At 63.0% G+C, this 55,382-nt stretch carries 53 protein-coding genes (2 of these 53 cut by a window edge); 26 read left to right on the top strand and 27 right to left on the bottom strand.

Going from position 1 to position 55,382, the window contains the following annotated elements; translation table 11 throughout:
- Positions 1-629, top strand: partial view of a patatin-like phospholipase family protein gene (locus PFLCHA0_RS22230; RefSeq protein WP_015636607.1) — the 3' portion only. 538 nt of this gene lie to the left of the window's left edge; only the last 629 of its 1,167 coding nucleotides appear in the window; the start codon falls outside the window, past its left edge; it ends in the stop codon at positions 627-629.
- Between the two features lie 254 nt (positions 630-883).
- Complete coding sequence (locus PFLCHA0_RS22225; RefSeq protein WP_230493577.1) at positions 884-4,075, top strand: autotransporter family protein; 3,192 nt, start codon at positions 884-886, stop codon at positions 4,073-4,075.
- Positions 4,076-4,151: 76 nt separating this feature from the next.
- Here PFLCHA0_RS22225 and denD read toward each other — a convergent pair whose 3' ends face one another.
- Positions 4,152-5,126 (bottom strand): D-erythronate dehydrogenase, encoded by a 975-nt coding sequence (gene denD, locus PFLCHA0_RS22220; RefSeq protein WP_015636605.1) that lies wholly within the window; start codon positions 5,124-5,126, stop codon positions 4,152-4,154.
- Between the two features lie 15 nt (positions 5,127-5,141).
- Complete coding sequence (locus tag PFLCHA0_RS22215; RefSeq protein WP_011062644.1) at positions 5,142-6,452, bottom strand: MFS transporter; 1,311 nt, start codon at positions 6,450-6,452, stop codon at positions 5,142-5,144.
- A 160-nt stretch (positions 6,453-6,612) separates the two neighbouring features.
- On the opposite strand from PFLCHA0_RS22215, the gene PFLCHA0_RS22210 reads away from it, so the two are divergent.
- A complete protein-coding gene (locus PFLCHA0_RS22210) occupies positions 6,613-7,398 on the top strand; it encodes a FadR/GntR family transcriptional regulator (RefSeq protein ID WP_015636604.1) in 786 nt (261 codons plus the stop codon).
- 56 nt (positions 7,399-7,454) lie between these two features.
- On the opposite strand, the gene PFLCHA0_RS22205 is transcribed toward PFLCHA0_RS22210, so the two are convergent.
- The 7 genes from PFLCHA0_RS22205 to puuE form a co-directional block, all read right to left on the bottom strand.
- Positions 7,455-8,240 (bottom strand): outer membrane protein OmpK, encoded by a 786-nt coding sequence (locus tag PFLCHA0_RS22205; RefSeq protein ID WP_011062642.1) that lies wholly within the window; start codon positions 8,238-8,240, stop codon positions 7,455-7,457.
- A 638-nt stretch (positions 8,241-8,878) separates the two neighbouring features.
- Complete coding sequence (locus tag PFLCHA0_RS22200) at positions 8,879-10,237, bottom strand: nucleobase:cation symporter-2 family protein (RefSeq protein ID WP_015636603.1); 1,359 nt, start codon at positions 10,235-10,237, stop codon at positions 8,879-8,881.
- Between the two features lie 168 nt (positions 10,238-10,405).
- Complete coding sequence (locus PFLCHA0_RS22195) at positions 10,406-11,728, bottom strand: urate hydroxylase PuuD (RefSeq protein ID WP_015636602.1); 1,323 nt, start codon at positions 11,726-11,728, stop codon at positions 10,406-10,408.
- Positions 11,729-11,779: 51 nt separating this feature from the next.
- Positions 11,780-12,283 (bottom strand): ureidoglycolate lyase, encoded by a 504-nt coding sequence (locus tag PFLCHA0_RS22190; protein WP_011062639.1) that lies wholly within the window; start codon positions 12,281-12,283, stop codon positions 11,780-11,782.
- Between the two features lie 83 nt (positions 12,284-12,366).
- Positions 12,367-13,362, bottom strand: a complete 996-nt coding sequence (gene alc / locus PFLCHA0_RS22185; RefSeq protein ID WP_041752465.1) for an allantoicase — start codon at positions 13,360-13,362, stop codon at positions 12,367-12,369.
- A gap of 95 nt (positions 13,363-13,457) precedes the next feature.
- On the bottom strand, positions 13,458-13,973 hold the full coding sequence (uraD, locus tag PFLCHA0_RS22180) for a 2-oxo-4-hydroxy-4-carboxy-5-ureidoimidazoline decarboxylase (protein ID WP_011062637.1): 516 nt from the start codon (positions 13,971-13,973) through the stop codon (positions 13,458-13,460).
- On the bottom strand, positions 13,970-14,896 hold the full coding sequence (gene puuE / locus PFLCHA0_RS22175) for an allantoinase PuuE (RefSeq protein WP_011062636.1): 927 nt from the start codon (positions 14,894-14,896) through the stop codon (positions 13,970-13,972). Before puuE ends, uraD begins: the two co-directional genes overlap by 4 nt.
- Before the next feature lie 423 nt (positions 14,897-15,319).
- On the opposite strand from puuE, the gene uraH reads away from it, so the two are divergent.
- Entirely contained in the window at positions 15,320-15,673 is a 354-nt protein-coding gene (gene uraH / locus PFLCHA0_RS22170; RefSeq protein WP_011062635.1) for a hydroxyisourate hydrolase, read from the top strand.
- A 237-nt stretch (positions 15,674-15,910) separates the two neighbouring features.
- Here the strand turns inward: uraH and PFLCHA0_RS22165 are convergent, their stop codons facing one another.
- Both PFLCHA0_RS22165 and PFLCHA0_RS22160 read right to left on the bottom strand, forming a co-directional pair.
- Entirely contained in the window at positions 15,911-17,260 is a 1,350-nt protein-coding gene (locus PFLCHA0_RS22165) for an NCS2 family permease (protein WP_015636600.1), read from the bottom strand.
- A 287-nt stretch (positions 17,261-17,547) separates the two neighbouring features.
- Positions 17,548-17,991, bottom strand: coding sequence for a MarR family transcriptional regulator (locus tag PFLCHA0_RS22160; RefSeq protein ID WP_011062633.1), 444 nt, complete (start codon positions 17,989-17,991; stop codon positions 17,548-17,550).
- 82 nt (positions 17,992-18,073) lie between these two features.
- Between PFLCHA0_RS22160 and PFLCHA0_RS22155 the strand changes: the two genes are divergently transcribed.
- Positions 18,074-19,240 (top strand): aminotransferase-like domain-containing protein, encoded by a 1,167-nt coding sequence (locus tag PFLCHA0_RS22155; protein WP_015636598.1) that lies wholly within the window; start codon positions 18,074-18,076, stop codon positions 19,238-19,240.
- 10 nt (positions 19,241-19,250) lie between these two features.
- Positions 19,251-19,853, top strand: a complete 603-nt coding sequence (locus PFLCHA0_RS22150; RefSeq protein ID WP_011062631.1) for a glutathione S-transferase family protein — start codon at positions 19,251-19,253, stop codon at positions 19,851-19,853.
- A gap of 60 nt (positions 19,854-19,913) precedes the next feature.
- Here the strand turns inward: PFLCHA0_RS22150 and PFLCHA0_RS22145 are convergent, their stop codons facing one another.
- Complete coding sequence (locus tag PFLCHA0_RS22145) at positions 19,914-20,807, bottom strand: LysR family transcriptional regulator (RefSeq protein ID WP_011062630.1); 894 nt, start codon at positions 20,805-20,807, stop codon at positions 19,914-19,916.
- Between the two features lie 131 nt (positions 20,808-20,938).
- Between PFLCHA0_RS22145 and PFLCHA0_RS22140 the strand changes: the two genes are divergently transcribed.
- From PFLCHA0_RS22140 to PFLCHA0_RS22130, 3 genes are read left to right on the top strand one after another with little or no spacing between them, the layout of a single operon-like run.
- Positions 20,939-22,234, top strand: a complete 1,296-nt coding sequence (locus tag PFLCHA0_RS22140; protein ID WP_011062629.1) for a CitMHS family transporter — start codon at positions 20,939-20,941, stop codon at positions 22,232-22,234.
- Between the two features lies 1 nt (position 22,235).
- The gene (locus PFLCHA0_RS22135; RefSeq protein ID WP_015636597.1) at positions 22,236-23,594 is read left to right on the top strand and encodes an acyclic terpene utilization AtuA family protein; all 1,359 of its coding nucleotides are present in this window, start codon (positions 22,236-22,238) and stop codon (positions 23,592-23,594) included.
- Entirely contained in the window at positions 23,591-23,917 is a 327-nt protein-coding gene (locus tag PFLCHA0_RS22130; RefSeq protein ID WP_015636596.1) for an AtuA-related protein, read from the top strand. The genes PFLCHA0_RS22135 and PFLCHA0_RS22130 overlap by 4 nt, the downstream gene beginning before the upstream one ends.
- A gap of 19 nt (positions 23,918-23,936) precedes the next feature.
- Here PFLCHA0_RS22130 and PFLCHA0_RS22125 read toward each other — a convergent pair whose 3' ends face one another.
- The 5 genes from PFLCHA0_RS22125 to PFLCHA0_RS22105 all read right to left on the bottom strand — a co-directional run bounded on the left by PFLCHA0_RS22125 (position 23,937) and on the right by PFLCHA0_RS22105 (position 26,708).
- The gene (locus tag PFLCHA0_RS22125; protein WP_015636595.1) at positions 23,937-24,308 is read right to left on the bottom strand and encodes a glutaredoxin domain-containing protein; all 372 of its coding nucleotides are present in this window, start codon (positions 24,306-24,308) and stop codon (positions 23,937-23,939) included.
- Between the two features lie 103 nt (positions 24,309-24,411).
- Positions 24,412-24,957, bottom strand: coding sequence for a GTP cyclohydrolase I FolE (folE, locus tag PFLCHA0_RS22120; protein ID WP_011062625.1), 546 nt, complete (start codon positions 24,955-24,957; stop codon positions 24,412-24,414).
- A 77-nt stretch (positions 24,958-25,034) separates the two neighbouring features.
- Positions 25,035-25,592, bottom strand: coding sequence for a Smr/MutS family protein (locus PFLCHA0_RS22115; protein ID WP_011062624.1), 558 nt, complete (start codon positions 25,590-25,592; stop codon positions 25,035-25,037).
- A 75-nt stretch (positions 25,593-25,667) separates the two neighbouring features.
- Positions 25,668-25,988, bottom strand: a complete 321-nt coding sequence (locus PFLCHA0_RS22110) for a hypothetical protein (RefSeq protein WP_011062623.1) — start codon at positions 25,986-25,988, stop codon at positions 25,668-25,670.
- A gap of 129 nt (positions 25,989-26,117) precedes the next feature.
- Positions 26,118-26,708, bottom strand: coding sequence for a cysteine hydrolase family protein (locus PFLCHA0_RS22105; RefSeq protein WP_011062622.1), 591 nt, complete (start codon positions 26,706-26,708; stop codon positions 26,118-26,120).
- 239 nt (positions 26,709-26,947) lie between these two features.
- Here PFLCHA0_RS22105 and prmB point away from each other — a divergent pair, with 239 nt between their 5' ends.
- Positions 26,948-27,856: a 50S ribosomal protein L3 N(5)-glutamine methyltransferase gene (gene prmB / locus PFLCHA0_RS22100; protein WP_011062621.1), complete on the top strand. Its 909-nt coding sequence runs from the start codon at positions 26,948-26,950 to the stop codon at positions 27,854-27,856.
- A 51-nt stretch (positions 27,857-27,907) separates the two neighbouring features.
- Here prmB and PFLCHA0_RS22095 read toward each other — a convergent pair whose 3' ends face one another.
- Both PFLCHA0_RS22095 and PFLCHA0_RS22090 read right to left on the bottom strand, forming a co-directional pair.
- Positions 27,908-28,699 carry a hypothetical protein gene (locus PFLCHA0_RS22095; RefSeq protein ID WP_015636593.1) on the bottom strand — a complete coding sequence of 264 codons (792 nt, stop codon included), beginning with the start codon at positions 28,697-28,699 and terminating at the stop codon, positions 27,908-27,910.
- Between the two features lie 99 nt (positions 28,700-28,798).
- Complete coding sequence (locus PFLCHA0_RS22090; protein WP_015636592.1) at positions 28,799-29,752, bottom strand: alpha/beta hydrolase; 954 nt, start codon at positions 29,750-29,752, stop codon at positions 28,799-28,801.
- Between the two features lie 141 nt (positions 29,753-29,893).
- Here PFLCHA0_RS22090 and aroC point away from each other — a divergent pair, with 141 nt between their 5' ends.
- Genes aroC through PFLCHA0_RS22075 form a run of 3 tightly spaced genes read left to right on the top strand, consistent with a single transcriptional unit; the run spans position 29,894 to position 32,713 of the window.
- Positions 29,894-30,985, top strand: a complete 1,092-nt coding sequence (gene aroC / locus PFLCHA0_RS22085; RefSeq protein WP_015636591.1) for a chorismate synthase — start codon at positions 29,894-29,896, stop codon at positions 30,983-30,985.
- A gap of 34 nt (positions 30,986-31,019) precedes the next feature.
- Complete coding sequence (locus tag PFLCHA0_RS22080; protein ID WP_011062617.1) at positions 31,020-32,168, top strand: MFS transporter; 1,149 nt, start codon at positions 31,020-31,022, stop codon at positions 32,166-32,168.
- Positions 32,168-32,713: a 1,2-dihydroxy-3-keto-5-methylthiopentene dioxygenase gene (locus PFLCHA0_RS22075; RefSeq protein WP_015636589.1), complete on the top strand. Its 546-nt coding sequence runs from the start codon at positions 32,168-32,170 to the stop codon at positions 32,711-32,713. Before PFLCHA0_RS22080 ends, PFLCHA0_RS22075 begins: the two co-directional genes overlap by 1 nt.
- Positions 32,714-32,786: 73 nt before the next feature.
- On the opposite strand, the gene PFLCHA0_RS22070 is transcribed toward PFLCHA0_RS22075, so the two are convergent.
- Positions 32,787-33,065 (bottom strand): DUF3509 domain-containing protein, encoded by a 279-nt coding sequence (locus PFLCHA0_RS22070; protein WP_015636588.1) that lies wholly within the window; start codon positions 33,063-33,065, stop codon positions 32,787-32,789.
- A gap of 681 nt (positions 33,066-33,746) precedes the next feature.
- Between PFLCHA0_RS22070 and PFLCHA0_RS22065 the strand changes: the two genes are divergently transcribed.
- The 5 genes from PFLCHA0_RS22065 (at position 33,747) to PFLCHA0_RS22045 (ending at position 39,523) form a co-directional block, all read left to right on the top strand.
- The gene (locus PFLCHA0_RS22065) at positions 33,747-35,585 is read left to right on the top strand and encodes a long-chain-acyl-CoA synthetase (protein WP_015636587.1); all 1,839 of its coding nucleotides are present in this window, start codon (positions 33,747-33,749) and stop codon (positions 35,583-35,585) included.
- 97 nt (positions 35,586-35,682) lie between these two features.
- Positions 35,683-36,201: an ankyrin repeat domain-containing protein gene (locus PFLCHA0_RS22060; protein ID WP_011062613.1), complete on the top strand. Its 519-nt coding sequence runs from the start codon at positions 35,683-35,685 to the stop codon at positions 36,199-36,201.
- A 109-nt stretch (positions 36,202-36,310) separates the two neighbouring features.
- Entirely contained in the window at positions 36,311-36,841 is a 531-nt protein-coding gene (locus PFLCHA0_RS22055) for a hypothetical protein (RefSeq protein ID WP_015636586.1), read from the top strand.
- A gap of 85 nt (positions 36,842-36,926) precedes the next feature.
- Positions 36,927-37,118: a PLDc N-terminal domain-containing protein gene (locus tag PFLCHA0_RS22050; protein ID WP_015636585.1), complete on the top strand. Its 192-nt coding sequence runs from the start codon at positions 36,927-36,929 to the stop codon at positions 37,116-37,118.
- Between the two features lie 317 nt (positions 37,119-37,435).
- Complete coding sequence (locus PFLCHA0_RS22045; protein WP_011062610.1) at positions 37,436-39,523, top strand: LTA synthase family protein; 2,088 nt, start codon at positions 37,436-37,438, stop codon at positions 39,521-39,523.
- Between the two features lie 162 nt (positions 39,524-39,685).
- Here PFLCHA0_RS22045 and PFLCHA0_RS31385 read toward each other — a convergent pair whose 3' ends face one another.
- Positions 39,686-39,838 (bottom strand): DUF3309 family protein, encoded by a 153-nt coding sequence (locus PFLCHA0_RS31385; protein WP_007945780.1) that lies wholly within the window; start codon positions 39,836-39,838, stop codon positions 39,686-39,688.
- Between the two features lie 308 nt (positions 39,839-40,146).
- Between PFLCHA0_RS31385 and PFLCHA0_RS22035 the strand changes: the two genes are divergently transcribed.
- Both PFLCHA0_RS22035 and PFLCHA0_RS22030 read left to right on the top strand, forming a co-directional pair.
- Positions 40,147-40,962 carry an SDR family oxidoreductase gene (locus PFLCHA0_RS22035; protein WP_011062608.1) on the top strand — a complete coding sequence of 272 codons (816 nt, stop codon included), beginning with the start codon at positions 40,147-40,149 and terminating at the stop codon, positions 40,960-40,962.
- A 65-nt stretch (positions 40,963-41,027) separates the two neighbouring features.
- The gene (locus PFLCHA0_RS22030; protein ID WP_011062607.1) at positions 41,028-41,360 is read left to right on the top strand and encodes a YnfA family protein; all 333 of its coding nucleotides are present in this window, start codon (positions 41,028-41,030) and stop codon (positions 41,358-41,360) included.
- 36 nt (positions 41,361-41,396) lie between these two features.
- On the opposite strand, the gene PFLCHA0_RS22025 is transcribed toward PFLCHA0_RS22030, so the two are convergent.
- The 5 genes from PFLCHA0_RS22025 to mnmC form a co-directional block, all read right to left on the bottom strand.
- Entirely contained in the window at positions 41,397-41,624 is a 228-nt protein-coding gene (locus PFLCHA0_RS22025; RefSeq protein ID WP_011062606.1) for a YheU family protein, read from the bottom strand.
- Between the two features lie 84 nt (positions 41,625-41,708).
- Positions 41,709-42,893 (bottom strand): osmoprotectant NAGGN system M42 family peptidase, encoded by a 1,185-nt coding sequence (locus tag PFLCHA0_RS22020; RefSeq protein WP_015636583.1) that lies wholly within the window; start codon positions 42,891-42,893, stop codon positions 41,709-41,711.
- A gap of 126 nt (positions 42,894-43,019) precedes the next feature.
- Entirely contained in the window at positions 43,020-44,765 is a 1,746-nt protein-coding gene (gene ngg / locus PFLCHA0_RS22015) for an N-acetylglutaminylglutamine synthetase (RefSeq protein ID WP_011062604.1), read from the bottom strand.
- A gap of 3 nt (positions 44,766-44,768) precedes the next feature.
- On the bottom strand, positions 44,769-46,541 hold the full coding sequence (locus PFLCHA0_RS22010; protein ID WP_011062603.1) for an N-acetylglutaminylglutamine amidotransferase: 1,773 nt from the start codon (positions 46,539-46,541) through the stop codon (positions 44,769-44,771).
- Between the two features lie 203 nt (positions 46,542-46,744).
- Positions 46,745-48,721 (bottom strand): bifunctional tRNA (5-methylaminomethyl-2-thiouridine)(34)-methyltransferase MnmC2/FAD-dependent 5-carboxymethylaminomethyl-2-thiouridine(34) oxidoreductase MnmC1, encoded by a 1,977-nt coding sequence (gene mnmC, locus PFLCHA0_RS22005; RefSeq protein ID WP_015636582.1) that lies wholly within the window; start codon positions 48,719-48,721, stop codon positions 46,745-46,747.
- A gap of 148 nt (positions 48,722-48,869) precedes the next feature.
- Here mnmC and pap point away from each other — a divergent pair, with 148 nt between their 5' ends.
- The 3 genes from pap to PFLCHA0_RS21990 all read left to right on the top strand — a co-directional run bounded on the left by pap (position 48,870) and on the right by PFLCHA0_RS21990 (position 52,778).
- Positions 48,870-50,384, top strand: coding sequence for a polyphosphate:AMP phosphotransferase (gene pap, locus PFLCHA0_RS22000; protein ID WP_011062601.1), 1,515 nt, complete (start codon positions 48,870-48,872; stop codon positions 50,382-50,384).
- 102 nt (positions 50,385-50,486) lie between these two features.
- Complete coding sequence (locus PFLCHA0_RS21995) at positions 50,487-51,671, top strand: thiolase family protein (RefSeq protein ID WP_011062600.1); 1,185 nt, start codon at positions 50,487-50,489, stop codon at positions 51,669-51,671.
- 147 nt (positions 51,672-51,818) lie between these two features.
- Positions 51,819-52,778 (top strand): DMT family transporter, encoded by a 960-nt coding sequence (locus PFLCHA0_RS21990; protein WP_015636580.1) that lies wholly within the window; start codon positions 51,819-51,821, stop codon positions 52,776-52,778.
- Positions 52,779-52,851: 73 nt separating this feature from the next.
- Here the strand turns inward: PFLCHA0_RS21990 and PFLCHA0_RS21985 are convergent, their stop codons facing one another.
- Positions 52,852-54,246, bottom strand: a complete 1,395-nt coding sequence (locus tag PFLCHA0_RS21985) for a class II fumarate hydratase (protein WP_011062598.1) — start codon at positions 54,244-54,246, stop codon at positions 52,852-52,854.
- Positions 54,247-54,439: 193 nt separating this feature from the next.
- On the opposite strand from PFLCHA0_RS21985, the gene PFLCHA0_RS21980 reads away from it, so the two are divergent.
- The 3 genes from PFLCHA0_RS21980 to trhO form a co-directional block, all read left to right on the top strand.
- Positions 54,440-54,955 (top strand): DUF2059 domain-containing protein, encoded by a 516-nt coding sequence (locus tag PFLCHA0_RS21980; RefSeq protein ID WP_015636579.1) that lies wholly within the window; start codon positions 54,440-54,442, stop codon positions 54,953-54,955.
- Between the two features lie 12 nt (positions 54,956-54,967).
- Positions 54,968-55,267: a BolA family protein gene (locus tag PFLCHA0_RS21975; RefSeq protein ID WP_011062596.1), complete on the top strand. Its 300-nt coding sequence runs from the start codon at positions 54,968-54,970 to the stop codon at positions 55,265-55,267.
- 102 nt (positions 55,268-55,369) lie between these two features.
- Positions 55,370-55,382, top strand: the beginning of a protein-coding gene (gene trhO, locus PFLCHA0_RS21970; protein ID WP_011062595.1) for an oxygen-dependent tRNA uridine(34) hydroxylase TrhO. Its footprint extends 929 nt past the window's final position; the window shows 13 of its 942 coding nt (coding positions 1-13); it begins with the start codon at positions 55,370-55,372; its stop codon lies off the right edge, out of view.

The raw sequence follows: 55,382 nt of genomic DNA, 5'->3' as shown, positions 1-55,382 counted from the left end.
ATCTGACGGTGGACCACTTGCTGGCCAGTTCGGCGATCCCCTTGCTGTTCGCGCCGGTGAAGCTCGACCAGGAGTATTTCGGCGATGGGGCGGTGCGCCAGTCGGCGCCTATCAGCCCGGCCCTGCACCTGGGGGCCAGCCGTGTGCTGGTGGTGGGCGTCAGCGGCAACCCGCGGGGCAACGATCCGGAGAGTGCCGGGCAGCGGACCTATACCGGTCAGGAGCCGACCCTGGCGCAGATTGGCGGGCACATGCTCAACAGCACCTTCATTGACAGCCTGGAAAGCGATATCGAATTGCTGGAGCGGCTCAATCACTTCAGCCGGTTGCTGCCCGGCAGTGCGGCCGACCGCGCCCTGGGCATTGCTCCAGTGGAAGTACTGGTGATTGCCCCCAGCCAGCCCATCGACGAGATTGCCGCTCGTCATCGGCATGAGCTGCCGGCAGCGTTGCGTGTATTCCTGCGTGGGCCCGGGGCGACCCGCACCAGCGGCGCAGGGGTCTTGAGCTATCTGCTGTTCGAAGCGCCCTACTGCAACGAGCTGATCGAGCTGGGCCGCAGTGACGCCCTGGCCAAGCGCGAGGAGCTGGCGCGCTTCCTTGGGCTGGCGCGCGCGCCACGGGCCTGAATCCGCTTGGGAGCATGCACGCGCCTGCGTGCGGAACAATGCGCGCAGCCCTTCCTGCTCTCTATTGCCGGCGCTGCCGAGGGCCGGTGCAGTCTTTTGAGATCAATCTGATTACAAAGGTTCGGGATCGCTTGGATGATGGTGGTGATCAATGTCGATCATCATCGCGGTTCCTCCTGCTTTCTACGGCCATTTGCTGTCAATTGTGGACATTGTCTTGAGGAGCCTGCGACGCAAATGTGGTAGGTAGTCTCATGCAACGATTGGTCCGCTCGACGCTGTCGGGCCTATTTACGATGTCCCTCGTGGCTGTGTCGATCCAGGCGCGAGCTGCTGAGTACGGCCAGATTGATCTCTCCAATCCGGCTGGCGGTGATTCGATGAGCCTGCATCCGGGCGACTCCGTGATCTATGACGGCCCGGGGGCGGCGATCAACATTTCGGCCAAGGGCAATAACCTGAATGCCGAAGGGGTTGATATCCAGGCCGGTTCCCCGGTCGGCAGCTTCACGGTCGGGGTCAGCGCCAGCGATGGTGGACACGTGACTCTGGTGGATAGCCAGGTACTGAGCCACCGCACTTACGCGCTCGAGGCCCGTGGTCCTGGCAGTGAAATCGTCGCCACCGGCACCTCGCTCACTTCCCGGCAGTCATTTGGTGCATACGCGTACGGTGGTGGCCGTATCACGCTTGACGGTGGCAGCATTACCACCCTCGGCACCTATGGCCATGGCGTGGTCGCCTCGGGTGCGGGAACGGCTCTGGAAGCTCGTAATCTGAGCATCTCTACCAGTAATGCCAGCGGATATGGCGCCGAGGTGTCCCAGCGCGCCTCAATGACGCTGGAGGCGGTCACCATCAATACGGCGGGCGAGGACGCTTCGGTTCTGTATGTCAGGGGGGCCGGGTCAAGCCTGGCCTTCATCGACAGCCATGGCACTTCTGCCAGTTACTCCGGCGCCCGACTTTATGGTGGCAAATTCTCGATGCTTGGCGGCAGCCTCACCGCCCACGAGGACGCAGTATTTCTGGGGTACGACTTCGACGGCGTTGGCTCGTCAGCCGATATTCGCGATGCAACGCTGAGCTCCAGCAATGGCTATGGGCTCAACCTCAATGGCGACGCCGCCAGCGCCACGTTGAATAACGTCCGCATCAGCTCCTCTGGAGCTCAAGCAGGCGGAATATGGATGTTCATGCCCGAGACGAAGCTGGTGGCCGATCGCTTCAGCATCGACACCTACGGCGCCCAGTTTGCCCACGGGCTGGATAACCGGGCCGGCCAGGCGACGCTGAGCAACGGCAGCATCACCACTCATGGTGCGAATTCGCTGGGTTTGTACCTGTACAACCAGTTCGACAGCGATGCCAGCATTGAGGCGAGCAATATCAGGATTGAAACCTTTGGCGCCGGATCCTTCGGCGCCCTGGCACAAACTACGGGAGCCGACCTGCGCCTGGCACAGTCTGAGGTCGTCACCCATGGGCAAGCGGCCCATGGTCTGTTCGTGCGGGCGGACGATGCGCGTCTGGCCGTCAGTAGCACCGAGGTCATCACCAACGGCAACGGTGCGTCCGCCCTGGCACTGGGCAATGGTGCGGTGGCAACTTTGGAGAACTCCCGGCTGGCCACTCACGGGGACCTGGCGTCTGGCGTCTGGAGTTATGTCAACAGCGGGACGGCGAGCAATAGCCTTTCGCTGACCGGCAGTCAGATCAGTACCCAGGATGGCGCAGGCTTGCTGGCCAGTGGCGGCGATCATCAGTTCACCCTGATGAACTCGAGCATTGTTGCGCGTGCCGATGGGCAGGAGGCCCAGGGCATCTTTCTGCAGACCCGCCAGGCAGTGTTGAACAATGTTCCCGTCGATACCGGCCAGGTCAGTGTCGAGGCCAGCGGCTCGACGCTGGTGGGCGATGTCCTTGCCCAGAACGGCAGTGTGGACCTGAGCCTCAGCGCCGGCTCGGAATTGACGGGGGCTCTGCGGGCCGAGAGCGGGGGGCGGATCAACAGCTTGCTGCTCGATGACAGCAGCCGCTGGAACATACGCAGTGACTCGACACTGGGCACCTTGACCAACAACGGTACGCTGGTGTTCGGCGCAGCCGGTTTCCAGACCCTGACCGTTAACGACTACATCGGTAATGGCACGATGGTATTCAGCACCCACCTGGGCGGCGACACGTCCCCCAGCGACCGGCTGGTCATCGATGGTGGAACGGCCAGTGGCCGAACCGCAGTGCGAGTGCTCAACGCTGGCGGTAAGGGGGGGCTGACGCAGGAGGGGATCCCCCTGGTGCAGGCGATCAATGGCGGAACCATCGCAGCCGACGCCTTCTACCTGGACACGGGCTCCAGCGGTTATCGTTGGAGCGTCGGCAGCCTTTCGATCAATGGCTATGAGTACAGCCTGGTGCAAGGTGGCATCTCGGGCAACACGAATGACTGGTACCTGACCTCAGAAGCCAGCCAGGTGGCACCGGAAGGCGGGGCATATATCGGCACCCAGCAGGCCACCAGGACAATGTTCGACCATGGCCTGCAGGACCGTGCAAGCAAGCGCAGCCTGGGGGCCGACCGCCAGGATTCGGGACTCTGGATGCGGGCCCAGGGGCGGCATGACAAGGGCATGCGTATGGCCGAAGGCAAGGTCGATATCGATTCCAGCAGCGATGTGGTGCAGATGGGCGGGGCGTTGCTGCGCCGGCCGGTGGGCGCGCAAGGTGCGCTCTATGCCGGGCTCATGGCGGGCTATGGCGACGCGCGCATCGACTCGACCTCCACATTGATGCGCCGCGACACCAATACTGCTGTTCGCGCGAAGGCCCATGGCAAGGTCTCGGGTTATTCGGCGGGCGTGTATGGCACTTTCTATGCGGATGACGTGAACCGGCTGGGCGCCTATGTCGACACCTGGTTGCAGTATGGTCGCTATACCAACCGGCTGAGCAGTGAACTGGGGTCCGCCGATTATGATTCGAACCTATGGTCGGCCTCCCTGGAGTCCGGGTATGCATTGGCGCCATTTGCCGCTGATTCTCCCTTCCGGGCCTGGGTGGTGGAGCCTCGCGGGCAGCTGATCTATAGCCGTTATACCGCCAGGGCCGCAGACTTGCGGGATACGCGGTTGCGCAATGGCACTGCCGATGCCTGGCGTTCCAGTATTGGCGTGCGGCTCTACCAGCAGCCTGGTCAGGCAGCCGATGAATCGGTGCTGCGACCCTTTGTCGAAACCAACTGGCTGCATAGCGAGGCGGTGCCGTCGGTACGGATGGGGAGTAACAGCTTCGATGCCAGGCCATCGCGGGATGCTCTGGAATTGAAGGTAGGAGCCCAGGTGCGGGTCGCTCGGGATGTGGAGCTATCCAGTCATCTATTCGGCCATTCGGGAAGCGCCAGCGAGCACGGTTACGGCGGGCAGTTGAACCTGAGCTACAGCTGGTAGTGCTTGCAGGTCTTGTGGCAAACCCAGCGAGGACGGCCTCCAGCTCAAGGAGGCCATCCTGGGGGCGGTCCGTTGTTCAACGATGCAGATAATCCCTGATGAACTGTCGGATCACGCTGGCAAAGTCCGGGTCCGCGGTGAAGCCCAGTTGGTTTGCATAAGGTGTGCTGAACGCTCCCGGCCAAGAGCCGACGATGCGCTCGATGGCTGCATCCGGCCGCAATTGAACCTGCCGGGCCACCGCGTCACCGGCCACCTCGCGCAGCGCATCGATCATCTGCTCCACTGTCTGTGACAAACCGGGCATGTTGATCACCCGGCCCTGGCTCAAGCGCTCGGCGGCCAGCTCATGACCGTGAACCAGGTTGGCAATGGCCTGTGCCGGTGACATCAGCCATAGCCGGGTGTTCAAGGGCACCGGGCAGACACTGGCCTGACCGTTGAGGGGCTCACGGATGATGCCGCTGGCAAAGCTTGATGCCGCCAGATTCGGCTTGCCCGGGCGCACGACGATGGTGGGCATGCGCAGGCTGCGGCCATCGACGAAGCCGCGACGGCTATAGTCGGCCAGCAGCAGGTCGTTCATGGCTTTCTGGGTGCCATAGGAACTCTGGGGTGACCAGACTTGATCATCGCCGACGGTGTCCGGCAGTTGCCCACCGAAGACGGCCACCGAGCTGGTCATCACCCACTTCGGGCAAGTACCCAACTGTCGCGCGCGTTCCAGCAGTCCCTGGGTGGCGCTGAAGTTGACGCGCATGCCCAGATCGAAATCGCTTTCTGCCTGGCTGGAGACCACTGCTGCCAGGTGAAAGATGCTCTGGGTGTCGGCGTCGATCAGGTTCGCCAGGACCTGGGGATCGGTGATATCCCCACCCTTGACCAGGACCCGAGGGTCGTCGAGGCCTTGCACGGGTTCACGGTCGAACGCGGTAATCCGCTGAATGGGGTGCAACTGGCCGTGACGGTCGGTGAGTGAGCCGCGCTCGAGCAGGGCCTGGATCAGGCGGCGTCCGAGAAACCCGGCGGCGCCGGTGACAAGAATATTCATGAGTGACTCCAACTATCAGCGATTGACCAGTTTTCCGGGGATCTTGAAGACCAGCAGGGCTCCGACGAACAGCGCACTGGCCATCACGTACATGCCGATGGTGGTGCTCTGGGTCAGGTCCTTGAGAAAGCCCATCAGGTAGGGTGAAACGAACCCGGCGAGGTTGCCCCAGGAGTTGATCAGGGCAATCCCGGCTGCCGCTGCGGTGCCGCCGAGAAAGGCAGTGGGCAGGCTCCAGAACAGTGGCAGGGTGCTGAAGGCGCCCATGGCCCCCAGGGTCAGGCCGATCATCGACACTGTGAAGTTGTCGCTCCAGGTGGCGGAAATCATCAGCCCCACCCCACCCAGCACCGCGGTCAGCGCCAGGTGCCAGCGACGTTCGCGCAGGCGGTCGGCACTGCGGGATATCAGCACCATGGTCAGCGCCGCTGCGGCATAGGGAATCGCGGTGAGCATGCCGACCTGGAAGACGTCGCTGACGCCTGCCTGGCGAATCAAGGAGGGCAGCCAGAAACCGACGGTGTAGAAGCCGGCGATCATGCAGAAGTAGATGGCGGTCAGCAGCCAGATCCGCGGCTGCCCGAACACTTGGCGCACGCTGTGTACCTGGTGGCCGTCGGTTTCGGCCTCGATCCTGCTCTGCAGCAGGGTCTTCTGCTCCCGGGTCAGCCAGCCAGCGTCGGCGATCCGGTCGCTGAGGCAGTAGATCACCAGGCCGCCCACCAGAATCGAGGGCAGGCCTTCGAGAAAGAACATCCACTGCCAGCCGGCGAATCCGTGATGGCCATTGAGGGCGCTCATGATCCACCCGGATAGCGGTGCGCCGATCAGCCCCGAAAGCGGCACGGCGGTAGCGAACAGTGCGTACATCTTGCCGCGGCGGTTGGAGGGGAACCAGTACGACAGGTAGAGGATCACCCCCGGGTAGAACCCGGCCTCGGCGATGCCCAGCAGAAAGCGCATGACATAGAAGGAGGTGGGGGTGCTGACGAAGGCCATGCACGAGGAAATGAGGCCCCAGCTGATCATGATGCGCGCGATCCACAGCCGCGCGCCGACTCGATGCAGGATCAGGTTGCTGGGGATCTCCACCAGAAAGTAGGCAATGAAGAAGATCCCGGCGCCCAGGCCATAGACCGCTTCGGAAAACTGCAGGTCTTCGGACATCTGCAGCTTGGCGAAGCCGACGTTGACCCGGTCCAGATAGGCCACCAGGTAGCACAGCAACAATAGCGGCAGGATGCGCCAGGCGACTTTACGGTAGGCCAGGTCCTCGAAGGAGGCGGTGACCGGGGCCGAGGCGGTTTGCGACAGTGATTCAGGCATGTCTTTACCCATCCTTGTTTCTTGTATTTGGGTGATTTTGTTTTTATCGGACTTGCTGACATGGCTTAGATAACATAATACATCATACGAATTCAATGGCAGGCTTCGGGCAGGACGGCGTGCCTGAAATGCAGTACCGTTAGCCAATTTGACTACCGAGATGCCCATGTCCAAGCCTGATAACGCTTTCCCCGCCGCCGATTCCCTGGCGACGCTCAAGGATTCGGCCAAGGGCACGCTGGCGGACCAGGTGACTGCGGCGCTCAAGGCACACATCGCCAATGGCGAAGTCCTGCCGGGAGCGCGCCTGCCCACCGAACCGGTTCTGTGCGAGCGTTTCGGCGTCAGCCGCACCGTCATCCGCGAGGCCATATCGCGCTTGAAGTCGGCGGGCCTAGTGGAGGTGCGCCAAGGCAGCGGCACCGTGGTGTGCGAGGGCGCCCATATCAAGGCGTTCACTATCGACCTGGACGTACGTGGCTCGATCGAGGCGGTGCTCAGGGTCACCGAACTGCGTCGTGGTATCGAAGGCGAGGCGGCGGCCCTGGCGGCCCAGCGCCATACCCCTTCGCAGTTAGAGGCGATTCATCAGGCGCTGCTGGCTATCGATAGCGCCGAGCAGGCGGGTCAGGATGGGGTGGAGCAGGACCTGGCGTTCCATCTGTCGATTTCCCAGGCCACCGGTAACCCGCTGTACCCCTCCCTGCATGAATTCATTGCGCAATTCATCAAGGAAGCGATTCGTATCACCCGCTCCAATGAGGAACGGCGCAAGGATCTGGCGCGCACGGTGCGTGCCGAGCATCTGGCGGTCTATCGGGCGATTGCGGCGCGGGATGTCGAAGAGGCGAGGCAAGCGGCGCTGAGCCACATCCACAACGCGGTGGAGCGGCTCAAGAGTGCCGATCCGGCATTCTGGCGGGATTCCGGTTCACGCATTGCCTGATGGAAAATACCGCCTGCGCCCCTCCATGGAGGGGCGCAGGCGGCATCAGCCAAGCATCAGAAGTGGTACTTGACCAGCAGGCTGGCGGTGTCCTGGTTGGTCTCGAAATTGCGCGAGTCCTCGATACCGTACTTGTTCTTCCAGTAGTCGTACTCGAAGCCGACGTACAGCTGCTTGGCGCCCCAATTCAGCGCCTTGCCCAGGTCGTACTTGATCTGCGGGTTGAAGTGCAGGTTGGCGTGGTAGGTACCCTTGGCGTTCTGGTCGTTGTCCACCACCCAGTCCATGTAGCCGTCGATCAGGATGTCCGAACGGCCCACGGGAATGGTGTAGGACCACACTGGCGTGATCTGCCAGACGTTGTCGCCCGGGCGGCTGCCCTCGGTGTGGCGCTGGTAGAAGTTCAGCTGGAAATAGTCGAAGCCAGGGACTGCCAGGTCGAAGCCCGGGCCGATCAGGTAGGACTCGTTGTCACCTTCGCCAAACTCGTAGGTGAACGCCAGGAGCACGTCCTTGATCGGGCCGAATTCAAGTTTCTGGTCGAAGATCTTGCCGAACGACAGGCGTGGCGTGAACTCGCCGTAGTAAGTGTCCGGGCCGACGTTGCCGTCTTCCTTTCCGTTATAGAAGATGCGGTCGAGGAAGAAAAAGTTATCCCCGTACTTCCAGGCATCGGCATGTTCGAAAGTGACCGTCTGTTGAATCTGCGGGTTAACTTCGAAGTTCTTGCCATACAAGTAAGTCAGGCTGTTGTTCTGCCATTGCAACAGGTCGCCAGCCACGGCCTGCCCCCCGGCCAGCAAGCTGGCGGCCAACATCAGGCTCTTGCACATCGGTTTCATTCGGTTGCTCCCAAGTAGGTAGTTCCACGTTTTTTTGGCTTGGCGCTCTGGTTTGGCGCCTTTTTTCGTTGCTGCAAAAAACCATCCGATCGGTCAGCTTTGTTGCTGTTAGCAAGAGCTGAGCCAAGGCCGAAAAAAAGCAAAAAACTCCCGTCCGGCTGTAGCGATACCGCCGGGCGAGAGTGTTTTTCGCGATGTTTTCTTGCGCCTTGTTACCTGTCCAGGCCGGGATAAGTTGGCTCTTGGGTCAGGTTTTTCATCCGGGCTTTTTTTTAGACCAGACTTGCGCGGCCGCGGAGAATACTGGCTCTCACGGCAGGGCTCAAGTGCTCCGCAACGGCGCACTTGCAACCACTTTGGGGCGGGTATGCGGGCCATCTCAGGCAAGCATCCGCATTGAAGGGCAATAGAGTGCCAATGACTGGCGGCCGTCAGGGGGATTGCATGGCGCTAATGGCCGTCCAGCGGCCACCGCCAGGAAAGCCTGGGCAGGCTGCATAGGTGTTGCTCCCTGTTTGTTCTTATTTTCAAGGCGCAGCGTCTAATGGGCAGCGCTCGATCCTGAGTAGGCGAGCGCTGCGGTCAAGCATGAACGGTGAAGCAAGGTCAGGGCGCCGAACCGGCACCCTGCTGGTGACTCAGTGCTGATGGGCGTGATGCGCATTGCTGGCCGCGCGCTCGCTGCCCCCGAGAATGTTGAACAGCAGGTTCAGCACCAGCGCACTCAAGGTCGCCATGGCGATGCCACTGTGGGTGATGGGGCTCATCCACAGGGGCAGGTGGGCGAAGAACTCCGGGCGCACCACGGGAATCAGGCCCATGCCGATGCTCACGGCCACCAGCAACTGATTGCGCCGGTCGGCGATGTCGGCTTCCTGGAGGATCTTGATCCCGGTCGCAGCCACCATGCCGAACATGGCGATGGCCGCGCCCCCCAGCACCGCCGGTGGAATCGACGCCACCAGGAACGCCGCCTTGGGCAGCAGGCTGAGGACGATCAGCAGGCCGCCGGCGACCATGGTCACGGAACGGCAGCGCACGCCGGTCATCTGCACCAGGCCGATGTTCTGGGCAAAGGAGGAGTGGGTGAAGGTGTTGAGGAAGCCAGCGAAGAACGATGCCCCGGCATCACACAGCAAGCCGCGACGCAGCATGCGTGGGGTGACCTCCTGGCCGGTGATCTTGCCCAGGGCCAGGAACATCCCGGTGGACTCGACGAAGATGATCACCACCACCAGGCACATGGAGAGGATCGGGGCCAGGTGGAACTGCGGCATGCCGAAGTGCAGCGGTGTGACCACCTGCAGCCAGGGCGCCTGGGCCATGCCGCTGAGGTCGACCATACCGATCAGGCCACAGAGGATGTAGCCCAGGCCCATGCCGATCAGTACCGAGATGTTCACCCAGAAGCCGCGCATGAAGCGGTGGATCAGCAGGATGGTACCCAGCACCAGGGCGGCGATGGTCAGGTAGATGGGCGAGCCGAACTGGGCTGCGCTGCTGCCGCCGCCTGCCCAGTTCACCGCCACGGGAAACAGCGAGAGACCGATCGAGGTGATGACCGTGCCAGTGACCAGCGGCGGGAAGAAGCGCACCACCTTGGACATGAACGGCGCGATCAGCATGCCGAAGAAACCGGCGGCGATGGTTGCGCCGAAAATTCCCTGCATGCCGATGCCGGGCATGCCGGCCATGGCCACCATGCTGCCCACCGCGGCGAAGCTGGCCCCCATCATCACCGGCATGCGAATGCCCATGGGGCCGATGCCCATTGACTGGACGATGGTGGCGATCCCGGCAACCAGCAGGTCGGCATTGATCAGGAAGGCGATTTCTTCACGACTCAGGCCAGCGGCCTGTCCGATGATCAGCGGTACCGCGATTGCACCGCCATACATCAGCAGGACGTGCTGCAGGCCGACCAGGATCAGTTGCAGGAAGGGCAAGCGCTGAATGGCGGGCGCATCGGGGACGCACTGTTCGGATGAATCGGACATGCAACACCTCGGATCTTTTTATTCTTGTGATTTAACCGCTGCGTCTTTACGCGCAACGTGTTTGCAACAGGCGAATCTTCTGACTGATGGCAAGAAAGCCCGCTCCTACAGACAATTGCGGTTCTGTAGGAGCGAGCTTGCTCGCGAATCAGCCGGGTACCAGGCTGATCAGTTGGTCTGGGCTCCCTGGGTAATCCAGGCACCGACCAGCTCGCGTTCCTGCTGGGTCATCTGGGTGATGTTGCCCAGCGGCATGATCTGGCTGGCGACGGCCTGGGCCTGGATCCGCGCGGCTTGCAGGCGGATCTGCTCAGGAGTGTCGAACATCACCCCTGCCGGTGCTGCGCTGAACAGGGGGCTGGTGGGCTTGGCCGAATGGCAGACCGCGCAACGCTCCTGGATCACGCTATGCACCTTGTCGAAGGACGGGCCGGCATTGGCCGCCTGCGCCGGGGCACTGGCCGGAGCCGTTGCCGCAGCGGCTGGAGCGGCCGGTGCCTCTGTCGCAGCCGAGGTTGCCGGCTTGCCGCCCAGGGCGGTTTCCGGCAATGGCTGGTACTGGGTCTGGGCCTTGGCCACTTCCGGAGCGCTTGGCGCTGGGGTCGGGCCGGTCACGTAGGCCAGGCAGATCATGCCCAGTGCCGCGACGGGCAGGGTCCAGGCGAACTTGTGGCTGTCATGACGGGTGTTGAAGTAATGACGCACCAATACCGCCAGGACCGCGATCCCGGCCAGGATCAACCAGTTGTACTGGCTGCCGTAGGTGCTCGGGAAGTGGTTGCTGATCATGATGAACAGCACGGGCAGGGTGAAGTAGTTGTTGTGACGCGAGCGCAGCAGGCCCTTGGCCGGCAGGGTCGGGTCGGGGGTGCGGTTTTCCGCGATCGCTGCCACCAGCGCGCGCTGGGCCGGCATGATGATGCGGAACACGTTGCCCACCATGATGGTGCCGATGATGGCGCCCACATGCAGGTACGCGCCACGGCCACTGAACACCTTGCTGAAGCCATAGGCAGCGCCGATCAGCAGGAGGAACAGGATGAAGCCGAGCAGGGCGGGTTTCTTGCCCAGTGGCGAATCGCAGAGGAAGTCATAGACGAACCAGCCGGCGATCAACGCACCGATACCGATGGCCACGCCTTCAGGGCCGGTCAGGCCGCTGCCGGGGGCAACCAGGTAGAGCATCGGGTTGAAGTAGAACACCAGGCACAGCAGGGCAATCCCGGACATCCAGGTGAAGTAGGCTTCCCATTTGAACCAGTGCAGGTTCTCCGGCATCGAGGGCGGTGCCAGCTTGTATTTTTCCAGGTGATAGATACCACCGCCGTGAATCGCCCAGAGGTCGCCGGACAGGCCGTCCTTGGGGTTGACGCGGTTGAGGTTGTTCTCCAGCCAGACGAAATAGAACGATGCGCCGATCCAGGCCACACCAGTGATCATATGTACCCAACGCACGCTCAGGTTGAGCCATTCCAACAGATGTGCTTCCACAGTCTTTACCTCTTGCCTGCCACCCTTGTTGTCGGGTGATCAGACCTTCTCTTATTGGTGGGGGGCGAGGATCAAACGCTCATCCTCTTTGAAGAAATGCTCATCGCAGTTATTGCCAGTGCCACTGCGATCAACCACCAGGAAGTCATCCCGCTTTTCGATCGTCAGCACCGGGTGGTGCCAGACGCCGCGATGGTAATTAATGCCCTGCCTGCCATTACTGACAAAGGCACGGACCAAGCCCGATACAGGTTCATCGCCAAGTGGCGCGACCACGATCAGAAAGGGATTGCCGAGCAGCGGGATGAAAGCCTGGCTGCCCAGCGGATGGCGTTCCAGCATGCGGATGGTCAGCGGCATGTCCAGCGCGTCGGCGCGGAAGATGCTGATGATGGCCTGGTCTTCCGGCTGAGCGGTCTCGACCGTTGCCAGGCGGTGGAAGCGCATGGTCGAACCGTTGTTGATCATGAAGTGATCGCTGCCGTCGGTCTCGATTACGTCACCGAAAGGGGCGAAGGCTTCTTTGCTCAGGGGCTCAATCACTAATGTGCGCATGCTGTTCTTCTTATCTCGAGTTCGTTGTTGTCTGGTCCGTGGCTACTGCGGGCAAACCGGTCGCCCGCGCGCTGCGCGACCCTTTATTTTTTGACCTTGCCCAGCAGTCGCAGGCGGCTGACGCCACCGTCCGGGAATACATTCAGGCGCACGTGGGTAATAGCCCCCAGTGCCCTGATCTGTTCGACGAAACTGTGTTCGGCGTGCATTTCCAACTTCTGGCTGGGTAGCAGTTCACGCCAGAACAGGCTCTGGGTTTCGATCTGGCTGTCGGTGCCACCCTTGACGAAGGCGCCCTGGATCGAACAGCTGTCCGGGTAGTTGCCCTTGAAGTGCAGGGTGTCGACGATGATCTTTTCGATTTCACCGGCATGGCCCAGGGCGATGATCACCCAGTCGTTGCCGGGAGTACGGCGCCGGGCGGTTTCCCAACCGTCACCCATGTTGATGCCGCGGCCGGGGTTGAGGAGGTTGCCCATGCGCCCGAAGTGCTCGTCGGAGCAGGCCAGGGCGCGGCCGCCGTTGAGGGCGGCAGCCAGGTCGACCTGTTCGTCGTCGCCGATGGCCGACCAGTCGCGGTAGGGAATGCCGTAGACCCGCAGCCGTGCTACGCCGCCATCGGGGTAGATGTTGAAGCGCAGGTGGCTGAACGGCTGGTGGTTGTGGATCTCGTGGTAGTGGTGGCTGTTGCCCTGCAACTCCACCGCCGACAGCACTTCGGTCCACTGGGTGTTTTCATCCGGTTCGCCTGCGGCCAGGAAGCAGGCTTCCAGGGAGGCCGAGGGCGGGAAGTTGCCGGTGAAGAATGAAGTGTCGATGTCCACGCCCTTGATCGAGCCGGCCACGCCGAGGCGGATGACCGCAGTGTCGTAGCCTTCGAAGCGCTTGCGGCGTGATTCCCAGCCATCCATCCACTTGCCGTTGTCATCGAATACGCCTTCCTTCCACACCGCCGGAGTCGGTTGGAACAGGCGGTTGGCGTCGGCGAACCAGTCATCGGTGACCGAGATGATCTTGGTCCCCAGCCGGGCATCGGCCAGGTTGACGAACTTCTCGAAAGCTACGGCGTTGGTTTTCATTCTTCTTGTCTGCCTTGAATTCAGTGGCCGGGGTGCTCGCGAGGCCCTGGGAAATGCATCGATGCAGGTGCTTTCTCGGGCCAGGCGGGCAATCGCTACAGGGTCAGCAAGCGGAACAGGGCGATCTTGTTGATTTCTGCCAGTGCGCATTTGAACTCGGTGTCCACCGAGTTGTGGATGCGGGTTTCGAATGCGGCGAGGATCTGGTGCCGATTGCTGCCCTTCACCGCCATGATGAAGGGAAACTTGAACTTGGCCTTGTAGGCGTCGTTGAGCTCGGTGAAGCGCTGGAACTCTTCGGCGGTGCATTGGTGAATGCCAGCGCCGGCCTGCTCATTGGTACTGGCTTCGGTCAACTGGCCCTGGACGGCGGCTTTGCCGGCCAGGTCCGGGTGAGCGTTGATCAGTGCCAGCTGGCTGGCGTGATCGGCGCTCAACAGGATGTCGCTCATGCGCTGGTGCAGGGTCTCGATCTGGTCGACGGAGGCGTCGAGCCCCAGTTCGTAGGCCTTTTCGGCAACCCACGGCGAGTGTTCGTAGATGTCGGCGAAGGCCTTGACGAAATCTTCGCGGCTCAGGGTCGAGGGCTTGAGGCTCTGGAAGGCAGTCATTTCGCCGCTCCCTGGTAAGGGTGGGTCTGTTGCCAGTGACGGGCGATGTCCACCCGGCGGCTGAACCACACCTGCTCGTGGCCCTTGACGTATTCGAGGAAGCGCTTGAGTGAGGCCAGGCGCGCCGGGCGGCCGATCAGGCGGCAGTGCAGGCCGATGGAAAGCATCTTCGGCGCTTCGGCACCTTCGGCGTAGAGCACGTCGAAGGCGTCCTTCAGGTACTGGAAGAAGTCGTCGCCCTTGTTGAAGCCCTGCACCTGGGTAAAGCGCATGTCGTTGGTGTCCAGGGTGTAGGGGATCACCAGGTGCGGCTTGCCGGTGGGGTTGTTGGGTTCCCAGTAGGGCAGGTCGTCGTCGTAGGTGTCGCAGTCATAGAGGAAGCCGCCTTCCTCCATCACCAGGCGCCGGGTGTTCGGGCCGGTGCGGCCGGTGTACCAGCCCAGTGGGCGTTCGCCGGTGATTTCGGTGAGGATGCGGATCGCTTCGAGCATGTGCTCGCGTTCCTGGGCCTCGTCCATGTACTGGTAGTCGATCCAGCGGTAGCCGTGGCTGCAGATCTCGTGGCCGGCTTCGACCATGGCGCGGATCACGTCCGGGTGACGCTGGGCGGCCATGGCCACGGCGAAGATGGTCAGTGGAATGTCGAATTCCTTGAACAGCTTGAGAATCCGCCAGACGCCGGCACGGCTGCCATACTCGTACAGCGATTCCATGCTCATGTTGCGCTCGCCCTGCAGCGGTTGCGCCGAGACCATTTCCGAGAGGAAGGCTTCCGATTCCTTGTCGCCATGAAGGATGTTGCGCTCGCCGCCCTCTTCGTAATTGAGCACGAAGGACAGGGCGACGCGGGCATTGCCCGGCCAGTGAGGGTGAGGAGGGTTGGAGCCGTAACCGATCAGGTCGCGAGGGTAGTCAGCGCTCACTGCAGTCTTCCTTCTTATTCGTGATAACGGTGGCGTGGCGGAACCTGAAGCCGGAAAGCCAGGTGGGCGTCACTGCGATGGAATTATTGTATACAAGTTTGTCTTCACTTTGTAAGCCTGATTTTTTGCATTTTTCCGCTTTCATCGCTATGGCTGTCACCTGCAAGAAACTTGCCTGGATGGTCAGCTAATGGATGACAAGTCGTCTGTCGCTATGGCGTACAGGCAAATCCGCTGATGCATTCGAAGGGTCGCGGGGCCGGGAATATTTGCGATTATTATTGTGTACAATTTTTTTGAAAAATGTCTTAATCTTGCTCTCGCCGCAGCTTTTCACCGGTCGAAACGCTGCGGTCTCCTTCAATTACTGACTCCGGGAGGCGCGAGGCCTGAACGCTTGAAGGCGCCAGGCACGCAGAATCAATGGGACGTTTGACTACACACGTTTTGGATGCCGCACATGGCTGCCCTGGCAGCGCTATCAAGGTCGAGCTGTATCGAGTGGAAGGGGCCCAGCTGGAATTGGTCGCCAGCACCCTGACCAACAGCGATGGCCGTTGCGATGCGCCGCTGCTGCAGGGTGATGACTACCGTTCCGGGGTGTACCAGCTGCACTTCCATGCCGGTGACTACTACCGTGCCCGTGGTGTGCAACTGCCGCAGCCGGCGTTCCTGGATGTGGTGGTACTGCGGTTCGGCATCAGCGCCGAGCAGGACCACTATCACGTACCGCTACTGATCTCGCCTTACAGCTATTCGACCTACAGAGGAAGCTAGGACTTTCCCCCCAAGAATCCTGCGCAAATAGCTTCTTTGGTCCTTGCCCGCCCACACTGCGGGCTTTTTTTCGTCTGGCATAAAGCCTTCACTGGTCATCGGCTCCACTAGATCCCGCAGGAGCCGGCTCGCCGCCGAAAGGGCCCTGTGACCGCCCCGGACCTGCTGGCCACAGCCGATCATCGGCAACGAAAAAGCCCCATCCAGCGGGATGGGGCCTGGGTGGAGCAGGGCGTCCTAGAGGAAAATGAACTTGGCGATGAAAATCGCGCACAGCACATACAGGCTGATGGAGATTTCCTTGTACTTGCCGGTGCCGGCCTTCAGCACCACATAGGTGATGAAGCCCAGGGCAATGCCATCGGCGACGGAAAAGGTCAGGGGCATCATGATCGCGGTGACGATGGCCGGAATGCTGTCGGTGGCCTCGTCCCAGTTGATGTGGGCCATGCCGCCCATCATCAGCATCGCCACATAGATCAGCGCGCCGGCGGTGGCATAGGCGGGGATCATGCCTGCCAGGGGAGCGAAGAACATTGCGGCAATGAACAGCACGCCCACGGTGACCGCGGTCAGCCCGGTGCGGCCACCAGCGGCGACCCCGGCGGCACTTTCCACATAGCTGGTGACTGGTGGTACACCGACCACGGCACCGAACACGCTGGAGGCACTGTCCGCCTTGAGTGCGCGGGAAAGGTTCTCGATCTTGCCATCGGCGTTCACCAGGCCGGCGCGCTGGGCCACGCCCATCAGGGTGCCGGCGGTGTCGAACATGTGCACGAAGAGGAACGCCAGGACCACGCTGATCATGCTGACGTTGAACACGCCGGCGATGTCCATGGCCATCCAGGTCGGCGCCAGGCTCGGCGGAGTGGACATGATCCCGTTGTAGTGCACCAGGTCCAGGCCCCAGCCGGCCAGGGTCACGGCGATGATACTGATGAGAATCGCGCCGAAGACCCGGTGATAGCTGAGCACTGCGATCATCAAGAAGCAGACGGCCGCCAGCAGTGGGCCGGGGTCTCGCAGGTTGCCGAGCTTGATCAGGGTGGCCGGGCTGTCGACGATGATGTTGGCCGTCTTCAGGCCGATCAGGCCGAGAAACAGCCCGACCCCGGCACCCATGGCGAACCGCAGGCTCACCGGAATGCTGTTGAGCAGCCATTCACGTACCCGCGACAGGGTCAGGATCATGAACAGCACACCGGAAATGAACACCGCGCCAAGGGCGGTTTCCCAGTGGTAGCCCATGGTGCCGACCACGGTGTAGGTGAAGAAGGCGTTGAGCCCCATGCCCGGTGCGAGGCCCACCGGCCAGTTGGCGTACAGGCCCATCAACAGGCAGCCCAGGGCGGCGGCGATGCAGGTGGCGACGAAGGCTGCGCCGTGATCGATGCCGGCGTCGGCCATGATGTTGGGGTTGACGAAGATGATGTAGGCCATGGTGATGAAGGTTGTCAGACCGGCAATCAACTCGGTCTTCACCGTGGTGCCATGCAACCTGAGTTTGAAGATGCGCTCCAGCCAGCCGCTGTTCAGCGACGGCGAGAGATCGAGCGTAGAGGCTTCGGATTTGCGGCTTTCCACAGCGAGTACTCCTCAAGAGTTTTATTGTTTTTTCCAGAGCCGGACACGCAAGGGTGGGCAGCGGCTCTTTGAGGCAGGTAAGGCGTGCGGGTTTTGTTGACCTGTGGGTCAAGAACTCGTCGGGCGAATTATGCGTTTGTATACAAAGAAAGCAAATAATGTTTTTGGGGTTGTGTGCGAAAAATCCGCGAACATGGCTATATCGCGGCCCCGACGTTGCGCCGGGGTGTGCAAGGGTTTGGGGCAAGGCCGGGGCCGGCGCACCAATGAATGGCGCCCGCAGGGGCTCAGTCTTCGACGGGTTTGCCGGCCAGCGCCTGGTTCACCGCCAGCCAGCCATTGACCGCACTCTCGCCAGCTTCGCTGAAGGCCCGTTGCAGGAGTTTGACCTGCTCGCGGCGCAGGGATTGCTCGAAGCCTGTGCCATCGGCGGTCAACTGCAACAGGCGCTTACGCTTGTCGCTGTCCGGTGCGACGCTGTCCACCAGGTGCATTTCCATCAATTGGCGCAACGGTGTGTTCAATGCCTGCTTGCTCACCCCCAGCAGATTGAGCAGTTCCTTGACGCTGAGCCCGGGATAGCGGGCGATGAAAAACACGATGCGCTGGTGCACCCGGCTCAGGCCCCGGCGTTCGAGCATTTCGTCGGCCTTGGCGGTAAACGCCTGATAGCCGAAAAAGAAAGCTTCCATGGCCGCTTGTTGCGAAGCCTGGTTTTTAAGGTCAAGCATATTGACGTATCTGCAAAGGTCGGCGTAATTTCGGTCAAGCATTTTGACGTATTTTCCTCAGCCTTCGCTAGCGGTGATCTCCATGGCCTTCTCCGAACGTGTATCGCGTCTCAAAAGCTCTCTGATCCGTGAAATCCTTGCTGCGGCCCAGCGCCCGGAAGTGATGTCGTTCGCCGGGGGCCTGCCGGCCGAAGTGATGCTGCCCAAGGTGCAATGGCAGGACATGCCGTTGGCCATGGGCCAATACGGCATGAGCGAAGGCGAGCCGCAATTGCGTGAAGCCCTGGCGGCCCAGGCGCGCCAGCTCGGGGTGCCTTGCGAGGCGAGCCAGGTGCTGGTGGTCAGTGGTTCCCAGCAGACCCTCGATCTGACAGCCAAGCTGTACATCGACAAGGGCACCCAGATCATGCTGGAAGCGCCGACCTACCTGGCCGCCCTGCAGATTTTCCAGCTGTTCGGCGCCGACTGCCTGACCGTACCGCTGCAGGCCGATGGGCCGGACCTGGTGCAGATGCGTGCGCGCCTGGAGCAGCACCGGCCGGCGTTCATCTACCTGATCCCGACGTTCCAGAACCCCTCGGCGGTGCGCTACAGCGAAGCCAAGCGTGATGCCGTGGCGGCTTTGCTGGACGAGTTCGGCGTGACCCTGATCGAGGACGAGCCCTACCGTGAGCTGACGTTCGATGGTGGCAGTGCCACGCCTATTGTCGGCCGCCTGGAAAAAGCCAGTTGGATCTACACCGGCACCGTGTCTAAAACCCTGTTGCCGGGCCTGCGGGTGGGTTACCTGATTGCCAGCCCGGACCTGTTTCCGCACCTGCTGCGGCTGAAGCAGTCGGCGGACCTGCACACCAATCGGGTTGGCCAGTGGCAGGCCATGCAGTGGATCGGCAGCGAGCAGTATCAGGCGCACCTGGATCAGTTGCGCAGTTTCTATCGCCAGCGCCGGGATGAATTCCAGGGCGCCTTGCTCACCCATTTCGCCGATCTGGCGGATTGGCAGGTGCCCCAGGGCGGATTGTTTTTCTGGCTGAGCTTGAAACAGCCCCTGGATACCCGCACTTTGCTCAAGTCGGCGTTGGAGCACGACGTCACATTCATGCCCGGTGAGCCGTTCTTTGCCGATCCGGAACGCAACCCTGGGCATCTGCGGTTGAATTTCAGCCATATCGATCCGGCGCGGCTGGACGAAGGCCTCAAGCGGCTGGCCACCGTGATACGTCAAGCACAGGCTGCACAGGCAGCCTAAGGGGAGGGCCATGTACAAGGTTTATGGCGATTACCGTTCGGGCAACTGCTACAAGATCAAGTTGATGCTCAATCTGCTGGGGCTGCCTTATGAATGGCAGGCGGTGGATATTCTCGGGGGCGATACCCAGACCGAGGCCTTCCTGGCAAAGAACCCCAACGGCAAGATTCCGGTTCTGGAACTGGAAGACGGCACCTGCCTGTGGGAGTCCAACGCGATTCTCAACTTCCTCGCCGACGGCAGTCAGTTCCTGCCCAGCGAACCGCGCTTGCGCACCCAGGTTCTGCAATGGCAGTTCTTCGAGCAGTACAGCCATGAGCCCTACATCGCGGTGGCGCGTTTCATCCAGCTTTACGAAGGGCTGCCCGAGGAGCGCCGCGAGGAATACCTGAAGTTGCACAAGCGTGGCTACAAGGCGCTGGACGTGATGGAGAAACAATTGAGCCGCACCCCGTACCTGGTGGGCGAGCACTATTCGATCGCCGACATTGCGCTCTATGCCTACACCCACGTGGCCGATGAGGGCGGTTTCGACCTGAGCCGCTACCCGGGCATCCAGGCCTGGATGCAGCGGGTGCAAAGCCATCCGCGACACGTGCCGATGCTCGACTGAGCGGGTGCTTTTATCCCCACTGGACCGGCCTTGTGCCGGTTCGGTGCGTTGTGGGGCCCGCTAACGATGTTTGCCGGCCAGGTTCTGGCGTAGCAACTCATAACAGCGCTGCGCCGCTGGGCTCAGTTGCTGGCCACTGCGGCGGATCAGGCCGATCTCGCGGCTGACCCCCGGGTGTTTGATGGCAATTCGGCGCAGGCCCTCACGGCCGTCATCGGCGGATTCCGGCAGCAGGGTAATGCCCAGCCCCTGGCGTACCAGCGCCAGCACCGTGCTCATGTAGTTGGCTTCCATGGCTGGAAGCAGGGACAGTCGGCTGTCGTCGAACAGCGCTTCGACCTGCTCGCGCACGCTGCTGTCGCGGCCGGTGAGAATGATCGGCTGGCGGGCCAGGTCCTTCAGCGTCACTGACTGGCGCTGGGCCAGGGGATGATCGGTGGCCACGAACAGGCACAGGCGATCCTCCAGCAGAGGTTGGAAATCCAGCCCGTGGCTGAGCCGGGCGCGCCCGCCGATACCGAAATCCACCTCGCCGGCCCGGACCTGGGCATGAATGCGGTGAGCCACCAGGTCCTGCAGGCGTACCTCGATTCCGGCAAATTGCTCGCGAAACTGGCGCAAGGCCGGCGGCAGCACCCCGGCGCAGACCGACGGCAGCGCGGCGAGGGTGACCACGCCCCGACGCAGGGCGGCCAGGTCCCGGGAGCCACTGACGATGTTGTCCAGGTCCAGCAGCAGTTTCTCCATCGGTCCCCGGGCCTGCAGCCCAGCAGCGGTCAGGCTGACATGGCGCGGGCTGCGATCGAGCAGGGCGACCCCTAGCCATTCCTCCAGTTGCTGGACCTGCACGGTAAGGGCTGATGGCGACAGGTGCAGCTCGGCGGCGGCTTTGCTGAAGTTGCCGCTGCGGGCCACGGCGAGGAAGGCCTGGATATGCTGGATCGAGTTCTTCATTTTGTTTTTCCGAATGCAAGGCGCCGAATATTCCAATTTACAAAGACTAGCGCGATTTCAATACTCCAGAAAAACAATAACCGTCCGCCTTCCGGCCCCGGCTTGAAGAGGCGGCACACTGGAGTTGCTCCATGCTCGCCACCCTGGGTGTCATCACCATTCTCTGCCTGCTCGCGGCCGTCATGAGCAAGCGCCTGTCGCCTCTGGTCGCGCTGATTGCGCTGCCGATCATCGCCGCGCTGATCGGCGGCTTCGGTCTGCAGACCAGCGCCTTCATCGTCACCGGGATCAAGAACGTCGCCCCCGTGGTAGGCATGTTCGTGTTCGCTATCCTGTTCTTCGGCATCATGACCGACGCCGGCATGCTCGACCCGATCATCGACCGCATCCTGCGTACCGTCGGCACCCGGCCGACGCGGATCGTGGTCGGTACGGCGCTTCTGGCGCTGCTGGTGCACCTGGACGGTTCCGGCGCGGTGACCTTCCTGGTGACGGTGCCGGCAATGCTGCCGCTGTATACCCGGCTGGGCATCGATCGACGGATTCTGGCCTGTGTCGCGGCGATGGCCGCGGGGGTCAATTTCCTGCCCTGGACCGGCCCGGTACTGCGCTCATCAGCGGCCCTGCATGTGCCGGTGGCGGATCTGTTCCAGCCGCTGATCCCGGTGCAGATCGTCGGCCTGCTGTTCGTCTTCGCCAGCGCCTGGTGGCTCGGCCGCCGGGAGGAGCGCCGCCTGGGGCTCGGTGCCGATGCCACGGCCGGTGCAGGCATCCCGACCCGGGTATTGAGCCCCGCCGAAGAGGCGCTACGCCGTCCCGGGCGCTTCTGGATCAACCTGCTGCTTACGGTGCTGGTGATGCTGGTGATGATTGCCGGCTGGGTCGATCCGGTGGTGATGTTCATGGTCGGCACGGTGCTGGCGCTGTGCATCAACTATCCGGATGTCGAGGCCCAGCGGGCACGCATCGATGCTCATGCCAAGACGGCCCTGACCATGGCCAGCATTCTCCTGGCGGCCGGTGTGTTCACCGGCATCATGCAGGGCAGCGGCATGCTCAAGGCGATTGCCGAAGTGGCGGTGGCGCAGATTCCTGCCGGTCACGGCAAGCTGATTCCGACTGTGGTGGGGTTCCTGTCCATGCCCCTGAGCATGCTGTTCGACCCTGACTCCTACTACTTCGGGGTGATGCCGGTGATTGCCGAAGTGGGCAAGGCCCTGGGTGTCGACCCGCTGCAAGTGGCCCAGGCTTCGTTGCTCGGCGTGCACACCACCGGTTTCCCGGTAAGCCCGCTGACCCCGGCGACCTTCCTGCTGGTGGGCCTGTGCAAGATCGAACTGGCCGACCACCAGCGTTTCACCATCCCCTTTCTATTCGCTGCGTCAGTGTTGATGACCCTGACCGCGCTGCTGCTGGGAGTTTTTTAAGATGAAAAGCCTACGTATCGGCTCCGGCGCCGGTTACTCCGGTGACCGTATCGAGCCCGCCATCGAGTTGGCGCAACAGGGCGACCTGGATTACCTGGTGTTCGAATGCCTGGCCGAGCGCACCATCGCCCTGGCGCAGCAGGCGCGCCTGGCCGACCCGCACAGCGGCTACGACCCGTTGCTGGGGGCACGGATGCGCGGGGTGCTGCCCTTTGTCGGCGCCACGGCCTCGGGGCGGCGTTTGCGCATCATCAGCAACATGGGGGCGGCCAATCCGTTGGCGGCGGTGGCCGAGGTGCAACGGATCGCGGCCGAGCTGGGCTTGCCAGGGCTCAAGGTGATCGCGGTGCTGGGGGACGATGTGCTCGAGACTCTGCGGGCCCGGCCGGAGTGGGTGCTGGACAACGGGCAGACCCTGGGCTCGCTGGGGCAGCGGCTGATTTCCGCCAATGCTTATCTGGGCGCCCAGGGCATCGTCGACGCGCTGCGGGCTGATGCCGACGTAGTGATCACTGGGCGGGTGGCCGACCCCTCGTTGTTCCTGGCGCCGCAGATCTTCGAGTTCGGCTGGGCCGAGGATGACTGGCTGCGTCTGGGGCGCGGGACCCTGGTGGGGCATCTGCTGGAGTGCGCAGGGCAGGTCAGCGGCGGCTACTTTGCCGATCCGGGGGTCAAGAATGTGGCCGGTCTGGCGCGCCTGGGGTTCCCCCTGGCCGAAGTGGATGCACAGGGCGCGGCGCTGATCACCAAGGTCAAGGGCTCCGGGGGGCAGGTCAGCAGCGCTACCTGTACCGAGCAGTTGATCTACGAAGTGCATGACCCGGCGGCCTACCTGACGCCGGATGTCTGTGCCGACTTTTCCGCGGTGGGCTTTGTCGAGGAGGCACCGGACCGGGTGCGGCTGCAAGGGGCGGCAGGCAGCCCACGGCCTGAGCGGCTCAAGGTCAGCGTCGGCTACCTGGATGGCTGGATCGGCGAAGGGCAGATTTCCTATGGCGGCCCTGGGGCTGTGGCCAGGGCGCGGCTGGCCCGGGATATCGTGCTCGAACGCCTGGCCCTGACCGGGGTACAGATGCAGGAAGTGCGCGCGGAGCTGATCGGCATCGATGCCTTGCACGGTGTTGAACTGGGCCAGCGAGCGCCTGCCGAACCCTGGGAAGTGCGCCTGCGGGTGGCGGCTCGCTGCACGGACAAGGCCGAAGCGGTGCGCGTCGGCAATGAGGTGGAAACCCTCTATACCAATGGGCCCGCTGGTGGCGGCGGGACCAGTAAAAGCCTGCGGCAGGTGGTGGCGGTGGCTTCGCTGTTACTGCCCCGGGAGGCCGTCAGGGTCACCTTGCATCAGGAGGTACGGGCATGAATGAGGTCAAATTGCGTGACTTGGCGCACTCGCGTACCGGGGACAAGGGCGACACTTCGAATATTTCGGTGATTGCCTACCGCGCCGAGGACTTTGCCTTTCTTTGCGAGCAGCTTACCGCCGAGCGCGTGGCGCAATATTTCGCCGGCTTGCTGGGGAGCGATGCGGCGCCGGTACAGCGCTATGTCCTGGAGAATGTGCGGGCCTTGAACTTTGTCTTGCCGGGCATCCTGCGCGGCGGAGTGACCCGCTCCCTGGCGCTGGATGCCCACGGCAAGTGCCTGGGCGCGGCCTTGCTTGACTTGCAGTTGGCCCGGGAATGAAGAGCCCCGGGGGAGGGCGTCAGACGGTCGCGAAGCGCTGGTTCAGGTAACCGATGATCACCTTGGATTCATACATCCAGGTGGTCTGGCCGTTCTCTTCGATGCGCAGGCACGGCACCTTGATCTTGCCGCCCTGCTCCAACAGGGCCTGGCGGTCCTGCTCGTTGTTTTTTGCGTCGCGCAGGGCCACCGGCACATTCAGGCGATGCAGGGTACGGCGGGTCTTCACGCAGAACGGGCAGGCGTGAAACTGGTACAGGGTCAGGCCCTTGGCGGCTTCCACGACTTGCGCCTGAGCGGCGGCGTCCCGCTGCTGCTTGCGTGGGCGGGTGATGAAGTCGATGAAAATGATGAGTTGGCCCAGGCCGACTCGCAGCGCTTTGACGATCACGGTTATTGCCTCTTGCCCATGAATGAAGGGGCGGCAGCTTACCTGATTTTTCCCGGGCGAAAAAAAACCGGCGATCAACGCCGGTTTTTTCGCCTGCAGCCTGTTACTTGATCAGGCTGAGGAATTCGCTGCGGGTCGCGGCATTCTCGCGGAACTCGCCCAGCATCACCGAGGTGATCATCGACGAATTCTGTTTCTCCACACCGCGCATCATCATGCACATGTGCTTGGCCTCGATCACCACGGCCACCCCGAGGGCGCCGGTCACTTGTTGGACGGCGTCGGCGATCTGCCGGCTGAGGTTTTCCTGGATCTGCAGGCGGCGGGCATACATATCGACGATGCGCGCGACTTTCGACAGCCCCAGGACCTTGCCGCTGGGAATGTAGGCGACATGGGCCTTGCCGATGAACGGCAGCAGGTGGTGTTCGCACAACGAGTAGAGCTCGATGTCCTTGACCAGGACCATTTCGCTGTTGTCGGAGCTGAACAAGGCACCGTTGGTGACCTCTTCCAGGGTTTGGGCATAACCGCGGCAGAGGTACTGCATGGCTTTGGCGGCACGCTTGGGCGTGTCGAGCAGGCCCTCGCGGGAGACGTCCTCGCCCAGTTGGCCGAGGATCGCGGTGTAATTCTGTTCCAGGGACATGAAACTACCTGTGGGATTTTACGCAAAGGGCAAGGGTACGGTGGCGGACACGACGCTGCAAGCGTGATGCAGCGGCTTTATTCGTCACGGCCTTCCATCATGGTGCGCTTGAGCATGACGTACAGCGCCCCGGTACCGCCATGCCTGGCCTGGCAGGAAGTGAAGCCCAGCACCTGCGGATGCTGGCGCAGCCAGGTGTTGACGTGGCTCTTGATCATCGGTCGCTTGCCGTCCAGGCGCACGGCCTTGCCGTGGGTGACGCGCACGCAGCGGATTTCGAACTGGGTGGCTTCAGCGAGAAAGGCCCAGAGGGTTTCCCGGGCCTTTTCCACGGTCATGCCATGCAGGTCGAGGCTGCCTTCAAAGGGGATCTGGCCAATCTTCAGCTTGCGCATCTGGCTTTCCTGAACCCCGTCGCGGGCCCACATCAGCTCATCTTCCGGCCCCACGTCGATGACGAACTGGTCGGACAGCCCGTCCACCGTGGTGGTCTCGCTGCGTACGGTGGCCGCCTGGCGCAACTTGGCGATCTGCGCCCGGTCGCTCTTGGGTTTGCCTGTATCGGCACGATCGTGCTTGATCGGCTTGACGCCGCGGATCTCGTTTTTGAACAGGGAAAAGTCGTCGTCTTGCATGTCAGCCTCCGCGAAGGGCGGCTAGTTTACCCAACTCGGAACACCTTAAGGCGCGCAAATCGCGCCTCGGGAATGTCAGTCGTGTTTTTTCATCAGGTGCGGCGCCATGTTCAGCGCCAGGGGCTGGCGCATGCGCCGCCGGCAGCGCCGCCACAAGCGTACGCCGACATACAGCAGCAACAGGCCGACCACCAGGATCACCGCCGAGCCCGCCGGGCTGGCATTCATTTCCCCCAGCGCCGGGGCACGGCCCAGCAGGCTCGCAGTACCGGCCATCGCCAGCAGCACGCCAAATGTCGCCAGTAGCGCGGAGAATCCCGCACCCAGGCGCAACCGCCAGTTTCGCGGGCTTTTGGGCCGCAATCGGCGTGCGTCAAAACCATCGGATATCTTCATTCCGACCTTCCTCAATGGGTATCGGCCCTTCGACCGGAAGTTGACCGGGTGGTTCCTGAGGCTAAGGCAATTGCTGCAAAGGCGAGGGGTTTATGGATGAGCGGCCCGCCAGCCGCTCACCAGGGCTGATCAGATCAGGCTTGCGGTCTGGGCGAGGGTGGCGAAGTTGTCAGCCATGATTGCCATTTCGGTTTGCTGAACGTGCTCGGCGCTGAGGATGCCACCCTTGTAGGGCAGGTCGCGGGTGGCGCAGGCGTCTTCTACCAGGGTGCAGCGAAAGCCCAGGTTCTTGGCCGCGCGCACGGTGGTGCTGACGCTGGAGTGGCTCATGAAACCGGCGACGATCAGGTCCAGGGAACCGAGGTCCTGCAGGCGCTTTTCCAGTTCGGTGCCGTGGAACGCGCTGGGCAGCAGTTTGCCGATGATGGTTTCGTCGCCTTGGGGTTCAAGGCCGGGAATGAACTCGCCGCGCTCGCCTTGTGGGTCGAACAGGCCGCCGACGGTACCGAGGTGGCGTACGTGCACCACTGGGCGACCGGCAGCCCGGGCCGCGGCCAGCAGTTGGCGGATGTTGGCCACTGCCGCGTCCATGCCGGACAGGGCCAGCGGGCCGCTGAGGTATTCTTTCTGGGCGTCGATGATCACAAGGGTCGCGTGGCTCAAATTGGCCGCTGCATAACCACGACCGCTGAGTTGAAACATCGTCTTTGGAACGGACATTCTGGGGCTCCTGTGAGTGGGGCTTTTGCGCCATTGTCCTCTGGCGGAGCGCTTCTGTGAATCGCTACTAACGTAAGGTGCGCCGTTGCTGGCCTGTAGCCTTGTCAAGTGGGGCAAGGTATGCAGCCTTCCCGAGCAAAAAACGCTTGAACACCATTGCCCGTCGCTGGTTTTTCATTCGTCGTCGGCAAGCGTTTTGGCTGTTAGAATCGCCGGTCGTTTTGTCAGGAGTCTGTGCCGTGATCACTTCCCGCCTGCGCACCTTGCGCGACCATATCCGCTGGGCTGTCAGCCGCTTTCATGGGGAGGATCTGTTCTTCGGCCATGGTACCGACAATGCCTGGGACGAGGCCCGTCAACTGGTGCTCGGCGCCTTGCACCTGCCTTGGGAAATTGCCGACAGCTACCTTGATTGCGCGTTGGAAGACGACGAGCTGGTCCATGTGCAACACCTGCTCAAGCGTCGTATCCAGGAGCGCGTGCCTACCGCCTACCTGCTGGGCGAGGCCTGGTTCTGCGGCATGTCGTTCATTGTCGATGAGCGCGTGCTGATTCCCCGTTCGCCGATTGGCGAGCTGATCGAAAAACGTTTCGAACCCTGGCTGGGCAGCGAGCCGGCACGGATTCTCGACCTGTGTACCGGTTCCGGCTGCATCGGTATCGCTTGTGCCTATGAATTCCGTGATGCCGAGGTGGTGTTGGCGGACCTGTCCTTCGAAGCCCTCGAAGTGGCCAACCAGAACATCGAGCGCCATGGCGTCGATGAGCGGGTGTTCACGGTCCAGGGCGATGGCTTCGATGGCCTGCCCGGGCAGCGCTTCGACCTGATCGTGTCCAACCCGCCCTATGTCGATGCCGAAGACTTCGCCGACATGCCGGATGAATACCAGCACGAGCCCGAGCTGGGCCTGGCCTGTGGCGAGGACGGCCTGAACCTGGTGCGGCGGATGCTGGCCGAGGCGGCGGACCACCTGACCGAGAAGGGCTTGCTGATTGTCGAGGTGGGCAACAGCCAGGTGCATGTCGAGGCGCTGTACCCGGAGGTCGACTTCGCCTGGCTGGACTTCGAGCGCGGTGGCCACGGTGTGTTCATGCTGACCGCGGAGCAGTGCCGCGAACATCAGGCGTTGTTCGCGTCCCGGGTCTGAGCCGATTGCCGGCCCGCGCAACGCGGGCCTCTGGCGGTCAGGCGTTGCGGCTCAGCGATGAGTCGCAATCCAGATCAGCAGCCCGGCCTGGAACACCGCAAAGGCCACCAGGCAGGTGATGGTGAAGCGCAGACCGGTGTCCTCGCGCTTGTACTTGGTGACTTTCTCTTCCTGCTTGCGCAGCTTCACTTCCAGTTCTTCAAGATTCTGTTCGGCCTGCTGGAGCATCTGCGCCGCTTCCAGAATCTCCACGAACTGCAGCTTTTCGCTATTCCACTGGCCCAGCAGTTCACCCACCTGGACATCCTTGACGCTGCCCTTGAGGTGCTGGGCATCGGCATACACCACATCGAAACCCTGGGTGCGCAGCACGTGGTCACGACGCAGGCGCGTGTCTTCGTTGAGGGCATCCTTGTTCGCCAGGTCGAAGCCGTCGATCCGGTAGTGCGGCCACTTCTTTTGGGCCCACTGCGCTGCCTGGGCCAGCAGGAAACGGCCGATTCCGCGGTTCAGCGGTTCGACCTGCAGGCCGCTTTCGGGCTCGAAGTGCACCCGGCGAGTGTCGTGCTCGACCCACACATCCAGGTGATTCTGTTCCTTGCGCACCCGTTGGCCGGGGAGGCTGATGGTCATGCGCAGCAGGCTGTGCTCTTTGTTGTTGCGTTCGGCATAACCGAACTCGACAAAGCGCAGAGGCCGTCCGCCCGTGGCGCGGTCGGTCTGCAAGGGTGCCAGGCGCAGCATCTTGTGGTGCTCGGCCTGCACATCGGCCCACGGCAGCGGCGGCGCTTCCGGGGCGGCGGCTTCCTGCTCGGTGGCGGGTGAGTTCGGGGTATCAGTCATAACGGCGAGATCCTGTCCAATCGCTGCGCGCCGACAGCAATTGAACGGCCGGCAAAGTCTTATCGGCCGTTTTTTTCAGGACTGGAGGGCAAAAACAGCCTAACGGGTGTGAAGTCCGTCAATAAAATCGATGATCGCGCTGCCCAGTTCCGCTGCCAGGGGCAATTGCGGGTCCTTGTAGGAGGCCAGCTGGCGCTTGAGGTCATTGGGCACGATGCGCATCACATGGTTCATGCCCTCGATCAGTGCCAGTTGCGCATCCGGTTTGGCGGCCTTGAGGACCCTGGCGTCATCGACGCTGACCTGGATGTCGTTGCTGCCCTGGATGATCAGCGCCGGCATCTTCAGGCGGGCGAAGGCCGCCGCCGGGTCTTCGCGAAACAGGGTGATCAGGTAAGGCTGCACGCTGGGGCGAAAGATGACTTGCAGGGCAGGGGGCACATCCGGGTCGACCTTGCCGGCCTTGAGGCTGTCCAGCAGCTCATTGCTGCGCAGCATCAGCGCCGGTGGCAGGCGGTAGCTCAACTGCTGGCGCAGGATCTGGTCCACCGGGCGGGCGGTTCCGGAGATCGAGATAACGCCTGCGGCATTCAGTTGCGGTGCCGCCAGCGTGGCGATCAGTGCGCCTTCGCTATGCCCCAGGACTATCAGTTGGCCCAGGCGTGGATCGGCCTTGAGCTTGTTGCCCCAGGCCACGGCATCCGCCACATAGGCGTCCAGGGTCAGGTTGCGTTCGTCCGGGGTCGCGGCGAGGCTGGCCGCCACGCCGCGCTTGTCATAACGCACGCTGGCGATGTTGTGCTTGGCCAGTACCCAGGCCAGGCGCTTGAGGCTGTCGTTGCGCCCGCCATCGGGGTTGTTGCCGTCGCGGTCAGTGGGGCCGGAGCCGGAAATGATCAGCACCACCGGCACCGGCTGCTCGGACTTGGGTAGCAGCAGCGAGCCGTACAGCTCACCGTGCCCGGTGTCCAGGCTCACGGGGCGTTGCAGGACGGCCGCATGAACCAGGCCGGTGAACAGGGAAAGGCTCAAGAGAAGAACTCGCAGCATCATCGCGCCATCATGGATAAGGTGCCGGTTTGACTCGGTAACAGGCAGAAGGTTCGAGGATGAACTAGTTGGGTAGCCTGCGTATACTGGCGCACGCGCTAATCCAGATTGAGTTATTTCGGCTGATTTCACGGAGCTCCCTGCATGTCCGGCAATACCTACGGCAAGCTGTTCACTGTCACCACCGCGGGCGAAAGCCATGGTCCGGCGTTGGTCGCCATTGTCGACGGCTGCCCGCCGGGCCTGGAACTGACGCTGGAGGACTTGCAGCGTGACCTGGACCGGCGCAAGCCTGGCACCAGCCGCCACACCACCCAGCGCCAGGAACCCGACGAGGTCGAGATCCTCTCCGGGGTGTTCGAAGGCAAGACCACCGGCTGTTCCATCGGCTTGTTGATCCGCAACACCGATCAGAAGTCCAAGGACTATTCGGCGATCAAGGACCTGTTCCGCCCGGCTCACGCCGACTACAGCTACCACCACAAGTACGGCATCCGCGACTACCGTGGTGGCGGCCGCAGCTCGGCCCGGGAAACCGCCATGCGCGTGGCGGCCGGGGCCATTGCCAAGAAGTACCTGGCCAGCCAGGGCATCGTGATTCGCGGCTACATGAGCCAGCTGGGCCCGATCGAGATTCCCTTCAAGACCTGGGATTCGGTAGACAACAACGCCTTCTTCAGCCCTGATCCGGAAAAGGTTGCGGAGCTGGAAGCCTATATGGACCAGTTGCGTCGAGACCAGGATTCGGTCGGAGCGAAGATCACCGTGGTGGCCGAAGGGGTGATGCCGGGCCTGGGCGAGCCGATTTTCGATCGCCTGGACGCCGAGCTGGCCCATGCGCTGATGAGCATCAACGCGGTCAAGGGCGTGGAGATCGGCGCCGGTTTCGCCTGCGTTGCCCAGCGCGGCACCGAGCACCGTGACGAACTGACCCCGCAAGGTTTCCTCAGCAATAACGCCGGCGGCATTCTGGGCGGCATCTCCTCGGGGCAGCCGATCGTCGCTCACCTGGCGCTCAAGCCGACCTCCAGCATTACCACCCCCGGGCGCTCCATCGATATCGACGGCAACCCGGTGGACGTGATCACCAAGGGGCGCCACGACCCGTGCGTGGGCATTCGCGCCACGCCGATCGCCGAGGCGATGATGGCCATCGTGCTGATGGATCACCTGCTGCGCCACCGCGGCCAGAATGCCGACGTGCGCGTCAGCACGCCGGTGCTGGGCCAGCTGTAATGCCGGTCCTGCCAGTCGCCACGGTCTGAAGGCCGTGGCGGCACTTCCCTACTGGCGGCTTTCCAGTTTCTACCTGTTCTATTTCGCGCTGCTGGGCTCGACCGCGCCATTCCTGGCGCTGTATTTCGATCACCTGGGGTTCTCCAGTGCGCGCATCGGCGAACTGGTGGCCATTCCCATGCTCATGCGCTGCGTGGCGCCCAACCTTTGGGGCTGGCTGGGGGACTACACCGGGCGGCGCCTGGCGATCGTGCGTTTTGGTGCGTTCTGCACCCTGGTCTGTTTCTCCCTGATCTTCGTCGACAAGAGCTATGCCTGGCTGGCCATGGTCATGGCCCTGCATGCTTTTTTCTGGCACGCGGTGCTGCCGCAGTTCGAAGTGATCACCCTGGCGCACCTGCAAGGCCAGGCCTCGCGCTACAGCCAGATCCGCCTCTGGGGCTCCATCGGCTTCATTCTTACCGTGGTGGCCCTGGGGCGTTTGTTCGAGTGGTTGAGCCTGGACATCTACCCGGTAGCGCTGGTGGTGATCATGGCGGGCATCGTCCTCAGCAGCCTGTGGGTGCCTAACGCCCAGCCTCGGGTGCAGGGGCCGCGGCACGCCGGGGAGGGCTTTGTCAGGCAACTGCGCAGCCCCGGTGTGCTGGCCTTCTACCTGTGCGTGGCACTGATGCAGATGAGCCACGGCCCCTATTACACCTTCCTGACTCTGCACCTGGAGCGCCTGGGCTATACCCGCGGGGTGATCGGCATGCTCTGGGCCCTGGGTGTGGTGGCCGAAGTGTTGATGTTTCTGGCGATGAGCTGGCTCCTGGCGCGCTTTTCCGTGCGGCGAGTGCTGCTTGCGAGCTTCCTGCTGGCGGCTCTGCGCTGGTTGCTGCTGGGCAGCCTGGCGGAACACCTCGGGGTGCTGTTGTTGGCTCAGGTGCTGCACGCGGCGACCTTCGGCAGTTTCCACGCCGCCGCCATTCATTTTGTGCAGCGCAGTTTCGGTGCCCGCCAGCAAGGCCAGGGCCAGGCGTTGTACGCGGCCCTGGCGGGAACCGGGGGCGCCCTGGGGGCCCTGTATTCGGGTTATAGCTGGAATGCCCTGGGCCCCACATTGACCTTTAGTATTGCCAGCGTCGCAGCCTTGGCCGCAGCCGTTATCATTGCCACCCGCATGCAAGAGGAGTTGCCGTAATGAGCAGCCTGTCCGTCTACCACGTATCCAGTCCGGACCTGCCGAACAAGGTCCTGACCCACTTCGACGATATCGCTGCAACCCTGGCCGAGCAGGGGATTCGTTTCGACCGCTGGCCTGCCACCACGCGTGTTGCACCGGGCACCAGCCAGCAAGAAGTGATAAGCGCCTATCAGGAGCAGGTCGATCGCCTGATGACCGAGGGTGGCTACGCCAGCGTGGATGTCATCAGCCTCGATGAAGACCATCCGCAGAAGGCCGAGCTGCGCGCCAGCTTTCTCGATGAGCACCGCCACAGCGAGGATGAAGTACGTTTCTTCGTTGCGGGCCGGGGCCTGTTCAACCTGCACATCGATGACTATGTGTACGCCGTACTGTGCGAAAGGAATGACCTGATCTCGGTGCCGGCGGGCACCGCCCATTGGTTCGACATGGGCGAGCGGCCGAACCTGGTGGCCATCCGCATGTTCAACAACCCCCAGGGCTGGAACGCCAGCCTGACCGGCGACGCGATCGCCAGCCAGTTCCCGCGCCTGGACGATTGAGCGGGGAGCACAACGTCAACGGGCCGGACCCACGCAAGGTGGGGCCGGCCCGGACAGGTGCAGCGCAAGCGGCTTACGCGCAGTGGTAAGTCGGCAGGGCAAAGCGGTTCTGGCTTTGCAGCATGGAGATCTGTGGCAACTCACTGGCCTGTTCGGCCAAGTCCCGACGAATTGCGCTGATGACCCACGACAGTTGGTCGGCGGCGTGCAACTGTGCGTAGGAGATCGAACGCTTGAACTGTTTGCCTTCGCTGTTGCGCAGGGTCAACAGGATGCCACCGTCAGGGCGTGGCTGGGTGGTCACTTCGAAGTTGGAGAACAGGGAAGAAAATTTTTCTTGGATCAGGCTCATGTCTATCAGCTCCGTTAGCTCTTGAAGGGCAAGCGTGGAGTGATAGGTGCAGCGATTGTGCCAGTATCGTTTTTTTAAAATATCCTTTAAAAACAATAGCTTATAAAAATCCAAAAAGCGCCTGTTCGTGCAAATTGCATGAATGGCCATCGTGCATCCTGCATTTTGCAGGTCCGCAGGGGGTGTTGGCGGGTGCCGTGGCAGTGTTGTGACCGCGGGCCAGGGTGGAAAATTCAATCGTTGAAGCGGGGACAAGTACGCTGCGTGGGGAGACCGAGGGTAGATACAAAAGTTTGCAAAAACCCCGTGTACAGCGTCGCGAGAGCTGACGTATTTTCCAGCCAGTCACGTTGGTTCAACCTGGCCTCGGCGGCCCCGCGAAAGCGGCTTGAACGGCGTTTCTGCGACATGGAATGTGTTGTGGCGCGATCTTGCGATCCCGCCCGACCAATAATAAGAACATAGGACGCTCTCCATGAACCTTTCCTGCGCCTCATCGCCGGTGCTCTTTGCAGCCCTGCGCTTGTCCTGCCTTCATCCCTTTGCGAGAGATATCCACAGCTCCCGCGTGCCGCTCGCCGCACCCTGGATCGCTACCCCCGGTTGAGCCTTGCGCCGCTGTTGCCAACGCCCGGCCGGCCAGGCCCGGGCCCAGATCCTTGCTGTGCAACCGGAGCAACCATGAACAAGCACAAGAGCGACATGATCACCTGGGGCATGATGCTGCGTAAGGTGCCCTCCATTGCCAGGGCACTGCCGCGGGTGGTGCGGGGCATGAAAGCGGGCAATATCGACAACCCGGACCAGCCCTGCGGCCTGGGCTGGAGCTTTGAGCAGGCGACCCTGCGCAACCCCGAGGGGCCGGCCTTGCTGTACGGTGACCGGGTGCTCAGTTATGCCCAGGTCAATCAGTGGGCCAACCGCATTGCTGCCTACCTGCAGGAGCAGGGCATCGGCAAGGGTGATGTGCTGGCGATCTTCATCGAGAACCGCCCGGAATTGCTGGTTACGGTGCTGGCGGTGGCCAAGCTCGGAGGCATTTGCGCGATGCTCAACACCGCGCAGACCCAGGGCGTGCTGGCGCACAGCCTGGCGTTGGTGAAACCGGCGGCGATCATCCTCGGCGGCGAGCTGCAGGCCGCTTACTCGGCGGTACGCGAGCAGGTGGGCATCGATCCGCAGCGCACCTGGTTCGTGGCCGATCAGGACACCTTTGCCGACCCCGGGCCGACCCCCGAGGGAATGCGCAACCTGATGGCCGAGAGCGCCGGTTACCCATCGGACAACCTGGCGCAGACCCAGCGCATCTTCCTCAACGACCCTTGCTTCTACATCTATACCTCCGGCACCACGGGGCTACCCAAGGCCGGAATCTTCAAGCATGGGCGCTGGATGCGCACCTCTGCCGGCTTCGGCACCATCGCCCTGGATATGCAGCCCGGCGACGTGGTGTATTGCACCTTGCCGCTGTACCACGCCACCGGTCTGTGCGTGTGCTGGGGTTCGGCGATTACCGGCGCCTCGGGCTTTGCCATCCGCCGCAAATTCAGCGCCAGCCAGTTCTGGGATGACGTGCGCCGCTACAAGGCCACGACCGTGGGTTATGTCGGGGAGTTGTGCCGCTACCTGATCGACCAGCCGGCTTGCGCACGGGATACCGAGCACGGGGTCTCGAAGATGATCGGCAACGGGCTGCGCCCGGGCGTCTGGAGCGAGTTCAAGCAACGTTTCGGCGTCGGTCATATCTGTGAGTTGTATGCCGCCAGCGACGGCAATATCGGTTTCAGCAACATCCTCAACTTCGACAATACCGTGGGCTTTTCCCTGATCCCCTGGGCGCTGGTGGAATACGCCCACGACACCGGTGCGCCACTGCGCAACAGCCAGGGCTTCATGCAGAAGGTGGCCAAGGGCGGCCAGGGGCTGCTGCTGGCGAAGATCGACGACAAGGCGCCCCTGGATGGCTACACCGACCCGGAAAAGAACCTCAAGGTGATTCTCAAGGACGTATTCGAGAAGGGCGACTGCTACTTCAACACCGGCGATCTGCTGCGCGATATCGGCTTTGGCCATGTGCAGTTCGTCGACCGGCTGGGAGATACCTATCGCTGGAAGGGCGAGAACGTTTCCACCACCGAGGTGGAGAACGTCCTCCTGGGGCACCCGCAGGTTGCCGAGGTGGTGGCCTATGGGGTCGAGATCCACAACACCAACGGTCGGGCCGGGATGGTGGCGATCACTCCGGCAGAATCCCTGGCGACCCTGGATTTCAGCGAGTTGCTGCAGTTCGCCCGGCAGCAGTTGCCGGCCTACGCAGTGCCGCTGTTCCTGCGGATCAAAGTGAAGATGGACACCACAGGCACCTTCAAGTACCAGAAGAGTCGCCTCAAGGAGCAGGCATTCGATCTGCAGCAAATCGGTGACGAGCCGGTGTATGCCTGGTTGCCGGGCTCGGATACCTACGTGCGGCTGACCCCGCAGATTCTCGCGGACATTCAGGGCGGGCGCCTGCGTTATTGATTCTGCCTATGGTGGCTCTCGGGAAAAAAGGGATGACAGGCTGGCGCCGGCTTGGGGAAACTAGCGCCTTTCCGAATTGCCGAACCTGGAGTTTCCGATGACCGACAAAAGCCGCCAGATGACTGAAGAAGAGGCCGCCCAGTTTGTCGAACAGGTGTTCAACGTGGCCCGCCAGGGCGACGCACAGATGCTCGACAAACTGGCTGCCAGTGGCCTGCCGGTCAACCTGCGCAATCACAAGGGCGACACGCTGCTGATGCTCGCCGCCTATCACGGCCATGTGGACGCGGTGCAGGTGCTGCTCAAGCACCAGGCCGACCCCGAGATCCGCAACGACAATGGCCAGAGCCCGATTGCCGGGGCTGCCTTCAAGGGCGACCTGGCGGTGGTCAAGGCGCTGGTGGAGGGGGGCGCCCAGGTGGAAGGCTCGTCCTTCGACGGACGTACCGCGCTGATGATGGCGGCGATGTTCAACCGCACGGAAATCGTCACCTACCTGATCAGCCAGGGCGCCGACCCCAAGGCCCGCGACAGCAATGGCGTGAGTGCCCTGGAAGCGGCCAAGACCATGGGCGCCATGGATACCACGGCGCAGCTGGAAAAACTCCTGGCCTGAGCCGGCGATGATCGGGGCGTGCAGGCGTCAGGTGCTGCCTGGCGTGATAGCTCGGGCACTTTAGGCTATCCTTCGCGCCCCTTGATTTCCTCGCTTCCAGGATGTGCCCATGAAAACCGCCCTTATCGAACTCATTAGCAAGATCAGCTCCGGGTGCATGGGCGATGCCGAGATCCAGCAGATCGCCGAGGAGGCGAGCCAGGCCTACGCCGACCCTCAGGGATTCCTGGCAGCCAACCCGGATATCAACTACGACGACAGCTTCCCCATTCCCCTGGGGGAATGGGTGGTGGTCGGCAGCCTGCCGGAAACCGTGTTGTTTCAGGCCGATACCTATGTCGACCTGTTCGCCCAGATCGTCGCCTCGTTCGGCAAGGACGTGGCTTTCAACATCAAGCCCAAGCAGTTGGCCAAGATCGAAGCCCTGACGGCCTTGAACCGCATCCAGATCCAGATGGGCAGCATGAACCCGGAAAACGGCGGCTATGTGTTGATGAACTTCAGCCAGTTGCTGGATGACGAGTTGCAGATGGTACTGGTCTACGGCAACGACGTGCCGCGGGTGCTGGAGCTGTGCGCCGAGGTCGGGATCGCCGCAGCGCCGGCCCTGGAGGCCTTGAAGATCGCCGTTCATGTCTGAAGCCCGAGCGGCTGTGGAATAAAACGGAACCCTGATCCAGCACGGCTATCCTAAAGAGGCACGCCATCATTTAGGGAGCGACACCATGGGTTCCACCTTCAATGGCCTGGTTGGCCTGATCATTCTGGCCCTGGATATCTGGGCCATCATCAACGTACTCAAAAGCGGCGCCGAAACCGGGATGAAGGTCCTCTGGGTGCTCTTGATCATTCTCCTGCCGGTGCTGGGGCTGATCATCTGGGCGATCGCCGGGCCGCGAGGCAATGTGCGGCTCTGAAGCTGGAGACGCAGGTTGCACAGGGAAAAGGGCCGTCAGGCCCTTTTTTGTGTGACTAAACATGCGTTGAACGAAATTTTCACAAACGCTCTAAGACAATTCGCCGGCGCTTTTTCCCCGGTATAACTCTCTGTAATCTCTTGTCCCAGAGCCGTTGGCAGTGGGTTTTTCGGTGCTGCCCACTAATCAATGGCAATGCCTTGAGTGATCGTGCAACATTTGCGCACCGCGAATTCCCCCGTCGCCCTGGCGGCAACAAGAGGGCAGAACGCAGCTTTATCTTTGCAACTTAAACTTCCAATGGGTCCTAAAACCACATGGCAAACTCGGATGCCCTGAGTCAGCAGCGATCCTCGAATCGCCTGCTGCAACCGACCGTTAAATCCCATCTGGCCTACACGCTGTTGTGCGCCCTGGTCATGATGGTGATGCTTTCCCTGTTGCGCGTCGCGCTGCTGATCTACAACCGCGAGATGATTCTCGACACTCCGGCCTCGACCTTCCTCGAAGCGTTTGCCAACGGGCTGCGTTTTGATCTGCGGCTGGTGGTCTACCTCAGCGTACCGCTGCTGCTGGCGCTGTTCAGCGCCCGGGCCATGGCGGCTCGCGGGGTGTTGCGCTTCTGGCTGACAGTCACCTCCAGCATCGCGCTGTTCCTCGGCCTGATGGAGATGGACTTCTACCGAGAGTTCCACCAGCGCCTCAACGGCCTGGTCTTCCAGTATGTGAAGGAAGACCCGAAAACCGTGATGAGCATGCTCTGGTACGGCTTCCCGGTGGTCCGCTACCTGCTGGCCTGGGCCGTGGGCACCTGGATCCTGAGCCTGGCATTCAAGGGGGCCGACCGCGCCACCCGGCCCCGCGGCCCGTTCAGCGGCGGCAATGTCGGCACCCGGCAGATTGCCCCCTGGTATGCGCGCATTGCGGTGTTCGTGGTGTGTCTGCTGATCTGCGTGGTTGCAGCCCGTGGCACTCTGCGCCAGGGCCCGCCGATGCGTTGGGGTGACGTCTACACCACCGAATCCAACTTCGCCAACCAGTTGGGCCTCAATGGCACGCTGCAACTGATGGCGGCGGCCAAGGATCGTCTGTCCGAGGACCGCACCAATATCTGGAAGGCCACCTTGCCTCAGCCTCTGGCCCAGCAGACCGTGCGCGACATGCTGCTGGTGCCGAGTGACAAGCTGGTGGATGCCGATATTGCCGCCGTACGCCGCACCTACACGCCGGATGGGGAAAAGACCCTGCCGATCAAGAACGTCGTGGTGATCCTGATGGAAAGCTTCGCCGGGCATTCGGTGGGTGCCCTGGGACGTCCGGGGGAGATCACTCCGTACTTCGACAAACTGTCCAAGGAAGGCCTGCTGTTCGACCGCTTCTTCTCCAACGGCACCCACACCCACCAGGGCATGTTCGCCACCATGGCGTGCTTCCCCAACCTGCCTGGCTTCGAATACCTGATGCAGACCCCGGAAGGCAGCCACAAGCTGTCCGGCCTGCCGCAATTGCTCAGTGCTCGCAACTACGATGACGTGTATGTCTACAACGGCGATTTCGCCTGGGACAACCAGTCGGGGTTCTTCAGCAACCAGGGCATGACCAACTTCATCGGCCGTAACGACTTCGTCAATCCGGTGTTCTCCGACCCGACCTGGGGCGTGTCCGACCAGGACATGTTCAACCGCGGCCTGGAAGAGTTGAAGGCCCGGGAAGGCAAGGGGCCGTTCTATGCCCTGCTGCAGACCCTGTCCAACCACACGCCGTATGCCCTGCCCACGCCTTTGCCGGTGGACAAGGTGACCGACCGCGGCAGCCTCAACGAACATCTGACGGCCATGCGCTACTCCGACTGGGCCCTGGGCCAGTTCTTCGAGAAAGCGCGCAAGGAGCCTTACTTCAAGGAAACCCTGTTCGTGGTGGTGGGCGACCATGGCTTCGGCAACGAGCAGCAGATCACCGAAATGGACCTGGGGCGCTTCAACGTGCCCATGCTGATGATCGCTCCGGGCATCCAGGAAAAGTTCGGCCAGCGTGACCACACCGTGGGCACCCAGATCGACATCGTGCCCACCATCATGGGTCGCCTGGGTGGCGACGTACTGCACCAGTGCTGGGGGCGCGACCTGCTCAACCTGCCGGAAGGCGACAAGGGCTTCGGCGTGATCAAGCCTTCGGGCAGTGACCAGACCGTAGCGCTGCTGACGGCGGACCGGGTGCTGGTGCTGCCCAAGGAAATGCCGCCACGGCTGTACAAGTACGAGCTGGGTTCGGCACCGGGGGGCGAACTGATCCCGGATTCTGCCGATGAGGCGCAGCTCAAGCAGAAGCTGGAATCCTTCCTGCAGACGGCGACCAAGAGCTTGCTCGACAACACCGCAGGCGTGGTCAACGGGAAACCGGACTAAACGCTGCAGCGCCGGCCCTGTCATGCGGGGTTGGCGCAAGTTGCCCGCGTGAATAGAACACCCCACAAGTGGGGTGTTTTTTATTCGGGCTAATAAAAAGGCGCCGGTGAAGACCGGCGCCTTTTTACGTTCAAACATGCTCTGGGGCGAGCAATAAGGGCGTTATATCCTGCCCAGCAGCAAGAGTACCAACAGCACCACCAGCACGACGCCAATGATTCCTGAAGGCCCATAACCCCAGCTTCTGGAGTGCGGGAATACTGGCAGGCCGCCAATCAGCAGCAGAATCAGAATAACGATCAGAATGGTGCCCATGGCTGTTTCCTTATTGGAATAGAGTTGAACAACGCAGTTATTCAAGGACAAGTTCGTTTTAGGGATAAAGCGAACCGCTTAATAAATCCGACTCTGCGCCCTTCCAGAAAATTCCAAGTATTTTTAAAGCTTTCCGCTTTCGGTCTTATTTCCTTTGCGCCTGCCCGGAGCAGGGGGGGCGGATGACAGGTCGGGGGCACCGGGCCGGCGGTTTGCCCGGGGCATTCAGCACCCTGATGGTGCGTGGGTGGCGCAGGGGCCTTCGCTACACTGCGGCTCATCTTCCCCGGAACAACAAGGCAACTCTTATGCAAAATCGCATGATGATCACTGGCGCCGGCTCCGGCCTGGGTCGCGAAATCGCTTTGCGCTGGGCCCGCGAGGGCTGGCGGCTGGCCTTGTCCGATGTCAGCGAGGCGGGCCTGCAGGAAACCCTGAAACTGGTGCGTGCAGCCGGTGGTGACGGTTTTGTGCAGCGTTGCGATGTGCGTGACTACAGCCAGTTGACCGCCTTCGCTCAGGCCTGCGAGGTGAAGTTCGGCGGCATCGACATCATCGTCAACAACGCCGGCGTGGCCTCTGGCGGGTTCTTCAGCGAACTGTCGCTGGAGGATTGGGACTGGCAGATCGCGATCAACCTGATGGGGGTGGTCAAGGGCTGCAAGGCCTTCCTGCCGCTGCTGGAGCAGAGCAAGGGCAAGATCATCAATATCGCTTCCATGGCGGCCTTGATGCAGGGCCCGGCCATGAGCAACTACAACGTGGCCAAGGCCGGAGTGGTGGCGCTTTCCGAGAGCCTGTTGATCGAGCTCGCGCAGCAGGAAATCGGCGTGCATGTGGTCTGCCCGTCGTTCTTCCAGACCAACCTGCTGGACTCCTTCCGGGGGCCGACCCCGGCCATGAAGGCCCAGGTGGGCAAGTTGCTGGAAAACTCGCCGATCACCGCCGCCGAGATCGCCGACTACATCCATGCCCAGGTCGATGCCGGCCAATTCATGATCCTGCCCCATGAGCAGGGCCGTATGGCCTGGGCCCTGAAGCAGAAAAATCCCCAGGCGCTGTACGACGAAATGACCCTGATGGCCGACAAGATGCGCGCCAAGGCCAAGCAAAGCGCCAGTTGAGCTTGCCCAATCCCCCTGGGCGTCGTTAGGGTTGCCGGCATCCGACAATCCTGACGAGTTCCTGCATGCTCAATTACCTGTGGTTCTTCCTCGCCGCGCTGTTTGAAATCGCCGGCTGCTATGCGTTCTGGATGTGGCTGCGTCAGGGCAAGAGTGCCTTGTGGGTGATTCCCGCGCTGGTCAGCCTGACCCTGTTCGCCCTGTTGCTGACCAAGGTCGAGGCCACCTACGCCGGGCGCGCCTATGCCGCCTACGGAGGCATCTATATCGTCGCTTCGATTGGCTGGCTGGCAGTGGTGGAGCGGGTACGGCCCCTGGGTTCGGATTGGCTGGGGCTGGCGCTGTGCGTGATCGGGGCCAGTGTGATTCTGTTCGGCCCGCGCTTTTCCAATGGCTGAATAACCCGGCCCAGAGAAGCTGGGCCGGGGGTAGGGTCAGTCGAACAGCTCCTTGGGCACATCGTGCTTGAGCATCAGTTGGCACTGTTCGCTGTCCGGATCGAAGACGATTACCGCCTGGCCCTTGGTCAAGGCCTGGCGCACCCGCAGCACACGGGTCTCCAGGGGCGTTTCATCACCGTTGTCGGTGCCCTCGCGGGTTACGAAGTCCTCGATCAGGCGGGTCAGGGTGTCGACTTCAAGTTGGTCGTGGGGAATCAGCATGGGGGCCTCCGGCAAACAATCCGGGATCCTACTGCGCCCGGGGCCGTGCCGCCAGCCAGGGCGTGCACAAACGCCGGGGCGGGTTCAGGATTTCTGCCCCACCAGGCTGTCCACCGAGGGCACCCGGGTATCGCTTTCCATTTGTGCATCGTGCTCCAGTTGATGGCTGAAGCGGTCCAGTGAGCCCTGGGCCGGTTGCGCGTCGCTGGCAAATACCGGCGGGCTGAGGATGTAGGCCCCCAGCAGGCGGCTGAGTGCCGCCAGGCTGTCGATATGGGTGCGCTCATAGCCGTGGGTGGCGTCGCAACCGAAGGCCAGCAGCGCAGTGCGGATGTCGTGGCCGGCGGTGACCGCCGAATGGGCGTCGCTGAAGTAGTAGCGGAACAGGTCGCGACGCACCGGCAACTCGTGTTCGCCGGCCAGGCGCAGCAGGTGGCGGGACAAGTGATAGTCGTAGGGGCCACCGGAGTCCTGCATGGCCACGCTCACCGCATGTTCGCTGGAGTGCTGGCCCGGGGCGACCGGGGCAATGTCGATGCCGACGAACTCGCTGACGTCCCAGGGCAGGGCCGCTGCCGCACCACTGCCGGTTTCTTCGGTGATGGTGAATAGCGGATGGCAGTCGATCATCAGCGGCTCGCCGCTGTCGACTATGGCCTTGAGCGCGGCCAGCAGCGCGGCGACACCGGCCTTGTCGTCCAGGTGCCGGGCGCTGATATGGCCGCTTTCGGTGAACTCGGGCAAGGGGTCGAAGGCAACAAAGTCACCCACGCCTATCCCCAGGGATTCGCAGTCGGCGCGGGTGGTGCAGTAGGCATCCAGGCGCAGCTCGATGTGGTCCCAACTGATGGGCAGTTCGTCCACCGCGGTGTTGAAGGCGTGCCCAGAGGCCATCAGCGGCAGGACGCTGCCGCGCAACACGCCGTTGTCGGTGAACAGGCTGACCCGGCTGCCCTCGGCAAAGCGGCTGGACCAGCAGCCCACCGGGGCCAGGGTCAGGCGGCCGTTGTCCTTCACCGCGCGCACGCTGGCGCCAATGGTGTCCAGGTGCGCCGAGACGGCCCGGTCCGGGCTGTTCTTCTGGCCCTTGAGGGTGGCGCGAATGGTGCCACGACGGGTCAGCTCGAAGGGGATGCCCAGTTCTTCAAGGCGTTCGGCGACATAGCGCACGATGGTGTCGGTAAAGCCGGTGGGGCTGGGAATGGCGAGCATTTCCAGGAGGACTTTCTGCAGGTAGGCGAGGTCGGGTTCGGGAATCTTGCGGGTCATGGAAACTCCTGATGAGAAACGGCCATCGATGGTTTCGATGAGGGCATGGATGCAGGGCCAGGGGGCGCCTTCGCTGCCAAGCCAGCTCCTACCAGTGAGGGTAGGAGCCGGCTTGCCGGCGAAGGATCACGGCGCCGGTTGGCTGTGGGGAAACAGCAGGTCGACAAAACGTTCGGCGGTGGGTTGCGGTTCGTGATTGGCCAACCCGGCGCGTTCGTTGGCTTCGATGAACACGTACTCGGGCTGATCCGCCGCCGGCACCATCAGGTCCAGGCCCACCACGGGAATGTCCAGGGCACGGGCTGCGCGGATGGCGGCGTCGGCCAGGGTCGGATGAAGGATGCCGGTGACGTCTTCCAGAGTGCCGCCGGTGTGCAGGTTGGCGGTGCGCCGTACAAACAGCCGCTCCCCGGCGGCCAGTACGCTGTTGTAGTCGTAGCCGGCGGCGTGCAGGGTGCGCTGGGTCTCCTGGTCCAGGGGGATTTTGCTCTCGCCGCCGGTGGCCGCCTGGCGGCGACGGCTGCGGGCTTCGATCAGCGCGCCGATGGAGTGCTGACCATCACCGATGATTTCCGCGGGACGGCGGATAGCCGCTGCCACCACTTCAAAGCCGATCACCAAGATGCGCAGGTCCAGGCCTTCGTGGAAGCTTTCCAGCAATACCCGGCTGTCAAAGCGGCGGGCGTGGTCGATGGCCTTTTGCACCTCTTCGATGGTCCGCAGGTCCACCGCCACGCCTTGTCCCTGCTCGCCATCCAGGGGCTTGACCACCACCCGCTGGTGCTCGTCGAGAAAGCCCAGGTTGTCATCGGCGTTGCCCGCCAGTTGCTGCGCCGGCAGGTTCAAGCCAGCACCCTTGAGCACCTTGTGGGTCAGGCTCTTGTCCTGGCACAGGCTCATGCTGATGGCGCTGGTGAGATCGCTCAGTGATTCCCGGCAGCGTACCCGGCGCCCGCCGTGGCTGAGGGTGAACAGCCCGGCGTCGGCGTCATCCACCTGCACATCGATGCCCCGGCGATGAGCTTCCTCGACGATGATCCGCGCATAGGGGTTGAACTCCGCCTGGGGCCCGGGGCCGAGGAACAGCGGCTGGTTGATGCCGTTCTTGCGCTTGATGGCGAAGGTCGACAGGGTGCGAAAGCCGAGTTTGGCGTAGAGGTTCTTGGCCTGGCGGTTGTCGTGCAGCACCGACAGGTCGAGGTAGCTCAGGCCGCGGCTCATGAAGTGTTCGATCAGGTGGCGCACCAGCACTTCGCCGACGCCCGGGCGACTGCAGTCGGGGTCCACTGCCAGGCACCAGAGGCTGCTGCCGTGTTCCGGGTCCTGGTAGGCCTTGTGGTGATTGAGGCCCATGACGCTGCCGATCACCGCGCCGCTGTCTTCGTCCTCGGCCAGCCAGTACACCGGCCCGCCCTGATGGCGCGGGGTCAGCAGTTGCGGGTCGATGGGCAGCATGCCGCGGGCCTGGTACAGCTGGTTGATGGCTTGCCAGTCGGCTTCGCTCTGGGCGCGACGGATGCGGAAACCGCGAAATACCCGAGTGGCCTGGCGGTAATCGCTGAACCACAGGCGCAGGGTATCGGAAGGGTCGAGGAACAGTTGCGCCGGTTCCAGCCCCAGCACTTGTTGTGGCGCCGCCACATACAGAGCGATGTCGCGTTCGCCAGGTCGCTCGTTGAGCAACTCCCCGGCCAGGCTGGTGGGGTCGGGAAAGGTATGGCCGATCAGCAGGCGGCCCCAACCGCAATGTACCGCGATCGGTTCGCACCCGGGTTCGCTGCCGTCTTCGGCGAAGCGCGCCTGCAGGCGTTCATAGGACGGCGCCTGGCCGCGCAGCAGGCGTTGGCTGTAAGCCGTGGCGTGAGCTTTCATCGGTCAGATTCCTTGTTCGCTGAGCCACAGGTTCAATGCCGCCAGTTGCCACAGCTTGGAGCCGCGCAAGGGCGTCAACTGGCCCTGGGGATCGGTCAGCAGGCGGTCGAGCATGGCCGGCTTGAACAGGCCGCGATCCTGGCTCGGGTCCAGCAGCAGTTCGCGTACCCAGTCCAGGGTCGCGCCCTGCAAGTGCTTGAGGCCCGGCACCGGGAAGTAGCCTTTCTTGCGGTCGATCACCTCGCTGGGGATCACCAGCCGCGCAGCTTCCTTGAGCACCTGCTTGCCGCCGTCCGGCAACTTGAAGCGCGCCGGCACCCGGGCCGAAAGCTCCACCAGGCGGTAGTCGAGGAACGGCGTGCGCGCCTCCAGGCCCCAGGCCATGGTCATGTTATCCACACGCTTGACCGGGTCATCCACCAGCATCACCGTGCTGTCCAGGCGCAGGGCCTTATCCACAGCTGCGTCGGCGCCGGGCTGGGCGAAATGCTCGCGGACAAAATCCCCGGCGGCATCGTTGGCGGTCAGCCACTGCGGTTGTACGGTGGCCGCGTAGTCGTCGTAGCTGCGGTCGAAGAAGGCCGCACGGTAGGCCGCGTAGGGGTCGCTGGCGCCGTCCACCTGCGGGTACCAGTGGTAGCCGGCAAAGAGTTCGTCGGCGCCCTGGCCGCTTTGCACTACCTTGCAGTGCTTGGCCACTTCCCGGGACAGCAGGTAGAAAGCGATGCAGTCGTGGCTGACCATCGGCTCGCTCATGGCCCGAAAGGCCGCGGGCAACTGTTCGATGATTTCACGTTCATCGATGCGCAACTGGTGATGCCGGGTGCCGTAGTGCCGGGCAATCAGGTCGGAGTACTGGAACTCGTCGCCCCGCTCGCCACCGGCGTCCTCGAAGCCGATGGAGAAGGTCGACAGGTTGTCCACCCCGACCTCTCGCAGCAGGCCCACCAGCAAGCTGGAGTCGACACCGCCGGACAGCAGCACGCCCACATCCACTGCTGCCCGTTGGCGGATGGCCACCGCTTCGCGGGTGCTGTCCAGCACCCGGTCACGCCAGTCTTCCAGCGTCAGGTTGGTTTCGTCGGCACGGGGGCCGTAGGGCAGGGTCCACCAGGTCTGCTGCTCGGTGCGGCCGTCGGCCTCGATACGCATCCAGGTGGCCGGCGGCAGTTTTTCGATGCCTGCCAGCAGGGTTCGCGGTGCTGGCACCACGGCATGGAAGTTCAGGTAGTGGTTGAGCGCCACGGGGTCGAGCAACGGGTTGATGTCGCCACCTTTGAGCAACGCCGGCAGGGCCGAGGCGAAGCGCAGGCGCTGGCCGGTGCGCGACAGGTACAGCGGCTTGACCCCGAGGCGGTCGCGGGCGATGAACAGGCGCTGGGCATCGCGCTCCCAGATGGCGAAGGCGAACATGCCGTTGAGCTTGGGCAGCAGGTCCGCGCCCCAGGCGTGGTAACCCTTGAGCAACACCTCAGTGTCGCCGCCGGAATAGAAGGCATAACCCTTGGCTTCCAGTTCGGCGCGCAGTTCGGGGAAGTTGTAGATCGCGCCATTGAAGGCCAGGGACAGGCCCAGTTGGTTGTCGACCATGGGCTGCGCCGAGCCGTCCGAAAGGTCCATGATTTTCAACCGTCGATGGCCGAGGGCAATCGGGCCCTGGCTGTGAAAGCCCCAGGCGTCCGGGCCGCGAGGGGCCAGGTGGTGGGTGATTCGTTCAACCGCTGCCAGGTCGGCAGGTTGATGATCAAAGCGTAATTCGCCAGCTAGTCCGCACATAAGTCCTTACCGGTTTTTCCGTTGGGGAGAGTCAATCTGCCGCCGTCAAAAGGGCGGCTACCTGGAAACTGACCTGTGCGTAACTCGGGAGTTTTAGATCGATCGGTTATAAGCAGTTGAGTGGAGGCAGACGGTTGGATGTAGCGCTTGGTGCTGGCCAGCGGCCATTGGCGGCGCTGGAAAATCAGCGCCGCCGCTCTGCTTCAGGCCTTGCCGCGAATCAGGCGACGCAGGGCAAAACGGTTCGGATGGCAGGCTTCGGCCACGCTTCTGGGCAGGGGCAGGGGCTCGTTTTCCAGCCAGGCGGCCAGCAGCTCGCCGGACAGCGGCGCGGTGATCAGCCCACGGGAACCGTGGCCACTGTTGATGTACAGGCCGTCGAGCCAGGGGCAGGGCAGGTCCGGCACCTGGCGCGCATCCTTGCCCAGGGCGGCGTAGGTTTCGGCAAAGGCAAGCGGGTCCGCCAGGGGGCCGACGATGGGCAGGTAGTCCGGGCTGGTGCAGCGAAAGGCCGCGCGGCCTTGCAGGCTGTCCAGGGGCAGTTGCTCGGCACCCAGGCGGTGCAGCAGGTCGCTGGAGATTTCCCGCAGCATCTCCAGGTTGCCGGCATGCTCGGCGCTGGTGGGGGTCAGGTCCTGGCTCTTGAAGTCGAAACTGGCGCCCAGGGTGTGTTCCCCCAGGCGCGCGGGGGCGACGTAGCCTTCGGCGCAGACCACCGTGGCCAGGCTCTGGCTTTGTGCGGTCTGGGGCAGGCGGGTGATCTGCCCGCGAATGCGCTTGAGGGGGAGGTCGGCGCTGGCCGGGAAGCGCTTGATCTCGGCCGCACCGGCGAGGATCACCACCGCGGCGCTGGCCAGCATCCGGTCGCCGTCCCAGGCTTGCCATTGCTCATCGACCCGGCGCAGTTCCAGGACTTCCCGGTGTGTCAGGACCTGGATCCGCGGGTGGCTGGCCTGCCATTGGCACAGGGCCGGCGGATGCACCCAGCCACCTTCGGGGTAGAACAGGCCTCCGTGCTCAAGGCCGATACCGGCCCGGGCCTGGGCTTGGGGTTGGTCCAGCAAGTGCAGCAGGTCGGCGGGAAAAGCCGCGGCCAGTTGGGCCTGGCGCTCGGCTTCCTTGGCGTTGAAGGCCAGTTGCAGCACGCCGCAGCCATCCCAGTCCTGGCCGCGCTGCAGGTGCTCCAGTTGGCGCCGGGTATAGCCGAAGCCGCTGAGGATCATCTGCGACAGAGCGGTGCCGTGGGCCGAGAGCTTGAGGTAGAGCACGCCCTGGGGATTGCCCGAGGCCTCCCGGGCCAGCTCTGCATGACGCTCCAGCAATTGCACCTGCCAGCCGCGGGCGGCCAGGCTGGCGGCGCTGGCACAACCGGCCAGCCCGCCGCCGATCACCAGGGCGGTCTTCTCTTGCCGCGGGGGGCGGGCGAACCAGGGCCTGGCCCTGGCCGGCGCCGGCGCATCCTCCGGCCAGCCGAGGAACTCGCCTCGCAGTACCTCCCATTTGTGGCCGATGCCCGGGGTACGTTTCATCTTGAAGCCGGCACTGTTCAGCAGCCGGCGCACCCAGCCGGTGCTGGTGAAGGTACTGATAGTGGAACCCGGGGCGGCCAGGCGCGCCAGTTCGGCGAAGAGCTCGGCGGTCCACATGTCGGGGTTCTTGGCCGGTGCGAAACCGTCGAGAAACCAGGCATCGACCTGGGCGTCCAGTTGCGGCAGTTGCTCCAGGGCATCGCCGATCAGCAGGGTCAGGGTCACTCGCCCGCCCTCCAGCACGATGCGCTGGAAGCCGCCATGCACTGCCACGTACTGCTGCAGCAGCGGTGCACAGAGGCTCGCCAGTTCCGGCCACAGGGCCAGGGCCCGTTGCAGGTCGGCAGGGCTCAAGGGGTACTTTTCCACACTGACGAAATGCAGCCGGGCACCGGTCGGGGCCTGTTGCTGGAACAACTGCCAGGCGCAGAGAAAGTTCAGCCCGGTGCCGAAGCCTGTTTCACCGATAACGAAGCGTTTGCCATCGGCCAGGGCGGCAAAGCGCTGGCCCAGGCGGTTCTGTTCGATGAACACGTGGCGGGTTTCATCCAGGCCCGATTCGCTGGAGAAGTACACATCGTCGAAGACCCGCGAGCGCGGGCGTCCTTGGTCGTCCCAGTCGAGCTGGGCGTGGGGCAGTTCAGGGATCATGTTCGGCTCATGTTGCGCAAGGCGGCCATTCTAGCCGATCGCGCCGGCGGCGCTTGATCCATGGCAAGGCGCTGCAGGTTCGGGGATTTGTTTTCCCTGGCCGAGGTCGATCCGCTAGTCTTGGAAAATTCTTGGAAGGGAGCCACCCATGTTCGAATCCGCTGAAATCGGTCACGCCATCGACAAAGAAACCTACGATGCCGAGGTGCCGGCGTTGCGCGAGGCCTTGCTCGAAGCCCAGTTCGAACTGCGCCAGAAGGCGAACTTTCCGGTGATCGTGCTGATCAACGGGATCGAGGGCGCGGGCAAGGGCGAGACGGTCAAGCTGCTCAACGAATGGATGGACCCGCGGCTGATCGAGGTGCGCACCTTCGACCAGCAGACCGACGAGGAACTGTCGCGGCCCCCGGCCTGGCGCTACTGGCGGATGCTTCCGGCCAAGGGGCGCATGGGGGTGTTCTTCGGCAACTGGTACAGCCAGATGCTGCAGAGCCGGGTCCATGGCGAGATCAAGGACCCACGCCTGGACCAGGCGATCAACGGCGCCGAGCGCCTGGAGAAGATGCTCTGCGATGAGGGCGCACTGATCTTCAAGTTCTGGTTCCACCTGTCCAAGAAACAGATGAAGGCCCGCCTCAAGGCGTTGCAGGACGACCCGCTGCACAGCTGGCGCATCAGCCCGCTGGACTGGCAGCAGTCAGAAACCTACGACAAGTTCGTCAAGTACGGCGAGCGCGTGCTGCGCCGCACCAGCCGCGACTATGCGCCCTGGCACGTGATCGAGGGCGTCGATCCGCATTACCGCAGCCTTACCGTGGGGCGGATTCTCCTGGAAGGGCTGCAAAGCGCGCTGAACCGCCAGCCCCTGCGAGCCACCCAGGTCAACGCGGCGCCGCTGCCTCCGGCGGTGGATCAGCTCAGCCTGCTGGACAGCCTGGACATGACCCAGCACCTGGACAAGGACGACTACGAAGAACAACTGATTACCGAACAGGCGCGCCTGGCCGGCCTGCTGCGGGACAAGCGCATGCGCAAGCACGCCCTGGTGGCGGTGTTCGAAGGCAACGACGCGGCGGGCAAGGGCGGGGCCATCCGCCGGGTCGCGGCGGCCCTGGACCCGCGCCAGTACAGCATCGTGCCGATTGCCGCGCCCACGGAAGAGGAGCGCGCCCAGCCCTATCTCTGGCGTTTCTGGCGGCATATCCCGGCCCGGGGCAAGTTCACCATCTTCGATCGTTCCTGGTACGGCCGGGTGCTGGTGGAGCGCATCGAGGGCTTCTGCAGCCCCGCCGACTGGTTGCGGGCCTACAGCGAGATCAACGACTTCGAGGAGCAGTTGGCTGATGCCCGGGTGATCGTCGTCAAGTTCTGGCTGGCCATCGACAAGGACACCCAGCTGGAGCGCTTCCAGGCCCGGGAGGAGATTCCCTTCAAGCGTTTCAAGATCACCGAGGACGACTGGCGCAACCGCGACAAGTGGGACGATTACCGCGCTGCCGTCGGCGACATGGTCGACCGCACCAGCACCGAGGTGTCGCCCTGGACTCTGGTGGAGGCCAACGACAAGCGCTGGGCCCGGGTCAAGGTTCTGCGCACCATCAACCGCGCCCTGGAAGCCGCGTTCGAGCGCTCGGACAAGCACGACAAGAAAGACAAGAAGTAGGTCGATGGTCGCGCATACGCCCAGTGAATGATTGTCGCGGCGGGACAGGAGGGGGATCTATGCTCGATGCTCTTCCTGCCGCCAACAATAATGAGGTGCGTCATGCGTGAAGTGGTGATCGTCGACAGCGTACGGACTGGCCTGGCCAAGTCCTTTCGGGGCAAGTTCAACCAGACCCGTCCGGATGACATGGCCGCCCACTGCGTCAATGCGCTGCTCGCCCGCAACGGCATCGACCCGGCCAGTGTCGAGGACTGCATCGTCGGCGCCGGCTCCAATGAAGGGGCCCAGGGTTTCAACATAGGGCGCAACGTCGCGGTGCTCTCGGCCCTGGGCACCGGCACCGCGGGGATGACCCTCAACCGCTTCTGTTCCTCGGGCCTGCAGGCGATCGCCATCGCCGCCAACCAGATCGCCTCCGGCTGCAGCGACATCATCGTGGCCGGTGGCGTCGAATCCATCAGCCTGACCATGAAGAGCGTCAACACCGAAAACCTGGTCAACCCGCTGCTCAAGGAGCAGGTACCGGGCATCTACTTCCCCATGGGCCAGACCGCCGAAGTGGTGGCCCGGCGCTACGGTGTCAGCCGCGAAGCCCAGGACCGCTACTCCCTGCAAAGCCAGCAGCGTACCGCCCAGGCCCAGGCCGCCGGCCTTTTCAGCGACGAGATCGTGCCGATGACGGTCAAGTACAAGGTCGAGGACAAGAACACCGGTGAGGTGCAGATCCTTGATGGCGTGGTGGACCGCGACGATTGCAACCGCCCCGACACCACCCTGGAAAACCTAGCGGCGTTGAAGCCGGTGTTTGCCGACGACGGTTCGGTGACGGCGGGCAATTCCTCGCAGCTGTCCGACGGTGCTTCGATGACCCTGGTGATGAGCCTGGAGCGGGCCCTGGCCCTGGGGCTCAAGCCCAAGGCGTTCTTCCGCGGCTTTACCGTGGCCGGCTGCGAGCCGGACGAGATGGGTATCGGCCCGGTGTTCTCGGTGCCCAAGTTGCTCAAGGCCAAGGGCCTGAGCGTGGCTGACATCGATCTTTGGGAGCTCAATGAAGCGTTCGCTTCCCAGTGCCTGTATGCCCGCGACCGCCTGGAGATCGACAACGCCCGTTACAACGTCAATGGCGGCTCGATCTCCATCGGCCACCCGTTCGGCATGACCGGTTCGCGTCAGGTCGGGCATCTGGTGCGCGAGCTGCAGCGGCGCAACCTGCGCTATGGCATCGTCACCATGTGCGTGGGCGGCGGCATGGGGGCCACGGGGTTGTTCGAGGCTGTACGCTAGGTTTCGCTTCGTCGGCAAGCCGGCTCCCGTGGGGCCGGTTTGCGACCTGCACAATCCTGTTTGCGCTTTGTCGCCAACTGTCTCTGTGTCGGCTGCCGGCGCGGGCCTAGTATGTGAGCCTTGCTCGTAAGGCCTTGTGGGGTTCGCATGCACGTCTCGTCCGGTCGCTGGGTCTATGGTCTGTTCCTGGCCTCACTGACCGCGCTGTTGTGGGGCATCCTGCCCATCAAGCTCAAGCAGGTACTGCAAGTGATGGACCCGGTCACCGTGACCTGGTTTCGCCTGACGGTGTCCGGTGGCTGCCTGCTGGCCTACCTGGCGGCGGTGGGGCGCCTGCCGCGCTGGCGAGTGCTGGGGCCCAAGGGTATCTGGCTGGTGCCGATCTCGGTCTGTGGCCTGGTAGGCAATTACGTGCTGTACCTCATGGGCCTCAATCTGTTGAGCCCGGGCACCGCGCAACTGGTGGTGCAGATGGGGCCTATCCTGCTATTGATCGCCAGCCTGTTCGTATTCAAGGAGCGGTTCAGCCTCGGCCAGGGCCTGGGGCTTCTGGTGCTGCTGATCGGCTTTGGGCTGTTCTTCAATCAGCGCCTGAGCGAACTGCTGACTTCCCTGAGCGACTACACCGCGGGGGTCCTGACCATTCTTGCCGCTTCCGCGGTCTGGACCTTCTACGCCCTGGGCCAGAAGCAACTGCTGAGCGTGTGGAATTCCCTGCAGGTAATGATGGTGATCTACCTGTTCTGCGCCTTGTTGCTCACCCCTTGGGCTCACCCGCTGGAGGCACTGGAATTGAACCCGTTGCAGGGTTGGCTGTTGCTGGCGTGCTGCCTCAATACCCTGATTGCCTATGGCGCCTTTGCCGAGGCTCTGGCCCATTGGGAAGCGTCGCGGGTCAGCGCGACCCTGGCCATTACGCCGCTGGTGACCTTTGTCGCGGTGGCTTGGGCAGCCTGGCTCTGGCCCGAGTATGTGCAGGCCGAGCAGATCAATGGCCTGGGCTATGGCGGGGCGCTGCTGGTGGTGCTGGGGTCGGCGCTGACGGCACTGGGTCCGTCGTTGATGGCGGGGTTGCGAGCGCGGCGGCAGCGGATTGCGGCGGGCTGAGCTTCGCTGGCGAGCCAGCTCCTGCAGTCGGGTTGTGGCAGGAGCTGGCTCGCTAGCGAAGGCGACTGCGGTCTTACCCCTGCTTCCCGGCCTCCAGCATGTTTTCCGGGCGGACCCAGGCATCGAACTGTTCATCGGTCAGGTACCCGAGTTCCAGCGCCGCCTCGCGCAGGGTCAGGTTCTCGGCATAGGCCTTCTTGGCGATCTCGGCGGCCTTGTCGTAGCCGATATGGGTATTGAGCGCGGTCACCAGCATCAGCCCGCGCTCCAGGTGCGCGGCCATCTGTTGCGGGTCAGGCTCCAGCCCGGCGATGCAATGGTGCTGGAAGTTGCTGCAGCCATCGGCCAGCAGGCGGATCGATTGCAGCAGGTTGTGGATGATCACCGGCTTGAACACGTTCAGTTGCAGGTGGCCCTGGCTGGCGGCAAAACCGATGGTCACATCGTTGCCCATGACCTGGCAGGCCAGCATCGACAGGGCTTCGCACTGGGTCGGGTTGACCTTGCCGGGCATGATCGAGCTGCCGGGCTCGTTGGCGGGGAGCTTGACCTCGGCCAGGCCCGCCCGTGGCCCGGAGCCCAGCAGGCGTAGGTCGTTGGCAATTTTCATCAGGCACACGGCGAGGGTCTTCAGGGCGCCGGAAAGGCTGGTCAGCGGTTCATGGCCGGCCAGGGCGGCGAACTTGTTCGACGCCGTGACGAAGGGCAGGCCCGAGAGCGCCGCCAACTCGGCGGCGATGGCCTCGCCGAAACCGTGGGGTGAGTTGAGCCCGGTGCCTACCGCGGTGCCGCCTTGGGCCAGTTCGCAGACGGCCGGCAAAGCGCTGCGGATGGCGCGCTCGGCGTACCCCAGTTGGGCGATGAAGGCCGAGATTTCCTGGCCGAAGGTGATGGGGGTGGCGTCCATCATGTGGGTGCGACCGGTCTTCACCAGCTTCATGTGCCGCGCCGACAGCTCGGCCAGGCCGCCGGAGAGCTCGGTGATCGCTGGCAGCAACTGGAACTGCACCGCCTGGGCCGCCGCAATGTGCATGGCAGTGGGGAAGCAGTCGTTGGAGCTCTGCGAGCGATTGACGTGGTCATTGGGGTGCACCGGCGTCTTGCCGCCCCGAGGGTTGCCGGCCAGCTCGTTGGCCCGTCCAGCCAGCACTTCGTTGACGTTCATGTTGCTTTGGGTACCGCTGCCGGTCTGCCACACCACCAGAGGGAACTGGTCGTCATGCTCGCCCGCGAGCACTTCGTCGGCGGCCTGTTCGATCAGGCGGGCGATATCGGCAGGGATGTCGCCGTTGCGGTCGTTGACCCGCGCCGCGGCTTTCTTGATCAGGGCCAGGGCATGCAGCACCGCCAAGGGCATGCGTTCGTTGCCGATGGCGAAGTTGACCAGCGAACGTTGGGTCTGCGCGCCCCAGTAGGCTTCTTGCGGGACTTCAACCTGGCCCAGGCTGTCGGTTTCGATTCGGTTCATCGTGGCAATCCTCCTAGTCTGACAGGCCAGTTTAGGCCGTGATCCGCGGCTCGGGTTCCATGCCGGGGGTTTTTCCCCGCCATGGCCGAGCAAAACCGGGGGCCGGTCGGCGTGGGGTTGAGGGACGCGGATTAATAGGCGCAGAATGGGCGCCCTTGGGGTTCTACCTCGCCTGCTAGATAAAGGAAACTCGATGACCCGTTTTCGTGCCATCTGTACCGCGGTTGTTCTGGTGTGTGCCAGCGGCCAGGTTCTTGCCGATACCGCCAGCCACAACGCCAGTGCCGAGGCCTTCCTGACCCTGGCCCATGCGGACAAGCTCGGTACCCCGGTGTACATGCAAGTTCAGCAAATGTTCGCCCAGCGCTTCGAGCAGACCAAAGCCCCGGAATCCAAGCGTGCCCTGCTGGAAACCTACCAGGCCAAGGCCAATGCCGCCCTGGACCAGGCCATTGGCTGGAACAAGCTGAAGCCGGACATGGTCAAGCTCTACACCAGCAATTTCAGCGAATCGGAGCTCAAGGAACTGGTGGCTTTCTATCAGTCGCCACTGGGCAAGAAAGTCCTGGAAAAAATGCCCCAGCTGACCCAGCAATCGGCGCAGATGACCCAAGCCAAGCTGGAAAGCGCGGTACCGGTGGTGAACAAGCTGCTGGCCGACATGACCGCCGAGCTCGAGCCCAAGGCTGCCCCGGCGAAGAAGAAGTAAGCGGAGCCCGCAATGACCATGCAACAACGTATCGAAGCGGCGCTCGGGGCATTGCAGCCCGAGCACCTGCAAGTGCTGGATGAAAGCCACATGCACAGCCGTGGCCTGGAAACCCACTTCAAGGCGGTACTGGTCAGCGAGCAGTTCGCCGGCCTCAACAGCGTCAAGCGCCATCAGAAGGTCTACGCCACCCTGGGTGAGCTGATGGGCCAGTTCCATGCGTTGGCGCTGCACACTTATACGCCTGAGGAATGGTCGAAGATCGGTGTGGCTCCGGCTTCGCCGACCTGTGCCGGTGGCAGTCAGCATTAACCGCGGTTTTTTTGTTAGAATCCGCAACGCGCCGCTTATGCCGGCGCGTTTTTTTTTGCATCCGGTTCACCCTTTACGAGGGTAGCCACCTGGAGATTACCCATGGCACAACCTA

Source organism: Pseudomonas protegens CHA0, from assembly GCF_000397205.1.
GTDB classification, from domain to species: domain Bacteria; phylum Pseudomonadota; class Gammaproteobacteria; order Pseudomonadales; family Pseudomonadaceae; genus Aquipseudomonas; species Aquipseudomonas protegens.
This window is presented reverse-complemented; position numbering and strand designations above follow the sequence as displayed.

Bases quoted from the DNA above. Each gene is read 5' to 3' on its own strand.
- PFLCHA0_RS22225 (WP_230493577.1), top strand. From the start codon at position 884: ATGCAACGATTGGTCCGCTCGACGCTGTCGGGCCTATTTACGATGTCC.
- denD (WP_015636605.1), bottom strand. From the start codon at position 5,126: ATGAATATTCTTGTCACCGGCGCCGCCGGGTTTCTCGGACGCCGCCTG.
- PFLCHA0_RS22215 (WP_011062644.1), bottom strand. From the start codon at position 6,452: ATGCCTGAATCACTGTCGCAAACCGCCTCGGCCCCGGTCACCGCCTCC.
- PFLCHA0_RS22210 (WP_015636604.1), top strand. From the start codon at position 6,613: ATGCCCATGTCCAAGCCTGATAACGCTTTCCCCGCCGCCGATTCCCTG.
- PFLCHA0_RS22205 (WP_011062642.1), bottom strand. From the start codon at position 8,240: ATGAAACCGATGTGCAAGAGCCTGATGTTGGCCGCCAGCTTGCTGGCC.
- PFLCHA0_RS22200 (WP_015636603.1), bottom strand. From the start codon at position 10,237: ATGTCCGATTCATCCGAACAGTGCGTCCCCGATGCGCCCGCCATTCAG.
- PFLCHA0_RS22190 (WP_011062639.1), bottom strand. From the start codon at position 12,283: ATGCGCACATTAGTGATTGAGCCCCTGAGCAAAGAAGCCTTCGCCCCT.
- alc (WP_041752465.1), bottom strand. From the start codon at position 13,362: ATGAAAACCAACGCCGTAGCTTTCGAGAAGTTCGTCAACCTGGCCGAT.
- uraD (WP_011062637.1), bottom strand. From the start codon at position 13,973: ATGACTGCCTTCCAGAGCCTCAAGCCCTCGACCCTGAGCCGCGAAGAT.
- uraH (WP_011062635.1), top strand. From the start codon at position 15,320: ATGGGACGTTTGACTACACACGTTTTGGATGCCGCACATGGCTGCCCT.
- PFLCHA0_RS22160 (WP_011062633.1), bottom strand. From the start codon at position 17,991: ATGCTTGACCTTAAAAACCAGGCTTCGCAACAAGCGGCCATGGAAGCT.
- PFLCHA0_RS22155 (WP_015636598.1), top strand. From the start codon at position 18,074: ATGGCCTTCTCCGAACGTGTATCGCGTCTCAAAAGCTCTCTGATCCGT.
- PFLCHA0_RS22150 (WP_011062631.1), top strand. From the start codon at position 19,251: ATGTACAAGGTTTATGGCGATTACCGTTCGGGCAACTGCTACAAGATC.
- PFLCHA0_RS22145 (WP_011062630.1), bottom strand. From the start codon at position 20,807: ATGAAGAACTCGATCCAGCATATCCAGGCCTTCCTCGCCGTGGCCCGC.
- PFLCHA0_RS22140 (WP_011062629.1), top strand. From the start codon at position 20,939: ATGCTCGCCACCCTGGGTGTCATCACCATTCTCTGCCTGCTCGCGGCC.
- PFLCHA0_RS22135 (WP_015636597.1), top strand. From the start codon at position 22,236: ATGAAAAGCCTACGTATCGGCTCCGGCGCCGGTTACTCCGGTGACCGT.
- PFLCHA0_RS22130 (WP_015636596.1), top strand. From the start codon at position 23,591: ATGAATGAGGTCAAATTGCGTGACTTGGCGCACTCGCGTACCGGGGAC.
- folE (WP_011062625.1), bottom strand. From the start codon at position 24,957: ATGTCCCTGGAACAGAATTACACCGCGATCCTCGGCCAACTGGGCGAG.
- PFLCHA0_RS22115 (WP_011062624.1), bottom strand. From the start codon at position 25,592: ATGCAAGACGACGACTTTTCCCTGTTCAAAAACGAGATCCGCGGCGTC.
- PFLCHA0_RS22110 (WP_011062623.1), bottom strand. From the start codon at position 25,988: ATGAAGATATCCGATGGTTTTGACGCACGCCGATTGCGGCCCAAAAGC.
- PFLCHA0_RS22105 (WP_011062622.1), bottom strand. From the start codon at position 26,708: ATGTCCGTTCCAAAGACGATGTTTCAACTCAGCGGTCGTGGTTATGCA.
- PFLCHA0_RS22095 (WP_015636593.1), bottom strand. From the start codon at position 28,699: ATGACTGATACCCCGAACTCACCCGCCACCGAGCAGGAAGCCGCCGCC.
- PFLCHA0_RS22090 (WP_015636592.1), bottom strand. From the start codon at position 29,752: ATGATGCTGCGAGTTCTTCTCTTGAGCCTTTCCCTGTTCACCGGCCTG.
- aroC (WP_015636591.1), top strand. From the start codon at position 29,894: ATGTCCGGCAATACCTACGGCAAGCTGTTCACTGTCACCACCGCGGGC.
- PFLCHA0_RS22075 (WP_015636589.1), top strand. From the start codon at position 32,168: ATGAGCAGCCTGTCCGTCTACCACGTATCCAGTCCGGACCTGCCGAAC.
- PFLCHA0_RS22070 (WP_015636588.1), bottom strand. From the start codon at position 33,065: ATGAGCCTGATCCAAGAAAAATTTTCTTCCCTGTTCTCCAACTTCGAA.
- PFLCHA0_RS22065 (WP_015636587.1), top strand. From the start codon at position 33,747: ATGAACAAGCACAAGAGCGACATGATCACCTGGGGCATGATGCTGCGT.
- PFLCHA0_RS22060 (WP_011062613.1), top strand. From the start codon at position 35,683: ATGACCGACAAAAGCCGCCAGATGACTGAAGAAGAGGCCGCCCAGTTT.
- PFLCHA0_RS22055 (WP_015636586.1), top strand. From the start codon at position 36,311: ATGAAAACCGCCCTTATCGAACTCATTAGCAAGATCAGCTCCGGGTGC.
- PFLCHA0_RS22050 (WP_015636585.1), top strand. From the start codon at position 36,927: ATGGGTTCCACCTTCAATGGCCTGGTTGGCCTGATCATTCTGGCCCTG.
- PFLCHA0_RS22045 (WP_011062610.1), top strand. From the start codon at position 37,436: ATGGCAAACTCGGATGCCCTGAGTCAGCAGCGATCCTCGAATCGCCTG.
- PFLCHA0_RS31385 (WP_007945780.1), bottom strand. From the start codon at position 39,838: ATGGGCACCATTCTGATCGTTATTCTGATTCTGCTGCTGATTGGCGGC.
- PFLCHA0_RS22035 (WP_011062608.1), top strand. From the start codon at position 40,147: ATGCAAAATCGCATGATGATCACTGGCGCCGGCTCCGGCCTGGGTCGC.
- PFLCHA0_RS22030 (WP_011062607.1), top strand. From the start codon at position 41,028: ATGCTCAATTACCTGTGGTTCTTCCTCGCCGCGCTGTTTGAAATCGCC.
- PFLCHA0_RS22025 (WP_011062606.1), bottom strand. From the start codon at position 41,624: ATGCTGATTCCCCACGACCAACTTGAAGTCGACACCCTGACCCGCCTG.
- PFLCHA0_RS22020 (WP_015636583.1), bottom strand. From the start codon at position 42,893: ATGACCCGCAAGATTCCCGAACCCGACCTCGCCTACCTGCAGAAAGTC.
- ngg (WP_011062604.1), bottom strand. From the start codon at position 44,765: ATGAAAGCTCACGCCACGGCTTACAGCCAACGCCTGCTGCGCGGCCAG.
- PFLCHA0_RS22010 (WP_011062603.1), bottom strand. From the start codon at position 46,541: ATGTGCGGACTAGCTGGCGAATTACGCTTTGATCATCAACCTGCCGAC.
- mnmC (WP_015636582.1), bottom strand. From the start codon at position 48,721: ATGATCCCTGAACTGCCCCACGCCCAGCTCGACTGGGACGACCAAGGA.
- pap (WP_011062601.1), top strand. From the start codon at position 48,870: ATGTTCGAATCCGCTGAAATCGGTCACGCCATCGACAAAGAAACCTAC.
- PFLCHA0_RS21995 (WP_011062600.1), top strand. From the start codon at position 50,487: ATGCGTGAAGTGGTGATCGTCGACAGCGTACGGACTGGCCTGGCCAAG.
- PFLCHA0_RS21990 (WP_015636580.1), top strand. From the start codon at position 51,819: ATGCACGTCTCGTCCGGTCGCTGGGTCTATGGTCTGTTCCTGGCCTCA.
- PFLCHA0_RS21985 (WP_011062598.1), bottom strand. From the start codon at position 54,246: ATGAACCGAATCGAAACCGACAGCCTGGGCCAGGTTGAAGTCCCGCAA.
- PFLCHA0_RS21980 (WP_015636579.1), top strand. From the start codon at position 54,440: ATGACCCGTTTTCGTGCCATCTGTACCGCGGTTGTTCTGGTGTGTGCC.
- PFLCHA0_RS21975 (WP_011062596.1), top strand. From the start codon at position 54,968: ATGACCATGCAACAACGTATCGAAGCGGCGCTCGGGGCATTGCAGCCC.